This window comes from Actinoplanes sp. SE50/110 (genome assembly GCF_900119315.1).
Classification (GTDB): domain Bacteria; phylum Actinomycetota; class Actinomycetes; order Mycobacteriales; family Micromonosporaceae; genus Actinoplanes.
The window spans coordinates 4,125,676-4,183,058 of record NZ_LT827010.1 but is presented as its reverse complement, the minus strand read 5'-3'; the positions used below and the strand labels follow the sequence as shown (position 1 = coordinate 4,183,058).

Annotated in this window: 49 protein-coding genes and 2 pseudogenes (2 of these 51 only partly in view); 14 read left to right on the top strand and 37 right to left on the bottom strand. The window is 72.5% G+C overall.

The annotated features are described in order from the left end of the window. A protein-coding gene (locus ACSP50_RS18290) for a glycerol-3-phosphate dehydrogenase/oxidase (protein WP_014690730.1) crosses the window boundary here: on the bottom strand, positions 1–958 show its 5' portion. The gene continues 590 nt to the left of window position 1, outside the view; the window shows 958 of its 1,548 coding nt (coding positions 1–958); its start codon is at positions 956–958; its stop codon lies off the left edge, out of view. Then, positions 955–1,548 carry a TetR/AcrR family transcriptional regulator gene (locus tag ACSP50_RS18285; protein WP_014690729.1) on the bottom strand — a complete coding sequence of 198 codons (594 nt, stop codon included), beginning with the start codon at positions 1,546–1,548 and terminating at the stop codon, positions 955–957. The genes ACSP50_RS18290 and ACSP50_RS18285 overlap by 4 nt, the downstream gene beginning before the upstream one ends. A gap of 65 nt (positions 1,549–1,613) precedes the next feature. Between ACSP50_RS18285 and ACSP50_RS18280 the strand changes: the two genes are divergently transcribed. Next, positions 1,614–3,128: an FAD-binding oxidoreductase gene (locus tag ACSP50_RS18280; protein ID WP_085945643.1), complete on the top strand. Its 1,515-nt coding sequence runs from the start codon at positions 1,614–1,616 to the stop codon at positions 3,126–3,128. Next, positions 3,125–4,006 (top strand): diacylglycerol kinase family protein, encoded by an 882-nt coding sequence (locus ACSP50_RS18275; RefSeq protein ID WP_014690727.1) that lies wholly within the window; start codon positions 3,125–3,127, stop codon positions 4,004–4,006. Before ACSP50_RS18280 ends, ACSP50_RS18275 begins: the two co-directional genes overlap by 4 nt. A 109-nt stretch (positions 4,007–4,115) precedes the next feature. Here ACSP50_RS18275 and ACSP50_RS18270 read toward each other — a convergent pair whose 3' ends face one another. The 18 genes from ACSP50_RS18270 to ACSP50_RS18185 all read right to left on the bottom strand — a co-directional run bounded on the left by ACSP50_RS18270 (position 4,116) and on the right by ACSP50_RS18185 (position 29,499). Continuing rightward, positions 4,116–4,760, bottom strand: a complete 645-nt coding sequence (locus tag ACSP50_RS18270) for a DUF5825 family protein (RefSeq protein ID WP_014690726.1) — start codon at positions 4,758–4,760, stop codon at positions 4,116–4,118. A 13-nt stretch (positions 4,761–4,773) separates the two neighbouring features. Then, a complete protein-coding gene (locus ACSP50_RS18265) occupies positions 4,774–6,687 on the bottom strand; it encodes a RiPP maturation radical SAM C-methyltransferase (RefSeq protein ID WP_014690725.1) in 1,914 nt (637 codons plus the stop codon). A 13-nt stretch (positions 6,688–6,700) separates the two neighbouring features. Continuing rightward, a complete protein-coding gene (locus ACSP50_RS18260) occupies positions 6,701–7,759 on the bottom strand; it encodes a hypothetical protein (protein ID WP_014690724.1) in 1,059 nt (352 codons plus the stop codon). A 103-nt stretch (positions 7,760–7,862) separates the two neighbouring features. After that, positions 7,863–8,021 carry a thiocillin/thiostrepton family thiazolyl peptide gene (locus ACSP50_RS18255; RefSeq protein ID WP_014690723.1) on the bottom strand — a complete coding sequence of 53 codons (159 nt, stop codon included), beginning with the start codon at positions 8,019–8,021 and terminating at the stop codon, positions 7,863–7,865. A gap of 269 nt (positions 8,022–8,290) precedes the next feature. Then, a complete protein-coding gene (locus tag ACSP50_RS18250; protein ID WP_014690722.1) occupies positions 8,291–9,205 on the bottom strand; it encodes a thiopeptide-type bacteriocin biosynthesis protein in 915 nt (304 codons plus the stop codon). Further along, positions 9,186–11,855 carry a lantibiotic dehydratase gene (locus ACSP50_RS18245; RefSeq protein ID WP_014690721.1) on the bottom strand — a complete coding sequence of 890 codons (2,670 nt, stop codon included), beginning with the start codon at positions 11,853–11,855 and terminating at the stop codon, positions 9,186–9,188. Before ACSP50_RS18245 ends, ACSP50_RS18250 begins: the two co-directional genes overlap by 20 nt. A 19-nt stretch (positions 11,856–11,874) precedes the next feature. Then, entirely contained in the window at positions 11,875–13,701 is a 1,827-nt protein-coding gene (locus ACSP50_RS18240) for a YcaO-like family protein (RefSeq protein ID WP_014690720.1), read from the bottom strand. After that, positions 13,698–15,305, bottom strand: a complete 1,608-nt coding sequence (locus ACSP50_RS18235; RefSeq protein WP_014690719.1) for a hypothetical protein — start codon at positions 15,303–15,305, stop codon at positions 13,698–13,700. The genes ACSP50_RS18240 and ACSP50_RS18235 overlap by 4 nt, the downstream gene beginning before the upstream one ends. A 2-nt stretch (positions 15,306–15,307) precedes the next feature. Continuing rightward, positions 15,308–16,006 (bottom strand): tpaF, encoded by a 699-nt coding sequence (locus ACSP50_RS18230; RefSeq protein WP_043511657.1) that lies wholly within the window; start codon positions 16,004–16,006, stop codon positions 15,308–15,310. 4 nt (positions 16,007–16,010) lie between these two features. Further along, positions 16,011–17,630 (bottom strand): tpaE, encoded by a 1,620-nt coding sequence (locus ACSP50_RS18225; protein ID WP_014690717.1) that lies wholly within the window; start codon positions 17,628–17,630, stop codon positions 16,011–16,013. 34 nt (positions 17,631–17,664) lie between these two features. Next, entirely contained in the window at positions 17,665–18,276 is a 612-nt protein-coding gene (locus tag ACSP50_RS18220) for a cyclodehydratase (RefSeq protein ID WP_014690716.1), read from the bottom strand. Positions 18,277–18,287: 11 nt separating this feature from the next. Next, a complete protein-coding gene (locus tag ACSP50_RS18215; RefSeq protein ID WP_197688153.1) occupies positions 18,288–19,544 on the bottom strand; it encodes a YcaO-like family protein in 1,257 nt (418 codons plus the stop codon). Between the two features lie 934 nt (positions 19,545–20,478). After that, entirely contained in the window at positions 20,479–21,471 is a 993-nt protein-coding gene (locus ACSP50_RS18210) for an SMP-30/gluconolactonase/LRE family protein (protein ID WP_043511654.1), read from the bottom strand. A gap of 40 nt (positions 21,472–21,511) precedes the next feature. Beyond that, entirely contained in the window at positions 21,512–22,174 is a 663-nt protein-coding gene (locus ACSP50_RS18205; RefSeq protein WP_014690712.1) for a DUF2993 domain-containing protein, read from the bottom strand. Continuing rightward, positions 22,167–24,467, bottom strand: coding sequence for a hypothetical protein (locus ACSP50_RS18200; protein ID WP_014690711.1), 2,301 nt, complete (start codon positions 24,465–24,467; stop codon positions 22,167–22,169). Before ACSP50_RS18200 ends, ACSP50_RS18205 begins: the two co-directional genes overlap by 8 nt. Beyond that, complete coding sequence (locus tag ACSP50_RS18195) at positions 24,464–27,232, bottom strand: MMPL family transporter (RefSeq protein ID WP_014690710.1); 2,769 nt, start codon at positions 27,230–27,232, stop codon at positions 24,464–24,466. Before ACSP50_RS18195 ends, ACSP50_RS18200 begins: the two co-directional genes overlap by 4 nt. A 24-nt stretch (positions 27,233–27,256) precedes the next feature. Next, the gene (locus ACSP50_RS18190) at positions 27,257–28,741 is read right to left on the bottom strand and encodes a cell wall metabolism sensor histidine kinase WalK (RefSeq protein WP_014690709.1); all 1,485 of its coding nucleotides are present in this window, start codon (positions 28,739–28,741) and stop codon (positions 27,257–27,259) included. After that, positions 28,738–29,499: a response regulator transcription factor gene (locus tag ACSP50_RS18185; RefSeq protein WP_014690708.1), complete on the bottom strand. Its 762-nt coding sequence runs from the start codon at positions 29,497–29,499 to the stop codon at positions 28,738–28,740. The genes ACSP50_RS18190 and ACSP50_RS18185 overlap by 4 nt, the downstream gene beginning before the upstream one ends. Before the next feature lie 135 nt (positions 29,500–29,634). On the opposite strand from ACSP50_RS18185, the gene ACSP50_RS18180 reads away from it, so the two are divergent. Beyond that, the gene (locus tag ACSP50_RS18180) at positions 29,635–30,342 is read left to right on the top strand and encodes a hypothetical protein (protein ID WP_014690707.1); all 708 of its coding nucleotides are present in this window, start codon (positions 29,635–29,637) and stop codon (positions 30,340–30,342) included. Between the two features lie 37 nt (positions 30,343–30,379). Here the strand turns inward: ACSP50_RS18180 and ACSP50_RS18175 are convergent, their stop codons facing one another. The 4 genes and pseudogenes from ACSP50_RS18175 to ACSP50_RS18160 form a co-directional block, all read right to left on the bottom strand. Then, complete coding sequence (locus ACSP50_RS18175; protein WP_014690706.1) at positions 30,380–31,522, bottom strand: serine hydrolase; 1,143 nt, start codon at positions 31,520–31,522, stop codon at positions 30,380–30,382. 92 nt (positions 31,523–31,614) lie between these two features. Then, positions 31,615–31,998, bottom strand: a complete 384-nt coding sequence (locus ACSP50_RS18170; protein ID WP_014690705.1) for a DUF6069 family protein — start codon at positions 31,996–31,998, stop codon at positions 31,615–31,617. Continuing rightward, a pseudogene (locus ACSP50_RS18165) lies at positions 31,995–32,917 on the bottom strand (RNA polymerase subunit sigma-70). The gene ACSP50_RS18170 and the pseudogene ACSP50_RS18165 overlap by 4 nt, the downstream one beginning before the upstream one ends. A gap of 131 nt (positions 32,918–33,048) precedes the next feature. After that, positions 33,049–34,254, bottom strand: a complete 1,206-nt coding sequence (locus ACSP50_RS18160) for a chitinase (RefSeq protein ID WP_014690703.1) — start codon at positions 34,252–34,254, stop codon at positions 33,049–33,051. A gap of 178 nt (positions 34,255–34,432) precedes the next feature. On the opposite strand from ACSP50_RS18160, the gene ACSP50_RS18155 reads away from it, so the two are divergent. From ACSP50_RS18155 to ACSP50_RS18145, 3 genes are all read left to right on the top strand, one after another. Further along, positions 34,433–35,701: a chitinase gene (locus tag ACSP50_RS18155; protein WP_014690702.1), complete on the top strand. Its 1,269-nt coding sequence runs from the start codon at positions 34,433–34,435 to the stop codon at positions 35,699–35,701. 263 nt (positions 35,702–35,964) lie between these two features. Beyond that, complete coding sequence (locus ACSP50_RS18150; protein WP_014690701.1) at positions 35,965–36,285, top strand: MerR family transcriptional regulator; 321 nt, start codon at positions 35,965–35,967, stop codon at positions 36,283–36,285. A gap of 110 nt (positions 36,286–36,395) precedes the next feature. Next, positions 36,396–36,992 (top strand): hypothetical protein, encoded by a 597-nt coding sequence (locus ACSP50_RS18145; RefSeq protein WP_014690700.1) that lies wholly within the window; start codon positions 36,396–36,398, stop codon positions 36,990–36,992. Between the two features lie 278 nt (positions 36,993–37,270). Here ACSP50_RS18145 and ACSP50_RS18140 read toward each other — a convergent pair whose 3' ends face one another. From ACSP50_RS18140 to ACSP50_RS18125, 5 genes are all read right to left on the bottom strand, one after another. Continuing rightward, on the bottom strand, positions 37,271–37,474 hold the full coding sequence (locus tag ACSP50_RS18140) for a cold-shock protein (RefSeq protein WP_014690699.1): 204 nt from the start codon (positions 37,472–37,474) through the stop codon (positions 37,271–37,273). A 148-nt stretch (positions 37,475–37,622) separates the two neighbouring features. Next, positions 37,623–37,940: a hypothetical protein gene (locus ACSP50_RS43055; protein ID WP_172898773.1), complete on the bottom strand. Its 318-nt coding sequence runs from the start codon at positions 37,938–37,940 to the stop codon at positions 37,623–37,625. Beyond that, the gene (locus ACSP50_RS44010) at positions 37,937–38,170 is read right to left on the bottom strand and encodes a FeoA family protein (protein WP_014690698.1); all 234 of its coding nucleotides are present in this window, start codon (positions 38,168–38,170) and stop codon (positions 37,937–37,939) included. The genes ACSP50_RS43055 and ACSP50_RS44010 overlap by 4 nt, the downstream gene beginning before the upstream one ends. 151 nt (positions 38,171–38,321) lie before the next feature. Beyond that, a complete protein-coding gene (locus ACSP50_RS18130) occupies positions 38,322–38,699 on the bottom strand; it encodes a GntR family transcriptional regulator (protein WP_014690697.1) in 378 nt (125 codons plus the stop codon). Continuing rightward, positions 38,696–39,583 (bottom strand): hypothetical protein, encoded by an 888-nt coding sequence (locus tag ACSP50_RS18125; RefSeq protein ID WP_014690696.1) that lies wholly within the window; start codon positions 39,581–39,583, stop codon positions 38,696–38,698. Before ACSP50_RS18125 ends, ACSP50_RS18130 begins: the two co-directional genes overlap by 4 nt. A 130-nt stretch (positions 39,584–39,713) precedes the next feature. On the opposite strand from ACSP50_RS18125, the pseudogene ACSP50_RS44820 reads away from it, so the two are divergent. Further along, a pseudogene (locus ACSP50_RS44820) lies at positions 39,714–39,888 on the top strand (recombinase family protein); the annotation flags it as partial. Between the two features lie 28 nt (positions 39,889–39,916). On the opposite strand, the gene ACSP50_RS18120 reads toward ACSP50_RS44820, so the two are convergent. Further along, complete coding sequence (locus ACSP50_RS18120; protein WP_052311623.1) at positions 39,917–42,286, bottom strand: tetratricopeptide repeat protein; 2,370 nt, start codon at positions 42,284–42,286, stop codon at positions 39,917–39,919. 350 nt (positions 42,287–42,636) lie between these two features. Here ACSP50_RS18120 and ACSP50_RS18115 point away from each other — a divergent pair, with 350 nt between their 5' ends. Then, complete coding sequence (locus ACSP50_RS18115) at positions 42,637–43,377, top strand: DUF2071 domain-containing protein (protein WP_080127898.1); 741 nt, start codon at positions 42,637–42,639, stop codon at positions 43,375–43,377. Positions 43,378–43,537: 160 nt separating this feature from the next. Here the strand turns inward: ACSP50_RS18115 and ACSP50_RS18110 are convergent, their stop codons facing one another. Then, the gene (locus ACSP50_RS18110) at positions 43,538–44,194 is read right to left on the bottom strand and encodes a hypothetical protein (protein ID WP_014690693.1); all 657 of its coding nucleotides are present in this window, start codon (positions 44,192–44,194) and stop codon (positions 43,538–43,540) included. Between the two features lie 185 nt (positions 44,195–44,379). On the opposite strand from ACSP50_RS18110, the gene ACSP50_RS18105 reads away from it, so the two are divergent. Continuing rightward, on the top strand, positions 44,380–47,658 hold the full coding sequence (locus ACSP50_RS18105) for a TIM-barrel domain-containing protein (RefSeq protein ID WP_014690692.1): 3,279 nt from the start codon (positions 44,380–44,382) through the stop codon (positions 47,656–47,658). Positions 47,659–47,730: 72 nt separating this feature from the next. Here the strand turns inward: ACSP50_RS18105 and ACSP50_RS18100 are convergent, their stop codons facing one another. Further along, the gene (locus ACSP50_RS18100) at positions 47,731–48,333 is read right to left on the bottom strand and encodes a hypothetical protein (protein ID WP_014690691.1); all 603 of its coding nucleotides are present in this window, start codon (positions 48,331–48,333) and stop codon (positions 47,731–47,733) included. Then, positions 48,330–49,202 (bottom strand): ABC transporter ATP-binding protein, encoded by an 873-nt coding sequence (locus tag ACSP50_RS18095; RefSeq protein WP_014690690.1) that lies wholly within the window; start codon positions 49,200–49,202, stop codon positions 48,330–48,332. The genes ACSP50_RS18100 and ACSP50_RS18095 overlap by 4 nt, the downstream gene beginning before the upstream one ends. Before the next feature lie 102 nt (positions 49,203–49,304). Here ACSP50_RS18095 and ACSP50_RS18090 point away from each other — a divergent pair, with 102 nt between their 5' ends. From ACSP50_RS18090 to ACSP50_RS18080, 4 genes are all read left to right on the top strand, one after another. Beyond that, a complete protein-coding gene (locus ACSP50_RS18090) occupies positions 49,305–50,267 on the top strand; it encodes a S41 family peptidase (protein WP_052311621.1) in 963 nt (320 codons plus the stop codon). Between the two features lie 27 nt (positions 50,268–50,294). Continuing rightward, positions 50,295–51,047, top strand: coding sequence for a hypothetical protein (locus ACSP50_RS18085; RefSeq protein ID WP_014690688.1), 753 nt, complete (start codon positions 50,295–50,297; stop codon positions 51,045–51,047). Positions 51,048–51,143: 96 nt separating this feature from the next. After that, the gene (locus ACSP50_RS43050; RefSeq protein WP_014690687.1) at positions 51,144–51,299 is read left to right on the top strand and encodes a hypothetical protein; all 156 of its coding nucleotides are present in this window, start codon (positions 51,144–51,146) and stop codon (positions 51,297–51,299) included. A 137-nt stretch (positions 51,300–51,436) separates the two neighbouring features. Next, positions 51,437–52,111, top strand: a complete 675-nt coding sequence (locus ACSP50_RS18080; RefSeq protein ID WP_155123537.1) for a hypothetical protein — start codon at positions 51,437–51,439, stop codon at positions 52,109–52,111. Between the two features lie 68 nt (positions 52,112–52,179). Here ACSP50_RS18080 and ACSP50_RS18075 read toward each other — a convergent pair whose 3' ends face one another. Further along, a complete protein-coding gene (locus tag ACSP50_RS18075) occupies positions 52,180–52,578 on the bottom strand; it encodes a hypothetical protein (protein WP_014690685.1) in 399 nt (132 codons plus the stop codon). Then, positions 52,575–54,548 carry a heavy metal translocating P-type ATPase gene (locus ACSP50_RS18070; RefSeq protein ID WP_014690684.1) on the bottom strand — a complete coding sequence of 658 codons (1,974 nt, stop codon included), beginning with the start codon at positions 54,546–54,548 and terminating at the stop codon, positions 52,575–52,577. The genes ACSP50_RS18075 and ACSP50_RS18070 overlap by 4 nt, the downstream gene beginning before the upstream one ends. Before the next feature lie 121 nt (positions 54,549–54,669). Between ACSP50_RS18070 and ACSP50_RS18065 the strand changes: the two genes are divergently transcribed. Beyond that, entirely contained in the window at positions 54,670–54,984 is a 315-nt protein-coding gene (locus ACSP50_RS18065; RefSeq protein WP_014690683.1) for a metalloregulator ArsR/SmtB family transcription factor, read from the top strand. A gap of 96 nt (positions 54,985–55,080) precedes the next feature. Here ACSP50_RS18065 and ACSP50_RS18060 read toward each other — a convergent pair whose 3' ends face one another. Both ACSP50_RS18060 and ACSP50_RS18055 read right to left on the bottom strand, forming a co-directional pair. Further along, positions 55,081–57,345, bottom strand: a complete 2,265-nt coding sequence (locus ACSP50_RS18060; RefSeq protein ID WP_014690682.1) for a cation-translocating P-type ATPase — start codon at positions 57,343–57,345, stop codon at positions 55,081–55,083. 9 nt (positions 57,346–57,354) lie between these two features. Beyond that, positions 57,355–57,383, bottom strand: partial view of a hypothetical protein gene (locus ACSP50_RS18055; RefSeq protein WP_014690681.1) — the 3' portion only. The gene runs 922 nt beyond the window's last position; the window shows 29 of its 951 coding nt (coding positions 923–951); its start codon lies beyond the right edge, outside the window; the stop codon is at positions 57,355–57,357.

Below are 57,383 nucleotides of genomic sequence, written 5' to 3'. Positions count from 1 at the left end.
AGCCGCGCTCGGCCGGTGTCGGCTCCGGGACGTCCGGCACCGGACCCTCGACCGGCTCGTCGGTCAGTCCGAGGTAGGCATGGCCGTCCGCCTGCGGCAGCACGAACACGAACCGGCTGGTGGTGCCCGGGACCGGCACGGTCAGCCCGGCACCGAGCCGGCCCAGCACGCCGGGGCGCAGCACCAGGTGGGTCCCGCGGGAGGGGCGCAGGCTGATCGTCGGGTCGAGCCGGTCGGCCCAGACGCCCGTCGCGTTGACCACCGCGCGGGCGCGCAGCCGGTGGCGCTCGCCGGTGAGGGTGTCGCGCACCGACGCGCCGCCCCCGGTCAGCTCCTCGACCCGGCACCGGGTGATCACCCGCGCCCCGAAGCCGGCCGCCGTGCGGGCGAGCGCCACCACCAGCCGGGCGTCGTCGACGAGTTGGCCGTCCCAGCCGAGCAGACCACCCCGCAGGCCGCTGCGCCGGACCGCGGGCACCAGCCGGTGCACCTCCACCGGGGTGATGCGCCGCGATCGGGGCAGCCGCCCGGCCGGCGTGCCCGCCCCGGCGCGCAGGAGGTCGCCGGCGGCCAGGCCGACCCGGGCCAGCCCGGCCTGCCCGGCGGAGAGCAGCGGCGTCAACGGGATCACCGAGGGCAGCGGGGTGATCAGGTGCGGGGCCACCCGGCGCAGCAGGATGTCCCGTTCCACGGCGCTCTCGTAGGCCAGCCCGAGGTGCCCACCGGCCAGGTACCGCAGGCCGCCGTGAACCAGTTTCGAGCTCCACCGGGAGGTGCCGAACGCCAGGTCGTGGGCGTCGACGGCGGCCACCGAGAGGCCTCGCGAGGCGGCGTCCAGGGCGACCCCGGCGCCGGTCACGCCGAGGCCGACGACCAGCAGGTCGACCGTGGCCCCGCCGGCCAGCTCGTCCAGCTCGCGAGCGCGGCGCCCGGCGTTGAGCGCGGTCCCGGCGGTCACGGCGCGAGGTAACGGTCGAGGAGCAGGCGCAGCTCGGTGTCCAGGTCCGCCTCGGTGACCTCGTCGGTCATGGTGGCCGACGAGACGACGAAGCCGTGCAGGGTGAGCAGCAGGCTGCGGCCGAGCAGGGCCGGCGGGCCGGTGCGCACCGAGCCGTCGGCGTGCCCGGCGGCGATCGTCTCCGCCAGCAGTGCCAGCATGCGGTCCTGGCTGGTGCCGCGCCGGTCCACCAGATAGGGCAGCAGCACCTCGGGGTCGAGCTCGAGGATGCGACGGAACACCGCGTTGTGCCGCAGCCGCGTCGCGCCGGTGGTCAACCCGTTCACCAACCGGTCGCGGGTGTGCCGGCCGGCCGCGCCCTCCTGGGCGCGCAGTGCCAGCTCACCCCACTCCCTGGTCATCAGGTCGGCGACCAGGGACGCCATGTCGGGCCAGCGGCGATACATGGTCATCCGGGACACGCCGGCACGCCGCGCCACGTCGGTCAGCGTGGTGCGACGCAGCCCCACGGCGAGCACGCACTGGCGTGCCGCGTCGAGCAGGGCGTCGTCGTCCGTCCGGCTCCCGGGGGTGTTACGACTGGACATCATGTGTCACAGTGTAACCCGTGAATGAGCTTACCGACCCGGCGCGGTGGGGCACGCCCGCCGCCGCCATGACCCTCTCCCCCACCGTGCTCGACATCCTCGGGTCCGCCCTCGGGGTGACCGGGCCGCGGCCCGCCGCCGAGTCGGTCGAGCTGCCCGCCGCCGGCCTGTCCGAAGCGGTGCTGCGGGATCTGCGCGCGGCGTGCCCCGAGGTGGCCACCGACGACGCCGCCCGGCTGACCCACGCGGCCGGCAAGTCCACCGAGGACCTGCTGCGCCTGCGCGCCGGGGTGGCCGCCGACGCCCCGGACGCGGTGGCCCGCCCGGCGACCGAGGACGAGGTGACCGGGCTGCTCGCGGTCTGCGGACGCCACCGGGTCGCCGTGGTCCCGTTCGGCGGCGGCACGTCGGTGGTCGGCGGCCTCACCGCACGCCGCGACGGATACACCGGGGTGCTCGCGCTCGACCTGGCCCGGCTGGACGGGCTGCGGCACCTCGACCCGGTCTCGCGCACCGCCACCTTCCAGGCCGGCATCCGGGCGCCCCGCGCCGAGGAGCTGCTGGCCGCAGCGGGTTTCACCCTGGGCCACTTCCCCCAGTCGTTCGAGTACGCGTCGCTCGGCGGTTTCGCCGCCACCCGGTCGAGCGGGCAGGCCTCCGCCGGGTACGGCCGGTTCGACCGGATGGTGGTGGGTCTGCGCGTGGCCACCCCGATCGGTCTGCTCGAGGCCGGCCGCGCCCCCGAGTCGGCCGCCGGGCCCGATCTGCGCCAGCTGATGCTGGGCTCGGAGGGTGTGTTCGGGGTCATCACCGAGGTCACCGTCCGGATCCATCCGGCGCCGGCCGAGCGGCACTACGAGGGCTGGAGTTTCGCGTCGTTCGAGGCCGGCACGGCGGCGGTCCGCGCGCTCGCGCAGGACGGCCCGCTGCCCACCGTGCTGCGGCTCTCCGACGAGACCGAGACCGCGATCAACGCGATGACCGGCGGCCCGCGGGGCGACGGCTGCCTGGCCGTCATCGGCGTCGAGGGTGAGACGCGGGACGTGGCGCGACGCCGCACGGAGCTGGAGCGGCGGCTCACCGAGCTCGGCGGCACCCCGCTGGGTGCGGCGCCCGGCGAGGCGTGGCGGGCCGGGCGGTTCCGCGCACCGTACCTGCGCGACGCCCTGCTGGACGCGGGGGCCGTCGCGGAGACGCTGGAGACGGCGGCGTTCTGGGACCGGCTGCCGCAGACGTACGCGGCGGTCCGTGACGCCCTGATCGACACGCTCGCCGAGGCCGGCACACCGCCGATCGTGCTGTGCCACATCTCGCACGTCTACGACAGCGGAGCCTCGCTGTACTTCACCGTCGTCGCCGCCCAGGCCACGGATCCGGTGGCGCAGTGGCGCGCGGCCAAGACCGCCGCCAGCGAGGCCGTCGCCGCCTCCGGGGCGACCATCACCCACCATCACGCCGTCGGCCGCGACCACCGCCCGTGGTACGGCCGGGAGATCGGCGAGGTGGGTGCCGCCGCGCTGCGCGGCGTCAAGCAGGCGATCGACCCGGCCGGCATCCTCAACCCCGGCATCCTGCTGCCATGAGCCGGGACGTCTTCACCGCGGTGGTCAATCCGGCGGCCGGCGCGGGCACCGCCGCGGCCCGCATCACGGCGGTGGCCCGGGCGCTGCGCGAGGCCGGGGCGACCGTCCACGTGGCCTACACCCGGTCTCTGCAGCACGCCACCGAGCTCGCCGCGGCCGCCGCCGAGCACACCGTGCTGGCGGTCGGCGGTGACGGGATCGCCGGCGCGGTCGCCGCCGGCCTGCTGGACACCGGTGCCGAGCTGGCCGTGGTGCCGGCGGGGCGCGGCAACGACCTGGCCCGGGCCGTCGTCCCGCTGCCGGCCGATCCGGCGGCGGCGGCACAGGCGCTGCTGCGGACGCCGAGCGGACTCGTCGACGTGGCCGAGGCCGGCGGGCGGGTGGTGGCGGGCAGCGTGTGCACCGGGATCGACGCGGTCGCCAACGACCTGGCCAACCGGCGGCTGCCCCGCCGGCCGGCGGCCTACCAGCTGGCCGCGCTGCTGGTCATGCTGCGGTGGCGCCCGGTGCGGTACACGCTCACCGTCGACGGGGTGACCGCGTCGTTCACCGGGCACACCGTGGTGGTCGCCAACGCCCCGTGGTACGGCGGGGGCCTGCGGGTCGCCCCGCACGCCCGCCTCGACGACGGCCTGCTCGACGTGGTGACCGTCGGCCCGCTGCCGCGAAGCCGGATGATCGGCGCGCTGGCCGCTCTGCGGCACGGCAGGCACCTCGGCCTTCCCGGGATCACCACCCGGACGGTCCGGGAGATCACCGTCGCGGCGAACCGGCCGCTGCCGGTCTACGCCGACGGCGAGTTCCTGGGCACGGGCCCGGTGACCATACGGGTCCGGCCGGCCGCTCTGCGACTGATCGGAGCGGGCGGCGCCGGCTGAGGGCCACCGCCCACCCGGTCTGCTGAGCTGTCGGCGGTCCGCGACCGAACCCGGCCCGGTCATCGCCCTCGGGAGCGGCGGCGTCCCCGGGTGTCCGAACGGTTGGTGGTCACACCTCCCAGGACGGCAGCGGCCAGCGCTGGAGCCGGTAGGGTGCCCACCAGACGTCACCGCAGACCGGGACCACGAGATGCTGACGTTCGAACAGCGCGACGATCCGCTCCGGTACGGCCTCGCGGCCCCGGCCGGCCAGCAGCGCGTCGATGGCGGCGAGGTGGTCGGGGTCGCTGACCGTCAATCGGCGAAAACCCTGGTGCCGACGGTCGCGGATCTGCACGAAGCCCGGTCCGCGACGCAGGAAACACCGGCCCAAATGGTATTTCGCGCGCCAGGCCGCCAGCGTCTCGGCGGCGTGCGGACCGTCGAGGGTCGCGGGTGGGAACAGGTGGCTGAACACCCACCAGGGCGCGCTGTCGGCGGACAGCTGGGCGTGCCACGCGACGTCCATCCCGTGGCTGGTCAGTTCGCGGACGAAGGAGAGCGCGGCGAGGGTGTGCTCGGCGGACGGCTCGGGCCCGAGCGCGATCGGGTCGGCGATCGACACGAACCGCGCGCCGAGCCGGTAGGCCCGGCTCGCCTCACCGGCCACGTCGTCGAGGAAGGCGCCCTCGCCCAGGTGTGCGTGCGCCGCGGCGTCGCGATGGCGCCAGCGGGCGTACCGGACACTCGCCCCGTTCATCGATGTCGCGGACATCTCGATTCCCCTTTCACACGGCCACCGGCGCCGGTGGCCGATCGGCCGCTCGCCATTGCCGGCCGGCGAGAATGCGCAGCAGCCTCTGGTTCTGGTCCTGGGTGACCACGTGGATCATGCGGCCGGCGTCGCTGAAGTACAGGCCCAGGCCATCCCAGCGCTCGAGGACCGCGTCGATCTCGGCGACGGTCGCGCCGGTGCGCCGGCCCACCTCCCGGTGCAGGAACGCGGCGGTCCGCGGTTGGTCCAGCAGGTCGAACAGTGAGCGTTCCACCGGCGTGCCCAGGCGCACGGTGCGCCAGTCGAAGCCGGGGCGGGTGTTGGCGATCGTGATGCCGTCGTCGTCGGCGAAGTAGGACAGTTGGCTGCGCCAGTGCTCGCCGCGCCAGGTGTCCAGCCCGGCGCTCAGCCGCGCCGCCAGATCGTCGCCGATGCCCCGCTGCGGCGCCTCGAACAGGTACGCGAGATCGAACAAATCCGCCTGCGGCAGGTCATAGCAGAGTTCGTACTGGCGAGCCGGGCGTCGGTCGGCGAAGCCCAGCTCCGGCTTCTCGAAGTACGGGCTGAACCGCTGGATGCCGAGGCGGTCGTCGGCGCCGGCCGGGCAGAGATGGTGCAGCCTCGGGAACTGCTCGATGACCGGAAGGTAGTCGTCGTCGGTCTCACCCGGAAACCCGTACAGGTAGTTCCAGATGACGGTCAGGCCGAGCGATTCGGCGTCGCGCAGCATCCGTACGTTCTGGCAGCCGGTGACGCCCTTGTCCATGAGCTTGAGCACGTTCGTGTTGAGGCTCTCCACCCCCGGCTGGACGCACACCACCCCCGCGTCGGCGAGCACCTTCAGCTGGTCGTAACGGAGGTTCGCCTTGATCTCGTACATCATCCGCAGGTCGATGCCGGCGGCGGTGAGCCGCGGCAGCAGCGAGTCCAGGTAGGCCATGTCGAGGATGTTGTCGACCACGAGCAGGTCCAGGACGCGGTGACGTTCGGCGAGCGTGACGATGTCCTCGAAGAACTTCGACGGACGTTTGCTGCGGAACGTCATGCTGGCCCCGTTGAGCCCGCAGAACGTGCAGTGGTGCCGCTCGCCCCACCAGCAGCCGCGCGCCCCCTCGATGACCAGCCGGGGCTCCACCCACCGCCGGGCCTGCGAGGCGCCGAATCGTTCGAAGTACTCGTCGTAGTGCGGCAGCACCATGGCGTCGGTGGCCAGCGGCTTGCGGCCGGGCCGGTTGAACACCGGGGTCCCGCTGTCGTCACGCCAGCACAGGCCACCGATCTCCGCGATGGGGGGCCCCTCCCCGCGCACCGACCGCAGCAGGTCGGGGAAGGCCAGCTCGCCCTCGCCGCGTACGACGAAGTCGACGAAGCCGAAGTTGCGGTGCATGGCCTCGCCCTGGGTGTCCTCGCAGTTGGCGCCACCGAAGACGGTGACGGTGCGCGGGGACAGCTCCTTGAGCCGCCGGGCGACCGCGAGCGACGCCGTGACGGTCTGGAACGTGGTGGTGAAGCCGACCACGTCGGGTGCGTCCGCCGCGATCCGGGCGGCAAGGTGGTCGATGAACTCGCCGGCGTGTTCGTGCAGCCACAGGGTCGTCGCCAGGCGGGCGCGGTCGAAGCCGGGCACGTCGTCCGGCGCGAACGCCTCGACGAACTCCGGCACCCGCCACGACGGGTCCGTGTACAGGGCGGAGGAGAACACCCAGTCGCCGTGGCCGAGGTAGCAGCTTTCCCGGTCGTAGTACTTGTAGTCGTCGTACCGGAAGGCGCGGCGCTCGGTCACCCAGTCGACGAACTCGAGGTTTCCGTACACCACGTCGACGCGGGCGCCCGGGAACTCCCGCAGAGTCAGGCTCTTCAGCAGTCCGAGGGCGAGCGAGGGCATCTCGATCGGGCTCCACGGCACACTGACCAGGACGACGTGCATGATGATGCCCCCTTCAAGGTGTCACGGGCGACGTGCACACGAGTTGCCGGGCGAGGGCGCCGAGTTCGCGTTGCAGGTCGGCGGTTTCCCGGCCCGAGACGTCCTCGTTGGCCCGGGCCAGTAGGTAGCAGAACAGGTAGCGCTCCACCAGGCTGAAGCCGAGCGTGTGCAGACAGCTGTAGAGCAGGCTGGTGGCCAGCCGGAAGGCCAGGAAGTCCGGATCGCGATGCAGCAGATGCTCCAGCTCGGCCGACAGGTACGTGTGGAAGCGGGTCGGCGGCAGCGGCACCGCGCGGCCCGCGTTCAGGTCCTCGATGCTCAGGCCGGCGTTGACGACCCGGCCGGCGCGGAACTCGTCGCGCACCGGACTGAAGTGCCGTCGCACCATCGCGACCCAGCCGCCCGTCACCGGGTCGTCGCTGGACGGACCGGAAACCGCACAGGAGCGCACGAGGTCGCGGGTGTACCCGCCGAGGCGTTCGTAGTGTGCGGCGTACCGGCGTTCAAACGAGTCGGGATCGGTGGCCCGGGCGTACACCCCTTCGTAGTGCGACCGGTAGCTGAGCAGGCGCAGGCTCAACAATTCGGCGTAGCCGCGCGACGGCAGGTCGCGTTGCTCCGACTCGAGCAGTGTGGCCCCGGCGTTGGCGAGCATGAGCCGCACCGCGATCCGGTAGCGATCGGCCGGGTCACCGCCGAGGGCCGGCAGCAGCTGGACGAGCAGGGGGGCCGCCGCCCGGTAGAGCCGCCGGGCGACGGCGCCGAATCCCGGCCCGCCGAGCCCGGCGTTCCACAGCGGTGACGGCACCTCCTCGACCGGCGCCTCGACCACGTCCGGCCGCAGGTCGTGGGCGGCGGCCACCCGGCGTACCCGGTCGGCCGCCTCGCCGGCGCCGAGGTGGGCCGAGGCGAGGCTGACCTGGAAGCAGTCGGCGCCGGACGTCTGTTCCCAGGTGCGGACGAACCAGTACTCGCCGGGCCAGGGCCGGGCGGACGCGAACAGGTCGGTAAGGAAGCCATGAACGCGTCCCGGCGCGCCGTCACTCATCGGAATCGTCACGAACACGTGCACGCGGACCTCCTGACATGGTGGTAGCCCGTCCGGGAAGGACGGTGGCCGCTGCCGGGGCCGTCTCCGGGAGACGGCCCCGGCAGAGGTCTGCCCCGTCGCCGGATCAGGACGAGGACGAGGACGACGAGCTGCAGGCGCAGCCGCTGGTCGTGCACGAGGCCGCCATGATCTGCGACAGCGTCTCGTCCTCGGTGCCCGAGTCCTCGATCAGATCCGAGATCTCCAGGGCGTTCAGGTCGAGCTCCTCATCGATGTTCTCCATGCCTATCACCTCCCCCCTTCTCCATACCAGTCAAGGTACCCGAGAAGGCGTTCAAAGAAAGCCCTTGAATAGCCTTTTTTCAGTCTGGCATCAGCATTACAAGTTGCTTTTGAGCAGGGCAAACTCCAGTATCCCGACCGGCATCCGATCGGGCAGGAAAAGCACGCATAATCGAGTTTTTTCGGCCAGCGACTACCGCGTCGGCGGCATCCGCCAGAGAATTTTTCAAATGTTTACCAAGGCATCGGAAGTGCCTTTCGCGCCCACGTTCATACGGGCTCCAATTCGGTCAACGATCGGCACATCACATATGCCAGGAACGCCTCGCCGGCCGGGATGATCCCCAACCGGTTGTTGGTGGTGTGCAGATAGTGGGCGATGCACCGGGCGTACGAAGCCGTCCCGAGTGTCAGCTCCGCGAGGTCGCCGTGCGGGCCACCGACCTCGCGCGCCGCCGCCAGCGCCTCCGCGTACGTGTCGTGGAAGGTGTCGGTGGCGTGGCCGTGCCAGACCGCCTCGCACAGGTGACGGATCCGGTCCCGGGTGCGCTCGTACATCCCGGGCCACGAGCGGTCGGCGCCCGGCGGCAGGTACGGGCGCCACCACTGCTCGTAGCGCTCGAGGAACGCCCGGCTCTGCTCGGCGTCGAGCCCGGACCCCCGCAACGACATCGCCATGATCCGGATGGCATCCCCGGTCGGGGCTCGGGGCGCCGGGTCGGCCCGGGCGGCGATCAGGTCGAGCACCGCCGCCGACGTGCGGCCGAACAGCCGTTCCGCGATCCGCACCCCCGCCGGGCCGCCGTACTTGCCGTACTCCGGCCGGTACTCGGCCTCCTCCACGGTGCCGGCCGACCGCTCCGGCGCCGGCTGCTCCCCCTCCCGCTCGGCCAGGTGCGCCTGCAGAGACACCTCGTACGCGTACTCGGCGGCCAGCTCCGGGGTTCCGGCCGGGACCGCCGACGCCAGCGCCCGCCCGATCGACTCCACCGCGGCAGCGGACGTGCCACGCACCCGCAGCCGCAGGTGCGGGCCGCCCTGCCAGTAGCGCAGGAAGAAGAACCGGTCCCGCAGCCCGGCGTCGCGCAGGAGCGGGTCGACCACCTCGCGCAGGAACCGCGTCTGCACCGAGTGCGGCAGGTAGACGTGCAGGGCACGCCATCGGTCAGTCTCGGTAGAGCTCAACGAAAAACTCCTCCGCCGCCGCCGGACCGTCCCCGCGCCCGTACTCGTCGGTCGCCGGCAGGCATTCTCGAATCGACAGGTGGACGTCGTCGCGGGTCAGCGCCGACTTGGCCAGGCTCCGCACCGACAGCGGGTTGCGGAAGTCCACGTACATGGGTTTGTGCACGCTCGCCCGGTGCAGGTGCTCGAAGTCGGACCAGCTGCGCGGCAGCCCACGGGTGCGGCCGGACAGCACCGCGTACTCGTCCGGGGTCTGGCACAGCACGAACGCGTCCCGCGGGAGGCCGCGGCTGCGGCGCCACTCGTCGAACCGCAGCAGGGCCGGGTACGAGTCCCGGCTCACCTCCGCCAGCATCGGGATGTCCCGGGCCGGCACCGTCCACGAGCGGCGGTCCGCGACGACGTCCCCGACGACCAGGCGTCCGGCGCCGCCGGGATCCCGTACGCGGCGGATGTCGTCCAGCGGGTGCCACGGGTACCGGGTCGTCGGGCTCAGCGCCTCCAGCAGCTGGTACAGCACCGGCACCCCGACCGGGATGAGGAAGTTCATCGGCATCAGGTCGAGTGGCGCGCCGGCGGCCGGGTCCCACAGCAGCAGCCGGTGGCTCCCGTGGTCGACCCGGATCGCCAGGTCGCCGAGGCCGTACCGGCGTTGCGCCGTCGCCGACGGCCAGGAACCCGGATAGTCGAGGACCCGGTCGGTCAGCGGCGGGTGCAGGTTGAAGTTGAAACCGAGCACCGCGTTCAGGTCGACCTGCCCGCCGAAGGCGTCCCGGAGGTGATCGCGCAGGGCCGACCGCAGCGTCCACCCCGGCATCGCCGACCCGTCGATGAACCGGCAGAACCGGGAGAAGTAGACGCCGTATCCGGTGAGCACGCCGTTCACCACCACGGCCGGCTGCCGGTCGGCGCGCCGGGCGAACTGGACCCGGAACGTGATCGACGCCGGATCGACGCGGTCCTCGACCCGCGCGCACGCGTCGTCGACGGCCTCCGGGCTCAACCGCAGCACACCGTCGCCGTCCGGCACGATCCGGTCGCCGAGCTCGTGCAGCGCTGCATCGCGCCGCCGGGCGTACGCCCGTGCGAGGGCGGATCCGTGCCCGGCGAACACCGCGTCCTGCTCGGCTTCGGGCAGCCGGACCAGTTGGTCGAAGAAGTCCAGGAACGGCACGGTCTCCCGGTCGCCGAACCGGTCCACCGCGAAGGAGTACAGCCCCAGCCGCTTCACCTGGCCGTAGTCGAGCATCGAGGCGAAGCGCCACAGGCTCGCCAAGGCCGGCCGGGCCGCGGCGATCGCGTCGGCGTTCCACGTGGCGGGGCGGGCGCGGGTCCACGCGTCCTCGTACACCGGTGCCCGCACGATCGCCTCCGGCGGTGCCCCGACGCCGCAGACCGCGCCCACCTCGGCGATGGCCCGGTTCCCGACGGCCAGCAGCGCCCGACGGCCGGCCACCGACGCGTCCGGGAAGTCGGTCTCCAGCCGCCGCAGCGTCCGCAGGTCGGCGGCCAGCACCGACAGCGGTCCGGCGGGCGCGGAGTTCAGCAGATCGGCGAGCTTCGCCGCGTACGCCGGGTCCTGCTCGTCGATGCCGGGCCGGAACGACAGCAGACCCGTACGCAGCAGTGCCCGCAGGACCTTCCGGGCCGCCTCGTCGCCACCGGCCACCTCGGCCAGTGCCTGTCGCAGCTGCGGCACCGGGGCCGAACCGCCGGCCAGCACGCCCAGGACCCGGTCCACCACCGGGTCGCGCCGGAGCCGGACGACCTGCTCGGTACCGCCGTACCCGGTGGCGCGCCCGTCCGGTCGCAGGCCGATGAAGCGAATCGATTTCTCATCGATGGACAGCGAGGAGTTGAGCAGCATCCGACCCAGGTCGTCACCGCCCGGCAGCCGCTGCCAGCCGCCCACCATCCAGTTGAGCAGCACCCGGTTGAGGGTGGTCGACGACTGTGTGCCCGGCGCGCCGCCGGCCTCCGGGGGCAGGTCCGGCGGGAAGGCGCCGACCTCGGTGAACCGGCCGAACGGGGACGGTTTCAGCGCCGCCCGGTAGGCGAAGTTCACCAGCGACGACTCCGCGGTGCGCAACCGGCTCGGCTTGAGTGCGGGACCGTCGTCGCGGACGTACCTCTGCAGGCTCTCATACAGCTGGTCGCCGGAGAGCTGGATGCCCTTGGCCATCGCGTCGTGCTCGAACAGCGCCCGGATCCCGGCCCGGGCCGCCGCCAGCTCGGCGTCGAAGAGCGTACGGAGATCCCTCTCCTCCCGGCGCACCTCGTCGGCCAGCTCCAGCCAGGCACGCACCTGGCCGGCGGCGGCGCCCAGGTGCGGTTCGGTGAGGGTGAGCCGGCGCCGGGCGGGGTCGGACCGGCCGTTGTAGACATCACGGCGCAGCCGGACGATTTCCGCTCGCACGGTCTGGTCCGCGCCCGGCACCAGGGCCGCCAACCGGTCCGCGACCTCCGCCGCCACCCGCGCTCCGGCGGCGGCCCGCCGGCGCCACCCGTCGACCCGCGCCCAGTACCGGTCGAGCCCCAGGGCGGCCAGCTCGGCCACCGGCAGGCGGGCCCGGCGGAACACGACGTACGGGCTGAGTGTCGCGGATGCCCGGGTAGAACGCTGCAGGATCTCCGGTGATCGCACGGTCATGGCTCTCCTCGCTGCCGTCTCACGGGAACGGGTGGGGTGGGACGTCGGCCGGGGACTGCCCGGGCGCCAGGCCGGACTGGTACGGGGTCACCTGGCGCGCCAACCGCGGCAGCCCGGCCATCCGGCGAGTGTGGTGCCCGAATGTCATCGGCAGGCACCCCGGCACGAACACCCGCGTACACACCAGACCTCGCCAGCGCAGCTCGGGTGTGGTCATGTCGGCCGCGTACGCGGACAGCCCGGCCGCCTGGAGCCGGGCCCGCACGTGGTCGAGGTCGGCGTCGAGCCGCGCCGCCACCGGATGTGCCGCGACCGCGTCGGCCAGGGCGAGTTCGGGTCGCTCCGGGGTGGTGAGGAAGTCGAACCAGGGCCGCGACTGCGGCAGCGCGCCGAGCAGGCTGTGGTCGGCCATGGTGCGGACCAGCCCGAAGTCGGCGGCGAGCCGCCGGCCGTGGGCGCGGTCCCGGTCGAAGGTGTGGGTGACCGCGGACAGGATCGCGGCCACCTCGAAGATCGCCGATTCGGCGGCCGCCCGCGGATGCAGGTTCGCGCCGGCCGACACGAACGTGCACGGGCCCGCCGCCGCGTCGCGCCGGGCGAGTGCCAGCACCACCGGGATGCCGGTGTCCACCGCCGCCCAGTACAGCCGCAGCCGGAATCCGGTGACGACCGCGACCCGGTCCACCAGCTGCCGTATCCCGCGGTCGGCGGGACCCAGGGTGAGTTCCGGGAGCAGCAGGCGGTGGTACCAGGTGAGCAGGAACGCGTCACGTTCGGCGATCTCCAGCAGCCCGTGCAGGGCCGCCTCCTCGTAGCTCTGCCCCAGGGCGAACCCGTTCGACGTGTCGTAGAAGAACGGCCGGCGCGACCCGGGCCGGTGTGCCCAGGACAGCGCCGGTTCGGGCAGGTAGCGCGGGACGCCGCCGCCGAGCGGCGTGACCGGGACCCAGCGCAGCCGTTCGTGCCGGCCGAGCGGCGCGAAGGGGAAGTCCGGCTCCGCGTACCGGGAGTCGTCGTGGTAGCCGAGCGTCCTGGGATCCAGGCCCTGAGCGTCCAGCTCGGCCAGCGACGCCTCGACCGCCCGGCCGGTGGGCTGGCGGTGGAAGCCGGTGTAGCGTTCCAGCCCTTCCAGCACCGCCGTCCGGCGGCTGCGAGCGAAACTCAGGCAGCGGCCGATGCCGGGTTCCCGCCCGCCGTCGCGCAGCGGCAAGCCCACCTGCGCGGCCGGCACCGGCCCGTCGAGGTCGACCCGTGGTTCCCGGAACACCGAGTGCGCCCCCACGTAGTCGGAGGTGAGGTCCGGTGGCAGCGGGCGCCGGCTGCGCAGCGTCCCGTCGGCCTTGTCCAGCAGGTCCGGCCTGGAGCCGAAGGCGACGGTGGTGTCCGCCGGCTCGGGCGCGCACGCCGGGCACGCCGAGCTCGGAGGCACCCGCCCCGGCTGGACCGTGCCGGTCGCGGCGTCGACGGTGGCGAGAGTCCCGCTGGCGGTGCCGTCGCGCAGCAGCCTGGCCGCCAGCCGGCCGACGACTACCCGCAGCGCCGGACCGAGCCGCTGCCACAGCAGATCAGCCCGGGCGGCATCCGCCGGAGCGCCCGCCGGGGGCGGCGCCTGCGGGCCGGTGAGGAACCAGGCCAGGCAGGTGGGACAGCCGCCGGCACCGGGCCGGTAGGCGAGCACGTGGATCCGGCCGCGCCAGAACAGCACGGCCAAGCCCCGGCCGGGCCGGTGCCCGCCGTCCGGCCCGGACAGCCGGGCCGGGCCGGTGAGCGGGCCGAGCAACACCTCCGTGGGCGGCGGCGCGTCCCCGGCCAGCGCGGCCAGCGGGTCGTCGAGCAGCGTCGTCATGCCAGTTCCACCACCCGGAGCCGGCCCTGGGTGAACCGCACCGGCGCCCGGTCCGGCTCGGTGACGTCCGGCCGGGTGAGCTGCTGCCAAGCGTCCCGCCATCGCCGGAAATGGGGGTTGACCGGCACCAGGACACCGTCGTCGTTGACCCGGCCGAGGAGCGCCGTCGCGACGGCCTCGGCGTAGCAGGCGCCCAGCCCGTGCAGGGCGGGGCCGGACGCCGGGCGGCCGGCGACCCGGTACAGGCCGTTGGGCAGGCGTTCGCCGGTCCACCCGATCGGACCGAGACCGGCCGAGCGTTCCAGATAGCGGCTGACCCGGACGCACGGCTGCGGACCGAGGTCGTCGGGCAGCTCCGCCGCCGCGCCGGCCGGGTGCCGGGCCGACGACCGGAGCAGCGCCCGGTAGATCGCCTCGTCGAGGGTCCAGCCGGCGCCCCGGTTCCGCGCGGGTGGGCCGGCCAGCACCTCGACCGCGTTGAGCGCCGCCTGATAGAGGGCCTCCCGCGACGACAGCGCGGCGGCGTGCACCGGGCGCCGCCCGCCGCCGTCGAGCAGGACGGTGGCCCGGGCCCGCCCGTACGGCACCTGCGGCAGCTCGCCGCCGTCGAGGTCGAGGAATGGACCGGCAACCGGGTCGGTCCAGCCGGCCAGCGCGGCGACGATCCGATCGTGCTCGCCGTGCCGGTCCGTCCCGTCGTGCGGGTCCACCAGGTCCCGCCGGACCACCGGATCCGGCGCTTCGGCGGCCGGGCGCCGCCGGGCGCGGCGGCATCGGCAGCCGGCCTCGATCACGGCCGGGTGTGCCCGTACCTCCGGCCGGTCCGGGTCGAGCGACAGCGCGGCGTTCGCCACGGTGCCCAGACCGGCGGCTCGGCGGCAGATCGAGTGCGCCACCACCCCGGCCGCCGTCCACTCGTCCACCGAGGTGCCCGCGGAAGCGGCGCCGAGGTGCCGGCGCAGGCAGTCCCAGCACCCGGCCGCGTCGCCGTCGGACCACACCAGCCAGTACCGGGACCCCACCGAGCCGGCGATCCCGTGCGGCCGGCCGGCGGCCCGCAGCGCGTCCTGGATCCGGACGACCTGCCCGTGCGGCAGGCCGTCGGCGTCCACGACCGGCAGGGCCGCGCCGTCCGCCGGGTTCTCGGACAGCGACCGGTAGTCGGCGGGCACGCCGTCGAGGACGTGGCGCAGGCGGGCGAGCCACGACGGCCGGCCGTACAGGACCGGGACGGTGTCACGCATCCGGCGCAGCGCGCGCTCCGGGTGCCGGGTCAGCTGGGCGAAGTAGAGGATCAGCCACGGCGGCGCCGGCTCGTCCGCGTACCGGCTCATCGGCGCGTCCAGCAGCACCGCGCAGTCCCGCGCGGTGAGCACCTCGAGCAGGCGCGCCGCCGCCGGCGGCAGGTCCTGGAGCAGCTCGGACGCGGTCCGGGTGCCGTCCGCCCGGTCCAGTAGCGCCGTCACCAGGTCGGCCGCGGCGGCACCGCGTACGGTGAAGGACGCCGAGCCGACGCCCACCCACACACCGCCGGCCCTCCGCCGGACCGCGACGTCGGGGCGGGCGAGCACGAAGCCGGTGGCGGTCGCCGATGCCGGGGACATCGTCAGCCCTCCGGGTGGGCGTAGGTGGCGGACAGCAGCGGATGCCGGGTCACGCCGTCCCCGCGGACCAGCCGCCGGACCGCCGCGGCGATGAAGCCGCCGAACAGGGTGCCGGTCAGGCCGTACGACTGGCAGCCGAGGTGGAAGTCGTAGAGCGCGGCCGCCGCGCGCACCACGGACATCCGGTAGCCGTGCGGGCCGGCCCACGAGTCCGCCCGGTCCAGCGAGGCGTACATGGCGACGATCCCCCCGGCACCGGCGAACTCCCGCTGCACGCCGAGGTCCTCGACGTCGCCCAGCGCCTCGACCGGGGCCAGGAACGAACAGTCGTGCGCCGTCACCCGGTACACCCCGGCGGGTAGTCCGCGGCTGCGCACGGCGAAGACGAACGCCTCCACCGGCCCGGCCGCGTCGTCGAGCCGCCAGTCGAGCCGATCCCGGCGCAGCGCCGCGTGCAGCAGGGCGATCACCAACTCGGTGCGTACGGGCTCGTCGGCGTACCGCAGCGACGAGCGGCGGGCCAGCAGCGTGTCGCGCAGGTCGGCGTGCGGCTCGGCCAGCAGCTCGTCGAGGTCGACGGCGACCGGCGCGGCGTCCGGGAACGGCGCCGGCCGGCGGTCGGCGGCTCGCCCGTCGCTCGTGCTCGTCCTGGTGGCGAAGCCGGCCAGCAGAGGCCGCATGGTGGACAGGTCGGATCGCACCGGGTCACCCCAATTCCAGGACGGCGGCGACGGGTTCGTCGGACGGGAGAAGCCCCAGGCACTCGGCGAGGACGTCGTCGTCGAAGTCGCGGGCGAGGTCGTACGCCAGACCGAGGTGACCGGCGACCGCCCGGGCCGCGGCCACCGCGCATCCGGCGTCGAGCAGCGCCAGCCGGAGCCCGAAAGTGCCGTACTTGCGGACCACCTTGCGCAGGTTGGCGGTGATCACCAGCAGGAGCGGCCGGTTGCCGGGCGGCGGGGTACCGGACGCCATGCCGGCCAGCGCGTGCTCCTGCTCGACGTACGCGTAGGCGCCGGCCGGCAGCACGGTGTCGTCCCGGCACAGCAGGTACGCGGTGGCCGAGCCGATGTTCCCGGCCGCGGCGGTCCAGCGCCGTACCGCACCGTCGACCGGCGACTGTTCCCGTACCCCGAACGCGACCGCGAGCAGCAGCGCGACCTCGCGCGGTCCGGGACGCCGCCCGGTGCCGCCGGCCGGCTCCCCGGCCAGCCGCGTCAGGTCCGCGGCCGGCAGCGGCCGGCGGGGGCAGGTCGGCCACGTCCGGAACTGCGACGACAGGGCGATGTTCGCCGACTGGTAGTGGGCCAGGTGCCCCTTCGGGTCGAGGAACCGGCGTGGGGGTATCGCCACCGCGGCCTCGTACCGGGCCGCGGCGGGCGGCTCGGCCGCCCGCACCCCGGCGGCGAACGAGCAGGTGGGGCAGCCCGGGCGGGTCACGGCGGCGCGGTAGCGCGTCGCCAGGGTGCTCAGGTCCACCTCGGCCGCGTCGAGCGGGAGGTGGGTCATCGTGGCCCGGCCGACCAGCGCCGTCACGTGATGGGTCACCAGGCCGGCGACCAGGTCGCCGGTCCCGGCCGGCGGATCGCCGTCGGGTGCACCCTCCGCCGCGGTCCCGCACTCGAGACACGGCGTGAAGGCGGGATCGACGTACGGGCCGACCGTCACCGCGGTGGCGCCGACCCGGACCCGTAGCAGCGGCCGCCCCTCGGTCCAGCAGCGGCGCCGCAGGGCGGCCAGGTCGGGCGCCGAGCCGCGGGTCTCGAAGAACACGCTCAGGCCGTCCTCGCCGGCGGCCGCCGGCCGCAACTCTCCGGTCACCGGCCGGCCGGCACCGTCGAGACATCGGGCCGCCGTCGCCACCAGTGACGGGTCGCCGGCCAGGTGCACGACCGTCCGCGCGAGCCGCCGCGCGGCGCCGGTCCAGGACCGGTTCGCTCCGGTGGAGTTACCCAGCCGGGACAGCAGGCAGGCGAACTCCGGCGCCGCCGCTGGCAGGGCGCCCGGCGGATCGCCCTCCTCGACCGCGCCGGCGGCCCACAGCAGCGCGAGTGACTTGTAGACGGTTCCCTCGTCCAGTCCGGTCCGGGCGGCCAGGTCGCGGTGGCCCAGCGTCCCGTCACAGGCCGCGACCAGCTGGGTCAGATGGTCGCGGGCGAACCGGCCGGTGAAAGCCTGGGGCCGATCCGCGCCGTCGAGCACGACCGTGTCGCCGGACCGGCGCAACCGGACACCGCGGCGCACCGCCGGGCGCACCGGCACCGCAATCTGCATGTCGCGGCGGGCTGCCCGGCCGATCGTCTCGGCGTTCACCTCGACCACCATCCGTACGCTCCTTCACTCACCGGCTGCTCGGGACTCAGGGAAGCCCGGCGACCGCTCCGGCGCCGGCGGGCGCGCCGTCCCGGAATCGGGCCCCGCACCGCCGGCAGCGGTCCACCGCCACCGTGGAAGCGGACGACAGCGTGCCGGCGACCAGGTCGAACGTGCGGACCGTGCCGCCGAGACCGACCGGGCCGCCACGCATCTCGGCCAGCGCCAGCCCCAGCAAGCCGTGCGTGACCGCCAGGTGCGGCCGGCCGAATCCCTCGGGCAGGTCCCGGGTCGCGGCGCTCAGGTCGTACGGCCGGCCCGGGTCCCGGTGCTGCTCGATGCGCCGCCGGTAGCACGCGTGACACGCGGTGGCGCCCGGGATCACCGCCGGGCCACAGACGATCCGGGTCGGCAGCAACTCCACGCCGACGGTCGGGACACCCCGGTCGAACCCGGCCCGGTCGAGCGCGTCCCGAAGGTCGTCGTCGCGCCCGGCGTGCAGGGCCACGATGATCCGGGCCGTGCTCAGCCGCGCGTCGTCGGGAAGCACGCTGCCGGTCACCGGAATCGCCGCCCGGATGCCGTACGCCTCGGCGTACCCGGTGCCGAACGCGTCCCGTACCAGGTACACGTCGTCCTCGGGTCGGTCGGATGTCACCTGCTCGCCTCCTACGCGAACGGTTGCGGGTCGGGGTTCACCGACTGCTCGTCGCGGCGGCCGTGGCCCATCGCCTCCGGTGCCGCATACAGCCGGGGCGTGCCCAGGTAGCGCTCGCTGTGGATGAACGACAACGGCACCGCCTCGGGCACCAGGACCTTCACCGCGTACATGCCGGCTTGCCGGGCCTCGTCGGTGGTGAGGTCCACCGCGAGCACCTCGGCACCCCGGGCGGCCACCCGATCCACCGCGGTCGTCAGCGGGTCGGCACCGGCCGGCAGGCCGGGCAGATCGGGTAGCCGCCGCACCGTCCGTTCGCCGGCGAGCAGGTGCCGGAACGCGTCCCGCCGGGCGGCCGCGGCGTTGTAGGCGGCCGAGCCGAGCACGTTGACCGTGCCGTCGTCCGGCCGCCGTATCGGCCGGCGGGTCACGTGGTCGCGCAAGGCGAGCCGCAGGGCGGCCAGCTCCCGGTACACCTTGCCGACCGCCTGCCCGGGATCCAGGTCGCAGGTGGCGCACACGATCTGCGCGAGCGCGTCCTCGTGCTCGGCGAGTTGTACGGCGTACACCACCGGGATGCCGAAGTCCGTCGTCGCGTCGAACAGGCGTACCTCGAGGTGGCCGGCGGTACCGGCCGCGCGGGCGGCGCGGGCCGCCGGGTCGAGCAGGCCGGGGTCGACCGCCAGCTCCGGCAGTGGCAGGCGGTGCAGCCAGGCGAGCGTGAGGGCGTCCCGCTCGACCACCTCGAGCAGTCCGCCGAGGACGGCCCGGCGGATGTCGGAGTGGACCGCCGCCCCGGTGGTCACGCCCCGGGTGAACAGTTCCGCGGCGGTCCGCGGGGCCAGGTGCAGGTACACCGCGGCGGCCGGCACCAGCACGGCCCGTCGCCGGGTCAACGACCAGGCACGCACCCACCGGATCGGGACGCCCGGATCGTAGGGTCGCAGTCCGCAGTCCTCGCGCCGGAACTCGGCGGCCGAGCATCGCGGCCAGCGGGCGGGCGAGACGCACTCCTCGGTCAGCGCGTCCTCAGCGGCGAAGATCATCTCGTCGTCGTGCCAGGAGCAGATCGAGTAGCGCTCCAGCGCCTCGGCGACCGACGTCAGCCGGGCCCGTTCGCCGGTGAGCGCGCTGCCGACCCCGTTGATGTTGCCCATGTCGCCGGCGTCGCTCCAGCCGCGCATGCCGTCGAGCACTCGCGCCGGGTCACCGATGCCCGCCACATGCACCGCGAACGGCGGATCGGCGTCGGCCGGCGGTAGGGACACGGTGCGCGACACCAGGCCGAACGGCGATATCAGGAATGCGAGCCGACGCAGTTCAGGACCGCACGGCTCCGCGACAATGCCCCGTGACATTGATAAGCACCAACCCCCGCGTCAGCTGTCCACGACACCATTACCCAAGCGCCGGAAACTGTCAAGGCGGAATATTGTTGATCACGGGAAGGGACGCGGTACGTTGCTCCACTTGAGATCAAAAAGCCTTTTAGGCAGACCTGACCTGCACTTAAACGTGTCATCATCAAGATCCGCCAGCAGTGCGACCCGGTCCGATGACGCCTTTTCCCGGAGATCATCGAGTCAATTTCCGGCGATCGCCGCCGGGCCGCGCACGGCAATCCCGGAAAACCTTTCCCTCGGCATTGCAGCCATTCTCCACATTGTCGTCGCGGTTGATGACCAGGAATTCACACAGTGATCCCAACCCCGCGGCGACCTCTGCGAATCCACCTTCCGGCCCGGCCCGAGCCGTCGATCCGGCCCGAGGCGCCGGCGCCTCGGGACCCACTTCCCGGCACACGGCGGCGATCCGGCGCGGCGGCCACCTTGTCGCCCTTCTCGACCAGATGACTCAAAAAGGCGAGCCATTTCCGTACGCCGCGGATCGTCGGAGTTCCGGCCGCGCCGGTCGTCACCCGGCTCCGCTGAGCCTCGAAGCCGGCGTAGCCCGTCCGACGGCCGCCCGAGCCGCCCGGACAGGTTGGGCGCCTGATCTTGCTGGGCGGCAGTCACGTGCACAGCGAGTCGCGGCGAGTCCGTCACCGGCGGCTCCGGCAGGTCCACCGCGAGAGCCCCGGTTGCGGCGGCGCACGTCCCAGCGAGGGCAGGCCGCGACTCAGGCCCATCGAAGCCCGTGGGCACAGGCCAGAGCCCGGCTCGTCCCCGGTGCGCGGCGATCAAAACGAGCCGGTTGTCGGGATCAGAGGCTCGGCAGGTGCAGCAGGGCGATGTCGTTCTCGGTGAGGCTGCCCAGGGCCAGGGTGCCGTGGTGTTCGGCGACCGAGGTGACGAAGCCGTACGACCCGTCGTCGGTGCGCAGGTCGTGAACGAGGTCGCCGGCCAGGGTGAAGGCCATCACCCAGGCGATCGGGGTGGCTTTCGGGCGGACCGCTTCGGGCAGGTTCCAGACCAGCAGGCGCAGGAAGCCGGGCAGCGGCAGCAGCCGGTCGACGAGTGGGTTGCGCGGCGCCGCGATCGCCACCCAGAGCAGGCCGTCGCTGCCCAGCGACATGTTGTCCGGGAAGCCGGGCAGGTTCTCCACCAGGATCTCGGTGCGCCCGGCGTGCGGGCCGGTCAGGTGGTGCCGCCGGATCCGGTATCCGGCGGTCTCGGCGATCAGCAGGTGCGACTCGTCGGGGGCGAGGACCAGGCCGTTGCCGAATTTGAGGTCCGGGATCAGGGTGGTCAGCGTGCCGTCCGGGTCGCGGCGCACCAGCCGGCCGGTGCTGGTGTGTTCCATGATGTCGCCGAGGTGGTCGTCGAGCGGCCAGCGGCTGGTGGACGTGGTGAACCAGACGGTGCCGTCAGCGGCCTGCACGACGTTGCTGGCGAAGGTGAGCGGGACGCCGTCCACGGTGTCGCAGAGCACGGTGGTCGTTCCGTCCGGGCGTACCGCCAAGAGGCCTTTGTCGTGATCGCACACCAGCACGCCGCCGTCCGGCATCGGATGCAGGCCGAGCGGGCGGCCGCCGGTGTTCGCCAGGACGGTGTGCTCGCCGGTGTCCGGGTCGATGCGCAGGATGCGGCCGTCGGCGGTGCCGGTGAGCAGCTGCCCGGTGTGGTCGAACTGGACGTCCTCGGGGCCGTGGCCGTCGGTGGGCAGCAGCCGGTCGACGCGCAGCGGGGCGGTCGGGCCGGGGTCGTTCAGGGTGGGCGGGGTCCAGCGGCGAGGATTGATCAGACGGCGCGTCATGCGGGTGAGTGTGCCCGCCATCAGCGCGAATCGATAGTGCCTACGGGCAGCCCGGCGAGGCGGCGGCGGCGATCCGCAGATCGCTTCCGGTGACGGTGAGCTGCAGGCCACGCGATGTCACGCCGGCTTTCGTGTACTGCAGGCCGGCGGGCAGCGGCGGCAGGTCGACGGTCCGGGCCTGGGCCCGGTCGCCCAGGCGTGCCGCGGGTATCCGCAGACCGAGAGCCGGGATTTCCACCTCCTCGGGGCGCAGGGTGAGGGTGCCGTCGGCGAGCCGCGGCGCGGCGTGCACGATCACCGATCGCGGCTCACCGAGCAGCTCGACCCGCATCGGCACGGTGAGCCGTCCGCTGCTGTCCGAACCGTACGCCAGGGCGACCTCGGCCGTGAGCGACCCGGCCCGCATCGTGCCGGTGTCGGACAGGCGCACGTCGTGGGCGGTGGCATCGACCGCGGCGGTGACCTGTCCCACCGTCACGTGCGGCACCTGGACGTGCACCGTACCGATATTCCTGCTCATCAACTGCGGCAGGAACGGCATCGCGGTGAACGACACGTCCGGGTCCACGTCCAGATGCCCGGCGCATCGCAGGCGGTCGGCGAGGCGGCCGGCGGCGCGGGCTGCGACGATGCGGTCCGCGGTGACGGCGAGACCGAGAGTTAGGGTAAGCGCGACACCGGCGATCATCCATCTGCTACGCATCGGCCCCGTCCTTCCACCGGCGGACCAGGCCGGTGACGAGCACGCAGGCCACCAGCAGGCCGACGGCGACCGTGATCCGGGTGCCGTCGCCGGTCGAGGCGCCGGCCGGGTCGGACGCGGCCGTGCCGTCCATCCGGAACTGCCACATCGCCGATCCGGTGGCCCCCTCGGGCGCGCCGTACGGCAGCGCCTGCGCGGCTCGCCGGTCCATCGCGGTGAACAGGGCGGAGACCTCGGCCGGTGTCGCCGAGCCGGCCACGATGCTGTCGGTCAGCTTCTGTGTGCCGTCGCTGTGCAATCGTCCGGCGCCGCGGGTGGCGGCGGCCCCGCCGTCGGCACCCTTGCCGGCTTCGGTGGCGAGCCGGCCCGCGCCGGTCGCCGCGGCCCTGGTGCCGTCGGCCACTGCCGCGCTGCCGCCGGCGACCTTGCCGGCACCGGTGGCGAGCGCGCCGGCGCCGGCCGCGGCGGCGGACGAGCCGGCGGCGAGCTGCGCGGCGCCCTGGTTCACCTGGCCGGCCACGCCGGTGGTGCGACCGGTGGCCGACGCCAGGGCGGTGATGCCGTGAACCTGCTGGGCGAGTCCGGCGACCAGCGCGTCCAGGCCCTGCGCCACCCCCTTGGCGGTGTCGCCGCCGGCCGGGCCGGACAACGCCAGGGTGAGGCGCTGCAGCCCCGCCGCGGTGGTGGAGATGCCGTCGCTGAGCACGGCGGCGGCGTCCTCGGCCTGGCCGAGCCCGGAGCCGAGGGCGCGCAGGCCGGTGGCGGCCTTGCTGAGCTCGCCGCTGAGGGCGTGCATGCCGGCCGCGCTGCCGGTGCACTGGTGCGCGGCCCGGCGCAGATCCGCACAGTCGGCGGCCGGCAGTGGGCCGTTCGGCCCGCAGTCGGCGTCGACGATGCCGGAGACCAGCGTCGCGGTGCCGGAGGCGGCCGTGGACAGACTGCTCGCGGTGCCGGCGCCGGTGGCGATGCCCGCGGCGATGGTCGTGGCGTCGCCCGCGGCGGAGCTCAGCGTGCCGTGGAGCCGGGCCGCACCGGCGCCGAGCGTGTGCAGGGCGCCCAGCACGGTGTCCGGGTCGTCCGCGGAGCCGAGCTGGGCGGCGATCTGCTCGACGGCGGTCTGCAGCGCCTGGGCGGCCTGCAGGCTGGCCGACATGCCCGCGGCGCCGGAGAGCCGGCTCAGCGCGGTGTCCAGTTCGGTGAGTCCGGCGCTGAGCTGGCGGGTGCCGGCGGAGAGCGCGTCGGCCGAGGAGGCGACCTTGCCGGTGCCCTCGGCTAGCCGGCGCGCGCCGGTGCTGGTCCGGGCGGCGCCGGCGGCGGTGGCGTCGGCGCCCGGGACCAGCTGCCCGGTGAGTTGCCGCTGCAGGGCGTCCGCGCCGGTGGCGAGCTGGGTGAGTCCGTCGGCGAGTCCGGCGACGCCGGCGCGCAGCGACACCACCTGGTCGTCGACGCTGCCGGCGGCGTCGGCCAGATGGGTGTTCGCCCCGGTGGTGCTGGTGAACGTCTGCCCGGCGAAGCGGCTCGCCGGGTCGGTGCCGGTGGTGGCCGGGATCAGTTGCATCGTGACGTCGGGTATCTCGGCGTCGGTGACGGCCGCGGAGAGGGTGACCGTCGCCTGCGGGTTGCCCATCGGTGGTGCCAGCACGAGGTTGTACGCGACGTGACTGCCGCCGGTGGCGGTGCCGGCGACCGTGCCGCCCTCGGCGGACACGTCGCGGTACCGGCTGGGCAGGTCGGCGACCAGGTCACCGACGAGCGGGAGGAACACCTTCTCGGTGACGGTGTGCGAGGTTTTGCCGGCGTCCCGGTAGGTGATCGCGGTGGGCTCCGCGGTCCGGTTCGTCACCGTGTACGTGATCTTGAGGTGGCCGCTGCGTCCCCGCAGGGCGGCCGGCGAGATCGTCGCGCCGTCGAGTTCGTAGTGGGCGTGCAGCGTGATCGGTACGGCGCCGGTCACGGTGGATGCGGTGGCGAGCCGGTCGCCCGCCGTCACCCTCTGCACCAGCCGGTCGCCGGAGGTGTCCGGCCGGCCGTAGCCCACCAGGTTGCGCAGGCCGGCGGTGGCCGAGGGATTGCGCAGTACGGCCGTGCCGGATCCGTGGGCGGCGAGGACGTCGACCAGCGTGGCGCCGACCGGCACGCCGCTGGCGTCCAGCCGCACGGTCACGGTCTCCTGGTCGGTCACCTGGAGCGCGTCCGGCTCGGCGGCGCGTGCCGGGACGACCGGCAGCGGCAGGCCGGTCAGGACCAGCGTGGTGGTGACGGCGCCCGCACGGCGGGGAGTCCAGCTAGTCATCGATCAGCTCCGATCGTCGAGGGATCCGGCGAGAGCTGCCGGCGCCGGAGGCCGGTGCCGAGCAGGCGTCCCAGCAGGGACACGGTGAATCCGGCGGCCGTGCACAGCAGGACGGTGGCTTCCGGTTCGCCGGCGGCCCAGCCGACGGTGCCGGCGACCGTCGCCGCCAGGGTGGCGGCCGGTGGGATGCGGCCCCGGCTGAGCAGCGGCGGAACCGCAGCGAGAAGCACGGTGAGCGCGATGGTCAGTCCGGCCGCCGACGGGAGCTGCGGCAGTCCGACGGCGGCCCCGGCGAAGGCCAGGGTGCTGGTGGCCGCACCGATCAGCAGGCCGGCGCCGCGGGCGCCGACGCCGGCCCGCTGCCGCCGGCCGGCGACGAACGCGCCGAGCAGCAGAGCGACGACGGCCGGCGTCGCGGCGGCCACGCTGCCGCGGTGCACGGTCACCACGATGATCAGGACGATGAGCGGCACGGCCACCGCGGCCGTGCTCCACCGGCCGCCACCGATCGCGACGTCGTGGCCGTTCCGGGCCGGTGCGACCGGCGGGCTGTCGAAGAACGCGGGATCGGCTTCGATGGCGATCCCGGGCAGGAGCCGGTCGAGGAGCGGGGGCAGCCGCCACTGCCGCTCGCCGATCAGGACCATGACCCCGGGCACGAGCAGGCAGCGCACGACCGTCGCGTCGACGGCCACCGCCACGGACAGCCCGAGACCGAACATCTTGACGACCGGATTCGCGTTGATCAGGAAGCTGGCGAAGACGGCCACCATGATCAGCGCCGCACTGCTGACGATCCGGCCGGTGTCGGCCAGTCCCAGGCTCACCGCGCGGGCGTTGTCCCGGGTGGCGTGCCAGTGTTCCTGTATCGAGCTGAGCAGGAAGACCTCGTAGTCCATGGACAGGCCGAACAGGATGGCGAACATCATCATCGGCACGTACGACTCGATCGGCACCGGCCCGTCCAGACCCAGCAGGCCGACGCCCCATCCCCACTGGAAGACGGCGACCACGACGCCGTAGGCGGCGGCGATCGACAGCAGGTTCATCGCGGCGGCCTTGGCGGCGAGCCAGAGCGAGCGGAAGGCGAGCAGCACCAGCAGGCCGGCGAACGCCAGCACCGCCCCGATCAGTACCGGCAGCCGCTGCGAGATCCGCCCGGCCAGGTCGGCCTTGGTGGCGGTGAGCCCGCCGACGTGTCCCTCGGCGCCCCGGCCCGCCAGCGCCCGCGGCAGCGTCGTGTCGCGCAGCCGGTGCACGAGCTCCACGGTGCGCTCGTCCGACGGCGAGGTCTGCTCGGTGACGCCGAAGACCGCCACGGCGGAGTCGGCGCTGATCACCGGGTCGCTCACCGTGCGGACGCCGGGGCTCTGGGCCAGCGCGGCGCGCAGCGCCACCAGACGGTCGTCCCGGGCCCGGGGATCTTGGCCGTCCGTCGTCGAGGCGCCGTCCGGGGCGGTGGCCGGAGCGAACATCTCGACGACGACCCGCAACGGGCCGTTGGCGCCGGGCCCGAAACCCTCGGCGAGCGTGTCGTAGGAACGGCGTGACTCGGTGGCGGCGGGCAGCCGGCCGGCGTCCATCTGACCGAGCCGCAGGGCGAGGACGGGCGCGGCCAGGGTGAGCAGTACCGCGGTGGCGGCCAGCGTGGTGGTCAGCGGCCGCCCGGCCACGCGTACGGCCAGGCGGGCCCAGGCGGTGCCGGCGAGGTCCTCGGGACCGGTGACGGCCGCGCCGCGCCGGCGGCCGGGCAGCGACAGCCGGTTCACGCCGGGGCCGAGCCAGCCGAGCAGGGCCGGGGTCAGGGTGACCGCGGAGCCCAGGCTGACCGCGACGACGATGGCCGCCGAGTAGCCCAGCCAGCCGACGAAGGCGACGCCGGAGAGCGCCAGCCCGCAGACCGCGATGACCACGGTGCCGGCCGCGAAGACGATGGCGCCGCCGGAGGTGCCCGCCGTGCGGCCGGCGGCCTCCTCGGCGGTGAGGCCGCCGGCGAGCAGCCGCCGGAAGCGGACCACCAGGAACAACCCGTAGTCGATGCCGACCCCCAGGCCGATCATGGTGGCCAGGGTGGCGGCGACCGTCGGGATGCCGGCCGCGTTGCCCAGCAGCTGGAGCAGGGCGAGGCCGCCGCCGACGGACAGCACCGCGGTGACGATCGGGACGCCCATGGCGACGGCCGAGCCGAAAGCCAACAGCATGACGACGACGGCCACGACGATGCCGATCAGCTCGCTGGTGTGCACCGGGCTCTTCGACAGCTGCTGACCGAGCTGCCCGCCGACGGCGACGTCCAGACCGGCGCCGGTGGCCGGGCCGGTGGCGTCCCTGACCCGCTCGGCCAGGTCGAGGGTCGAGGCGGAGTCCGACTCCGGGGTCACGGTCAGGTAGCCGATGTGGCCGTCCGGGCTCAGCGCCGCGTCGCCGGCCGCCGGTGGGTCGCTCACCTGCCCGACGCCCGGGATCCGGCGGATCCGCTGCACAGTGTCGCGCAGGGCGTCCGCGTACGCCGGGTCGGTGACGCCGCCGCTTCGCGCCTTGAGCACGATCGGGCTGGCGTCGGCCGACCTGCCGGGAAACTCGCGGTCCAGCAGGGTCTGCGCCACCGCGCTGTCGCTGCCGCCGACGGCGACGGCGTCGGTGCTGCCACCACCCAGGCGGTGACCGACGACGATGACCGCCACCGCCACGACGACCCACGCGACGGTCACCCATCGGCCGTGCCGGGCACAGAACCGGCCGAGCCGGTAGAGAAGGTTCGACACGCGATCAACAGAAACAGCCGATCCTTACCGGGTACCGTCGCTGACCCTGACGGTTCGCTGAGGACTCGCCGGCAGCGTGATCCGGGCCTCCAGGCCGCCCCCGTCGTCGCCGCGGTCGTGCAGGGTCAGCGTCCCCGCATGCTGCTCGACGATCTCCCGGGCGATGCTGAGACCCAGACCGCTGCCCCCGCCCGCCGCCCGTCCGCCGTCGGCTCGCCAGAAACGCTCGAACGCGCGGGCCAGCAGCTGCGGATCCAGGCCGGGCCCGTGATCCCGGACGGAGATCACCAGATCGTCGTCCACGCCGTCGACGACCACCTCGATCGGGCTGTCCGCGGGGGTGTGGCGGACCGCGTTGCCGAGCAGGTTCCGGAACACCTGCACCAGCGAAGCCTCATCGCCCAGCGCGATCGCCGGCCCCGGCGGGACCCGGAGTGACACGCTGCGTTCGGGCTCGACCACGCTCAGGTCGGCGACCAGGCCGCCGAGGACGGCGCCGACATCGACCGGGGCCCGGTCCAGCGGGCGCCGGGCGTCCAGGCGGGCCAGCAGGATCAGGTCCTCGACCAGCCGCTGCATCCGTCCGGTCTCCGCACCGATGCGCGCGAACGCCAGATCGGCCTGCTCCCACTGCGAGACCCCGCCGTTGAGATAGAGGTCGCTCCACCCGCGGACGGTGGTCAGCGGCGTTCTCAGCTCATGCGACGCGTCGGCCACGAAGCGGCGGATCCGGGCCTCGGCCTCCTCCCGTTCGCTGAAGGCGGCGTTGAGCTCGGCCGCCACCCGACCGATCTCGCTGTGCGGATGCGGCACCGGGATCCGGCGCTCGCGCTGGCCTCCGGCGATCGCCCGGGCGGTGTCCGCCACGGTGCGCAGCGGCCGCAGACCGAAGCCCAGCACCAGCGTGGCGACCGCCACCCCGGCGACCAGGATGGCCGTCGACGCGATCACCTCCACCAGCAGCAGCCGGTGCAGCGTGGCGTCGACGTCGGCCAGCGACACCCCCACGATCAGGGCGGCCGGGTGGACCCGCACCCCGCCGATGGTCAGCGTGATCCGCGGCGGCGCGCCCGGCAGGGTGATGGCGGCCAGCCGGTAGCCGGGACCGGCACCGGCGCTGGGTGCGGTGAACGGCTCGGACGTGGCCGGGATCGGCGTCGGCAGCACCGGTGGCGTCAGGTCCTCGCTGCCCGACACCGCGGCGTGCGCCACCAGCAGCCGGCCGTCCGGATCCAGCACGGCGACGTACTGGGTACCGGGGGCGAGCACCCGCACCGTCTCCCAGCTGATCGCCGCCCCGGTCCCCCGGCCGGCCTGCTCGTCGATGCGGCTCGCCAACGATCTCAGGGTCACGTCGACCCGGTCGCCGAGAAAGGTCCGGAGGGCGGCGTACGCGGACGCGTCGGCGACCAGCAGGCCGGCGGCGAGCAGTGCCAGCGTCCCGGCCAGCAGCCGGCCCCGCAGCCCCTGCCAGGCGCCGGAGCCCCGCCGGGCCGCGAGCCCCCTCATGCGACCGGCTCCCGGATCGCATAGCCGAAGCCGCGCACGGTGTGCAGCAGCGGGACCGCGCCGTCCGCGTCGATCTTGCCGCGCAGCTGGCTGATGAACTTCTCCACCACCGCCGCGTCACCGCCCCACTCGTAGCCCCACACCTCGCGCAGGATCTGCCGGCGGGAGAGCACCAGCTCGACATGGCGCATGAGATACCGCAGCAGCCGGAACTCGGTCGGCGACAGGGTGATCACCCGGCCGGCCCGGACCACCCGGTGGGTCTGCTCGTCGAGTTCCAGGTCACCCACCCGCCGTGCGGTCGTCGGCGCCGCGCCGGCGGTGCGCCGGAGCAGCACGTTCAGCCGCGCCACCACCTCGGCGGTGCTGAACGGCTTGATCACGTAGTCGTCGGCGCCCAGGGTCAGGCCGGCCACCCGGTCCTCGATGCTGTCGCGGGCGCTGAGCAGCAACACCGCCAGCTGCTCGTCGCGCGCCCGCAGCTCCAGGCACAGATCCAGGCCGGAGCCGTCGGGCAGCATGATGTCCAGGACGGCCAGTTCCGGCCGGAACTCCGCCGCCAGCGCCCGCGCCTGCGCACAACTCGCCGCGGCCCGGACCTCGAAGCCGGCGAACGAGAGCATCGCGGTCAGCACCTCGGCGATGGGCGCTTCGTCGTCGACCACCAGGACGCGGGCCGGCCGCAGGGCGACGAGCCCGGCCGTGCGTGGTCGCAGGCCGCCCGCCTGCCGGGGATCCGCCGGGTTCGGAGTAGTCACGGTTCCACGATGCCGTACCGGCGCGGCCGATGATCTTCCCGCCGCCTGCCGGGAACCTGCCGATTGGCTGAAGGCTCCCGCCCGGGGACATCGCGGGTTGCCGGCAGTCGTCACCCTGAGCGCGGGGAGGTGGCCATGCAGATCATCGAATTCACCGATCTGGGCGTTCGCTCGGCCGTCATCCGGTTGCGCCGCCGCGGCACACCGATGCAGTTCGTGATCTATCCGATGATTCACATGGCGCAGCCGGGGTTCTACGCCGCGGTCACCCGGCGGTTGACGAAGGCTGACGTGATCGTGGCGGAGGGCGTCCGGGGCGGGAGCCGTCCGTCGCTGCTCTCCGGTGCGCTCACCATGAGCTACTCCATTCTGCGGTTCAACCGGCGGGCCGGACTGGTCGAGGAGGACATCGACTACCGGGCCCTGGGCCGGCCGGTGATCGAACCGGACGTCACCGCGGACGAGTTCGCCCACGGCTGGCGGCGGATACCGGTCCTGCACCGGATGCTGTTCTGGCTGGTGCTGCCGGCCGTGCTCATGGTCCGGATGGTCGGTGGCACCCGGATGATCTGGACCCGGGAGGTGGAGATGGACGACCTGCCCAGTGCGCAGGACGAGGCGGTGACCGATCGCTACCCGGGCTTCGACGAGGCGATGCTCGGCGACCGGGATCAGCGCCTGCTGGACGCGCTGTCCCGGCTGCACGACGAACGGCACGACCAGGAGATCGAGATCGCGGTGGTGGACGGAGCCGGCCACGTGCCGGCCGTGGTCCACGGCCTGGCCGCCCGCCACGGCTACCGCCCGGCCTCGGCCGGCTGGCTGACCGTCGCCGACCTCTGACCGGGCCTGGCCCCGGCGGACAACGGCGGGCAGGCCGTCAGTCGCAGATCAGGTCGTCGAGCAGGGTCATCCCGCGCTGCATGACGGGAGCCGCCTCGGTCAGGTCGGTGGTCAGGTAGAAGACCGCCGATCGGTGGCCGCCGGGCGCCGCCGCCTCCATGATCTCCATCCCGGGCATGCCACCCCAGTGTGCCCAGTAGCCGCCGCACCGGTTCGGCACCCACATGATGCCCAGTCCGTAGGTGATGCCGGGCCGCAGTGCCTCGAAGTCGCCGGCCGGCACCGTCCGGCGCATCTCGGCCATCTGCGCCGGCGGAAGCAGCCGGCCGGACGTCACCGCCTGCCAGAAGCGCGCCATGTCGGTGGTGGTGCTGACCAGCCCACCGGCCGAACCCGCCACCGTCGGGTTGACGATCGTCACGTCGATCAGCGGACCACCCGGGGTGAAATGCTGGTACCCCTCGGCGTGCGGCCGGGGCAGGGTCGACCGGTCGCCGGGGTAGAACGTACGGGTCAGGTGCAGCGGCGCCAGGATCCGGGAACGCACCTCGGTGAACCAGCAGCGTCCGGTGACCCGTTCGACGAGCATCCCGGCCACCAGATAGTTGGTGTTCGAGTAGCTCCACCGGGTGCCGGCCGGGAACAGTGGCGGGTGCTGCATCGCCGCCGCCACCAGTTGTGCCTCGGTGTGGTGGTCGAGCCGGTGCGCCCGGTACTCGTCGGCCGACTTCAGCACGGCGAGGTCACCGGTGCCGTCGTAGAGCCCACTCGTCTGTTGCAGGATCTGGCGCACGGTGATGTGCCGGCCGTCGTTGCCGTGGCCGTCGACGACACCGGGCAGCCAGTTCTCGATCGGGTCGTCCAGCGTGATGCGGCCCTCCCCGACGAGTTGGAGCAGCACCACCGACACGAACGTCTTGGTGTCACTGCCGATCCGGAAGTACCCGTCGGCCGGCATCGGCGCGCCGGTGTCCCGGTCGGCCACGCCGCTGCGGGCGGCGGTCACCCGGCTGCCGTCGCGGATCAGGCCCTGCGCCCCGGCGACGCCGAGACGGTGCAGATCGTCGAGACCACGCTGCAGGGGCGTGGGCGGCGCCGCCGACGCGCCGTGCCCACCGACCGTGGTCAGCAGCACGCCGACCGACGCCGCCGCCAGGGCGCGCCACCACCGAACGTTCATGAGAGGTTCCCTTCACGAGGACAGCTTCGCCTCGAAGGTAGGAAAGACGCCGGTGCGAAAACAGCCGGCCAGCCCCCACGCCGGCCTGGGGGTCAACCCCCAGGCCGCGACAGACTCCGGGCCAGCCCCGGAATCATCACCGCCGCGGCGATCAGGTGAAGGGCGAGCAGGGCGAGCACGGTGGCGGGGTTACCCCCGGAGAGCACCGGGGCGATCAGCGAGAGCACGGTGAGGACCGCGGTGATCGTGACGAACCTGACGGCGGGTACGGCGCTCCACCGGCGCAGCGCCACCGCGATGAGCACTCCGGCGGTCGAGAAGATGCCGGTCATCACCGCGAAGCCGGGCAGTGGGATGGATTGGCCGCCGTCCGGCAGTTCGAAGTCGACGCCGGCGCACCGGGCGAGGGCCGCGGTGACGGTGGTCGCGGCCATCGCCGCGAGGGTGGCGAGCAGGCCGGTACGCAGCACGCTCATGCCGCACCCAGGCCCTCCGGCAGGCCCAGCGACGGGAACCGGTCGCGGTGGAAGGTGATGATCTCGGCGATCGCCCCGCCGGTGATCCGCAGGACGTCCAGGGTCAGCGGCAGACACGCCTGCCGCGCGGCCCGCCAGTGGTAGAAGGCGACGGCGGGCTGCCGGTTCACCGCGGTCGGCACGGCGCGCAGGCCGGTCATCCCGGCGAAGCCGCTGGCGGTCCAGTCCTCGACCACGGCCCCACGGCCGACCACGAGGCCCGGGGTGGGCGGCATCGAGTAGCGGATGTCGTCACGCAGCAGGGTGGCCAGCCGGGCGATGTCGGGGGTGACGCTGGCCTCGGTGAAGCGGCGCACCAGGTCGCGCGTGCCGGGGTCGCCGGCGCCGCCGGTCCAGTCCCGGCGTTCGGCGGGCAGGTGTTCGCGCATGCCGGCCCGGGCCCGCTGCAGGGCGCTGTTCACCGAGTTCACCGAGTCGCCGAGCAGGTCGGCGACCTGCCGGGCCGGCCAGCCGAGCACGTCGCGCAGGATCAGCACGGCCCGCGGGCGGGGCGCCAGGTGCTGGACCGCGACGATGTAGGCCAGTTCGATGGTCTCCCGGTCGACGGCGGCGGTCTCCGGGTCGTCGAGCAGCCGGTCCGGATACGGCTGCAGCCAGAGCACCTCGCCGCCGGTGGCCGGTTCGGGGCGGGTCCTGGCCAGCAGGTCGAGGCAGGTGTTCGTGGCGATCCGGTACAGCCAGCCCGGAAGGTCGACCGGCCCTCGAAGGTCTCCCGCCGCCGCCATGCCCGCAGGAATGTCTCCTGGACGGCGTCCTCGGCGTCCTCGAACGAGCCGAGCATCCGGTAGCAGTGCACGTGCAGTTCCCGCCGGTGCCGTTCGGCCAGCCCGGCGAACGTCTCCGTTGTCTCCGCGACCATTGCCTCGTCCTTCCGCGTCGTCGACCTCGTACGCAGATATGACGGGCGGGCCGGCGAATAGTCATCACAGCAGTCGCCGCGGGGACGTGCCACCCGGGCCGGAGACCGGTCTCCGGCCCGGGGTGCCGCGCTCAGCAGGTGCCGTTGTCGGCCCAGACGTCCCACTGACCGCTGTGCGTGGCGGGCGACTCGTTCTGCGTCCACCACTTGGCGGTGTACTTGTGGCCGTTCTGGCTCACCTGGTTGCCCTGGGTGTAGGTGGCCGTCGCGCTCCACGCGGCGACCGTGCAGGTGCCGCCGGTCGGCGGAGTGCCGGTGGTGGTCGACGGCGAGGTGGTCACCGGCGGGGTGGCGCCGGCGAAGCGCGCCGAGTACTTGGTGAACTCCCACGGGGTCTGCGGGACGCTGCTGCACGTGCCGGAGGTGGTGCTCTGGTTGGGGTCGGCGCACTGCCGGTCACGGTTGACCGACCAGTTGGTGTAGCGGGCCAGCTTGTGGTTCAGCGCGTAGTCCAGGGTGGTCTGGAAGTCGGCCTGCCGGAAGTACTCACCGGCGTCGCTGCGCCCGTTCATCTGGGAGATGCCCTCGTGGGCGTACGCGGTGGCGCTGTCCCAGCCGAACGTGTTCATCAGGAGGGTGTGGAAGGCTTCCAGCGCGGACACCTGGGCGCTGCCGCCGCTGAAACCGCCGTCGAACGGCATGATCGAGTAGTTGGCCGGGGTGAAGCCCTGCGCCTTCGCCTCGTTGAGCATCTGGGTGCCGAACCAGCCGGTGCCGGCCGCCGTCCCGGCGGTCGTGATCGACACGTACAGGCCGGGGTTGTTGTTCTGCAGGATCCGGGCGGCGCCGATCTCGTTGTGCACCGCGGCGGTGTTCTCGTACTCCGGCTCTTCAAGGTCGAAGTCCATCGCCTTGAGCCCGTACTTGGTGATCACCTGCTGATACGCCGCGGCGGTGGCCTCCGGGGTGCCGCAGGTCTGGCCGAGCTTGGTGCCGCCGTAGCCGCCGATCGAGACGCTGACGTCGCCGCCGTTGCCGCGGATCCTGCTGATCAGCGCGGTGGCGGTGGTGTCGTCGGCGACCGGGCGGGTGCCGTCCCAGGTGGGCGTGCAGCCGCCGCCGTTGGGGGCCAGGATGAAGGCCAGTTGGAAGGCCTTCTGCCCGGTGGCGTTCATGACCTCGACCGGGTCGGGCGGGCTGTTGTCGAACGGCATCAGATACGGCGCGGAGGCGTACCAGTTGCTGGACAGCGTCGCGGCGTCGGCCTGAGTGGCGACGGCGATGCCGGCGCCGGCCAGGGCCACGGCGCCGGCCGCGGCAATGAGAATCTTCTTCATGACATCTCCGGGGACGAGGTGACGCATGTGAATCTTTAACAAAGTTTCCTAATTGATTACGGCGCGTCACACCCATGACAGATGTCATGCGTTTCACAACATTGACAATTTCCGATGTACGTCGTTACGGTCCTCCACTGTTAGGAAACCTTTCTAAGAGTTCCCGGAGGTCCACCCGATGAACCGCAAACGGCTCTGTGCCGCGGCGCTGGCGACCGCCGCCGGTGTGGCCGCGGCGATGACGGTCGTGCACGCGGCCGACGCCGCCGCCACCCCGCTGCCGGCCCACGTCTTCGCCCCCTACTTCGAGGCGTGGACCGGCGACAACCCGGCCACCCTGGTGCAGCAGTCCGGCGCCAAGCACCTGACCATGGCGTTCCTGCAGGCCGCCACCAAGGGCTCGTGCACCGCGTACTGGAACGGCGACACCGGCAGCCCGGTCGCGGCGTCCACCTTCGGGGCCGACATCGCCGCCATCCGGGCCGGCGGCGGCGACGTGATCCCGTCGTTCGGCGGCTACACCGCGGACAACACCGGCACCGAGATCGCCGACAGCTGCACCACCGTCAGCTCGATCGCCGCGGTCTTCGAGAACGTCATCACCACGTACGACGTGACCCGTCTCGACCTGGACATCGAGGACAACTCACTGACCAACACCGCCGGCATCGACCGTCGCAACAAGGCGATCAAGCTGGTCGAGGACTGGGCCGCGGCGCAGGGCCGGACCGTGCAGTTCTCCTACACGCTGCCGACCACCACCTCCGGGCTCGCCGACTCCGGGCTGGCCGTGCTGCGCAACGCGATGGCCAACAACGCGCGCATCGACCTGGTCAACCTGATGACCTTCGACTACTACGACGGGGCCACCCACCAGATGGCCGCCGACACCAAGACCGCCGCCACCGGACTGCACGACCAGCTGCACCAGCTCTACCCGGCCAAGACCGACGCGCAGTTGTGGAACGCGGTCGGCGTCACCGAGATGATCGGCATCGACGACTACGGCGCGGCCGAGACCTTCACCACCGCGGACGCCCCGGTGGTCGCGCAGTGGGCCACCCAGAAGGGCCTCGGCCTGCTGTCCTTCTGGGCACTGCAGCGCGACAACGGTGGCTGCCCGGGCACCGCGGGCAGCGACAGCTGCTCCGGGATCAGCCAGACCACCTGGCAGTTCAGCCACGCCTTCGCGGCGTTCACCTCCGGCGGCGGTACGACGTCGAGCCCCGGCCCGTCGGCGTCGGTCTCCACCTCGCCGTCCAGCTCCCGGTCGACGCCCCCGGCCGGATGCACCGCGCCGGCCTGGAACGCCTCCAGCGTCTACACCGGCGGGTCGGTCGTGTCGTTCAACGGCCACAAGTACCGGGCCAAGTGGTGGACGCAGGGCGAGTCCCCGGCCACCCACAGCGGCCAGTGGGACGTCTGGGCGGACCAGGGCACCTGCTGACGCGTACGGTCAAGAAAGTCTTGTGTGGGAAGGCTAGATTTTCTTTCGAGGATCGGCTAGCCTTCTGAGTGTTGAAAGCAGAGATCCGTTGAAGACGCGGACCTGGTCATCGAGCGTCAAGCAGGGCCCGGATGTCGCGTGGCTCGCCCGATGACCACCGGCCGTCCGCGAGTCGTCAAAGGAACATGTTGGATACCCCGTAAACCCTGGGCCCCGGCGCATCAGCGCCGGGGCCCTTGATCACGCTGTCCGGAAAGGTGTCCATGGCACGATCCGAAGAGTTGTTCGGAGATGACGACTACCCCGCCTACACGATGGGCCGCGCCGCCGAGATCGTCGGTGCCACGCAGGACTTCCTGCGCCGCCTCGACGAGGAGAAGCTGTTCACCCCGATCCGCTCCCCCGGCGGGCACCGGCGCTACTCCCGGTACCAGTTGCGCCTGGCGGTGCGGGCCCGCGAGATGGTCGACGCCGGCACCGCCCTGGAGGCCGCCTGCCGGATCATCATCCTGGAGGACCAGCTGGCCGAGGCCCTCGAGATCAATCGGCGGCTGCAGCCCGACTCGCCGGCCGAGGCACCCTGACCGTCCCGGCCCTTCTTTGACGTTTTATTAACGCGCCGTGATGGTCGCACAGCGGCCGATGAGTGACACGATCTCCTCGACGGCCGGAACCCATCGCCGGGGAGACACTGATGGCCGTGGCCGAGCAGCCCGGCGTGCTGCGCAACCGGCTGCTGGAGAAGCTCGCCGGCCGGGCGCGGCAGCACGACGGGCCGCACGCCGCCGAGCAGGAGCGGACTCACTCGTGGTGGCGGGTCCGGCACTCGCACGAGGTCATCGTCACGCTGTTGTTGGTCGCGCTGGCGGGTGCGGCGATCGCGGTCGTCCTGGTCTGGGTGTACCTGGGCCTGAACGTCGTGGTGATCGGCGGCGCCCCCCGGCGGGTGGCCACCCATCCACAGGTGGTCACCGGCTGGGCCACGGCGGTGACAGTCGCGCATGGCAGCCCGCCGGCGATGACCGGGATCGCTCTGCTGATCTTCCCGAAACCTGCGCTCGGGCGGTCCGGGTTCGAGACCGGGGTGGCGGTCATGCCGCACATCGAGGGACCTCGACCGCCGGATCCGCAGCGGCCGGCGGCTGCTGACCACCGCCGCAATCGAGAGCGTGGTCGCGAACTTCGCCCGCTACCTGACCTGGCCCGGGGCTTGAATGCCGGGCCGGTGCACCATCTACTCGGGTGCGAACGGATGGCGGAGCCGAAGCATCGCCTGCTCTCCGCGGTCTGATGCGCTGAGCACGGGTGCCACGTCGTTGACCGCCGGGGTCAGAAATGGAGTCAGGGTTCCCACAGCGGCAGCGGGGGCCGCTGCCCGGAAACGCGAAAGTTCGGATATCGGCGCGTGCGGCGCCGCGGTGATCGTCGTCATAAAAGCTTCCTTGAACGGCACGTCGCGTCGAAGCACGCGCCGACAGATATTTGGGGGAAAATTCCCGAGAATTGTCGCCGGGAAATGCCGGCGGTGGCTCGCTGAACCAGTCGAGACGCCGCCGGCATTGGTCCAGATCAGATAACGCGGATGTTCCCGGCCTGCGGGCCCTTCTGGCCCTGCGTGATGTCGAACTCCACCCGCTGGTTCTCGTCCAGGCTGCGGAAGCCATTCGCCGAGATGGCCGAGAAGTGGGCAAACACGTCGGGCCCGCCCTCGTCCTGGCTGATGAAGCCGAAGCCCTTGTCGCCGTTGAACCACTTCACGGTACCTGTAGCCATGTCTTTTTCCTTAGCAAGCTGTCGGAATCCGCACTGCGCGGACTCTCACGCCGCCGCGTTGATCATCCGCGTCGCATCGACGCGGGAAACGAAAAAGCGCCTGGTGGGGTTCGGATGAACCATCAGGCGCTGAGAACGTCTATGGAAATCAAAACTGCAACATGGCCACCATAGCACACAAATTCGGATGCCGACCCGAGATTTCCCCGCCGGTTTCAGCCCGGCGCTCCTGGGCGTCAATTCCTCCGGCCGATGCAGGTCGCTCCGCAAGGATGAGACGGTGGATGTCGAACCGATTTTGATCTTTGTCCTCGCAGCCGTCCCGGTGGTCGCGGTGGTGCGGTGGGTTGCAGGACGCACCGGGCTGCCCGCCGCCGCGTGGAGTCGGGCTGCCGGCCAGCGCGATCCGCGGCTCGGCGGTGACGACGCCGCCCGGCTCCCCGGCGTCGTGACAGGCGGCGCTCACGCCGCGCACTCCGCGACCAGCAGCAGCGCGGCCTGCTCGCGGCGCAGGCACACGTCGTAGTCACGCACCCGGTAGATCACCGGATCCCGCAGCGGCGCCCGGCGCACCACCTCCACCGTGGTGCCCGGGGTGAATCCGAGGTCGGCGAGCCGGCGCGCGGTGGCGGCCGGTGCGCCGGGGGCGACACCCACCAGGGTCATCCGGCGGCCCGACGGCACGTCGGCGAGCACGCCGGGACGGGTCGAGGCGGTGGCACGATGCGAGGCACCCTTCCAACATAGGTAGCCTCCCCTTAGTAGCACGGGTCCCGAGCGTTGGATTTCCGGCCTTCCCCATGATCCGGAGGACCAGCGGCCCGGAACCGCGCGGACGCGAATGATTTCAGCGGTCCAACGCCCGAGCGACCGCCGACGCGATCTGATCATCGTCCGCACCGAGCAGACGGGCCTCACGCACGAACGTGGCAGCACGCTCGCGTAAGGTCTCGGCCGGATTCGCCCCGGGCGGCGGTAGTGCTGCCACGCGGGTCCCGCCGCCTCGGCGGGAGACCACCATTCCGGCCGCCTCGAGTTCGCGGTATGTCCGGGCGACCGTGCCGACGGCCAGCCCCAGATCGGCGGCGAGCTGGCGCAGGGGCGGCAGGCGATCGTCGGGGGCCAGCACGCCGTACCGGATCAGTTCGACGAACTGACGGCGCAGCTGCTCGTACGGCGGCGTGGGATCGTCGGTGACCACCGTCAACGCCGGGCGATCGGTCACCGGGCCCCCACCAGCGGGTCGGCTCGGTCCAGCGGGGTCACGAGCGCGACCGCACACCAGGTCACCATGGCAAGCGATGCGGGAACCACGGCAAGCAGGGCCCAGCCCGTGATCGTCCACCACGTCGGCGCGCAGGAGATGTCGAGTAGGCCACCGGCCGCGATCAGGCTGACCCCGGCGAGCGGGATGGCGATGAGCACGCCGACCGCGCCGGTGACGACCCGGGCCGCGCGCCTGCGCAGCGCGTCGTCGACCGCCAGGTCGCCGGTGCTGCCGGAGCGCGGTCGCCGGACGATGGTGCGCACGGCGAGGTACCCCATCAGCAGCCCGACCAGTACGACGACCAGCAGGGGCCAGGTATAGAACAGGCCCGGCCACGGGCCGTGGCTCTCCACCGTGTCGGAGGTGCACTGCCGGGTGAGCGAGCGTCCGGGGCGGCCCATGTCGTCGGGACCGCCGGCCGCGGTCGTGGCGGTAAGCAGGACCAGGAGCCCGCCGCCGGCGGCGGCGACCACCCGGCTGAGGTGGCGTGGCAGGTAGTCGCGTATGCGGCGGACCTCGACGGCCGCGGTGCGTGTCGGCCCGTGCGGTGGCCGGATCGTCAGCTCGCCGGCGAGTACGCCGATGAGGGTGCACAGCCCGAACAGCGGTGCGGCCATCAACAGTCCTGTGCCGAGGTCGCCCGATCGCGCGGCGACGACACCGACGATCACGCCGAGCGTCACGCCCGTCCACCGCAGCACGGCGGTGCGTCGGGCGATCGCCCTCGGGATGTCGCCCGGCGCGGCAGCCGGTTGGCGCGGGCCCCTACGCATCAGGAGCGTCAGCAATACACCGCATGCCACCAGGCCCGACAGCAGTACCAGGATCGGTAGTACGGACATGCGCGCTCCCCCGTTGTATCAAGCGTGTGGCACAAGGAGGATGGGCGACGACAGACGCTTGTGTCAAGCGCCTGGCACATTCAACCGGGGCCGGCACGCCTCAGGCGCCGCCACCGCAGCTTCCTGGGCACGCGTCTTCACCGACAAGGGGTCCGGCAAGGCCTCGCGCTCGACGAGCTGATCACCTACGTCCGCGATGACGACACCGTCTTCGCGCACTCCATGGACCGCCTCCCCGCGACCTGGACGACCTGCGCCGGCTCGTCCGGACGCTGACCGGCGGAGGCGTCCGGGTCGAGTTCGTCAATCTTCACGCCGTCCAAGGCCTCGGCTTCACCGTTTCAGAACGGTGACCGAGTTCTTCTGCACCACTCGGGTGATCGGGTGGTCGTCGCCGAGCACCCGACGACAGCCGGCCACGGCCTGCTCGTACAGCGGGATCGCCCGGCCCAGATCCCCGGCCGTCTCATAGGCGCCGGCAAGGTTGTTCACCAAGGTCAGCGTGTCAGGGTGGTCGTCGCCGAGCACCCGACGACAGCCGGCCAAAGTCTGCTCGAACAGCGGGATCGCCCGGCCCAGATCCCCGGCCGTCTCATAGGCGCCGGCAAGGTTGTTCACCAAGGTCAGCGTGTCAGGGTGGTCGTCGCCGAGCACCCGACGACAGCCGGCCACGGCCTGTTCGAACAGCGGCATCGCCCGGCCCAGATCGCCGGCTGCCTGGTAGGCGTAGGCGAGGTTGTTCACCGAGCCCAGCGTCTGCGGGTGGTCGTCGCCGAGCACCCGGCGACGGTCGGCCAAGGCCTGCTCGTACAGCGGGATCGCCCGGCCCAGATCCCCGGCCGTTCGGTAGGCGCCGGCGAGGTTGTTCACCAGGGTCAGCGTCTGCGGGTGGTCGTCGCCGAGCAGCCGGCGCCGGTCGGCAAAGGCCTGCTCGAACAGCGGAATCGCCCGGCCCAGATCCCCGGCCGTGTGGTAGGCGTAGGCGAGGTTGTTCACCGAGCCCAGCGTGTCAGGGTGGTCGTCGCCGAGCACCCGGCGCCGGTCGGCCAAGACCTGCTCAAACAGCGGAATCGCCCGGCCCAGATCCCCGGCTGCCTGGTAGGCGCCGGCGAGGTTGTTCATCGAGGTCAGCGTGTCAGGGTGGTCGTCGCCGAGCACCCGACGACAGCCGGCCACGGCCTGCTCGTACAGCGGCATCGCCCGGCCCAGATCCCCGGCGGTCTCATAGGCGCCGGCGAGGTTGTTCACCAAGGTCAGAGTCTGCAGATGGTCGTCGCCGACCACCCGACGACAGTCGGCCGAGGCCTGCTCGTACAGCGGAATCGCCCGGCCGATGACGCCTTGATCGTGCAGAAAGTTCGCGGTCTGGTTGTAGAGCCGGCTGGCTGCAGCGTCGGGTTCGGGGTGGTTGCGGTCGTGCTGGGCGAGGGCTTCGATATGCGGTGTCATAACCCGCCAGACAGGCCAATCCTGTGGCGTACGCCAGTCGTCGGGTATCGCGGTTTGCAGGTGCTCGATCGCGCGGGTGCGGGCGGTGCTGATGTCGTGGGGTTGCCGGTGCGGGTCGTCCGGGTCGGGAATGCGTGCGACGGCCTGGACCAGCCGGTGCACGCTCACAGTGTCCTCATCGGCGGTGATCATGCTGTAGGCGGCGAGACGGCCGACCGCCCGGGCGGTCGTGGCGGGGTCGGCCAGCCCGTCGAGCAGGGTGCGGGGGACGGCATCCGGGGCGTACCAGGCCAGGATCCGCAGGATGTCGCCGGCCAGCGGCGTATCACTGAGCTGGTCCAAAGTGACACGCCACACCCGGGCGATGGTGCGCCCACCGGCACCTTCACCGCCCTGGTCGAACATCTGGGCGGGATACTGCTGCAACAGCTGCAGGTAGGCGGCGGCGGACAGACCCGTTTCGGCAAGGTAGGCCGCCGCCTGGTCCACCGCCAGTGGCAGACAGCCCAACTCCCGGCACACCCGCTCAAGCCCGTCAGCATCACCGGCACGGCCGCTGCCGGCCAGGACCTGCCGCATCGCCTCGGCGGCGTCATCAAGGTCGAGCACATCCAACGCGATGGCGGTGGCGATACCCGCCCAGCCGGTGGCCCGCCGGCTGGTGACCAGCAGCCGGCCGGTGCCGACACGAGCCAACAAGCGGGCGACGTCACCCGGGTCGTTGACGTTGTCCAGGACCAACAGCCACCCGTCGTGCGAGGCCAGCCACTGCAACGCCCGTTCCCGCAGCACCTCCAGCGACAGGCCATCGGGCAGGTCGGTCTGCAAAGCGGTCGCCAACGTGGCCAACCCGGCGTCGATACCGGCCGTCGTGTCCGCGTCGATCCACCACACCGGCCGGTACCGGTCACGGTGCTGCCACGCCCACCGTGCCGCGAGGGTGCTCTTACCGACCCCACCCAACCCGTGGACAGCCTGAACCACCGCGGCCCCCGGCTCGGCCAGCACCTCATCGAGCTGCTGGAGCTGCGTGCCGCGGCCGACGAACACACCCGCCGCCACCGCCACGTTGACCAATCCGTCCGGCGCCGGCACCGAAGACGGCCGCACCGACATCGGCGACACGGCGGCGGCAGGGAAATGGTTGTGCTGGACGTTGCGGTCACCCACCTGCTGACCCTGAGCATGGGAGACCGTGACACCGCTGTCACCAGCCGCCTGCGCACCCGGCTGGACGTCGCCGTGCTCCCGCACCACAGTGCTCCCCCTCGTCAGCCACAACGAACGCCGCGCCCATCCCCCACAGATCGCGTCCGCTGCACCTCTCAGCAGACGCCTACCCGCTGAACCCGGCCCATCACGCCTCAAGGATCCCAGTCGACGGCCATCCGGCAACGCACCAGCGATGCGTACCCGCACCGACAAGCCATGCCCGTTCCACTCCCGAAACCGGAACGTTCCGGTCGAGCGCCGCATCCGGTCATGTCGCTGGGTCGGGTTGTCGTCGGCTCCAACCTCCACGAGCGGACACCGGCCGCCGGCATCGTCCGCGGAGCCTGGTGGGCCCTGGTCTCATCGCGGCACCGGCCTGCAGACTGTGCCCCATGCCTGTACTTGATGCCCACGAATCGACGGCGACGGGTAGCCGACTGCCCTCCGTTCGCGCTCTGGTGGAGGAGCGCATCATCTTCAACTACCGTCTGCCCGCCGACCACCTGGAACGCCTGCTCCCGGTTGCCTGGTTGACCCCGCAGCTCGTCGACGGCGATGCGGTTGCCTCGGTGTGCGTGTTGCGGCTCAGCAAGGTCACGGCCGGCCCTGTCCCCTCCCTGTTCGGCGTCCGGAGCGTCAGTGCGGCGCGGCGCTACGGAGTGCTCGATCAGAGGTCAGGCGGCCGCCCTGCCGTCTTCGTCACCGAGCGCACGACCGACTCGGCTCTCGGCTCCCTCTTCACCGGGGCCGGGTTCTCGGCCCAGCACGAGCATCTGTCCGCGAACATCAGCAGAGACGGCGAGTCGGTGCTGGTCGCCTTGGGGAACGACCGCTTCAACGGTCGAGCGGTCCCGGCGCAACGATGGTCGTCGTCGCTGTTCCCCGCGCTCGGGGACTTCTCGGCCTTCCTGGCCGAGGGGATCCGGAGCTACGGAACGTCCCGGCACGAAGGGCAGCTCACCATCCTCGACCTGTTCAAGGAGGACAAGGGCTATGAACCGCTGGCCGCTCGCGAGGTCCGTGGATCGCTGGTGCAGCCCTGGCTGGACGCCGGAGCCGTGCTGGACAGTGTCGCCCGCACAACGAACGCGAAATATCGCTGGACCTACCACGGCCTCACTCCCAAGCCCTGAGCGGTCCGCGCGGCACCGTGCCCGGCGACAGGGGGAGTTCCTGTCCGCGTCGACGCCCTCAGCGAACTTCAAGGCCGCCGGTGCGCTGACGACATCGTCCGCAGCCGGCTGCTGCAACGGACACGGGTCCAAGGCTCGGCAGGGCGCCGCGAATCCCCGCTCACGGCACCAGTTCACCAGTGACGTCGTACACCAGGCGGGAGCCGAGCGGTCGGCTGAGCCGCACCGGCACGAGGTAGAACTTCTTGCCGGAGCTGATCGGCGTTGTCGGGCAAGACACCGTGCAACCGGTAAGGACACCGACATACAAGTCGAACGGCACCTGCTCATTGATCCGGACGCCGGTGGGCGGCGTATCGGCTCGCACCCCGAGAATCAGCCAGTCGCCGGTCTTCCCGGTGAGTGCCTGCCCCAGGTACACCGGCGGCCTCGTCGCGTCGACCTTCTGGTAACGGACGACCTTCACCGGCCGGGTCGACTTCGGCGAGCCGGTGACTACCGGGGGCATGACAGCTGTCGCCTCGTCGACGCCGAACGCTTCGTACAGGTCCTCGACGGCGGGTCGCTGAGGGGTGGCCGCGGGCCGCGCTCCGGCGTGGCCGCCTGGCAGGGGTAGCCCCAGGACCGCCCACGCCAGCACGCCGAGCATCACGACGTTGCCGATGCGGGTCAGCATGTACGCCGCGTCGCTCGGCTCGTTCGCCTCGGGGTTGCGATAGCCCCAGGCGAAAAGCTTCTGCCATTGGGATCGCGGCGAGATCACCCCCCACAGGAGCAGCGCGATAACCGGAGTCAAAGGAACAAGCAGGCGATCCACGGCCGAGGATGATATCTACGACCGCCAACCCGAACCGCTCCGGTCGGCTACGGAACCCCGCCCACCCGGCGTACCGGCGTGGCGATCAGTTCCCGGCCGGCCGGGTCGAGATCGGCCGGCGACGCCTGACTTTATAGACAGTTGCCTATTGACACCGTTGTCGGGTCTGGCGAACGCTGAGGCTCATGCTGAAACCCGCTCGGGTCTCCGTTCTCCTCACCGTGCTGCTGGCGCTGGTCGCCACGCCGGGCACCGCGCTCGCGGCGCCGCGGCCTCCGCGGGTGCACGGACAGAGTGTGCAGGCCGGGCATCTGCGGGTGCAGGTGCTCAGCCCGACACTGCTGCGTCTCGAATACGCCGCCGACGACCACTTCGAGGATCAGGCCACCTTCAACGCCGTCGACCGGGCACCGGGGCGGACCTGGTTCCGGGCCGGCACCGCCCACGGCGAGCTGCGGGTGTGGACCGGTGCGGTGACCCTGCACTACCGGCTGGACAGCGGGCCGGTGACCGCCGCCAACACCACGCTGGACCTGACCGTGGCCGGGCGCCGGACCAGTGTGCACCCGGGCTTCGGCATGCAGCCGGCCGACCCGCTCGGCGGTTGGTACCGGGGGCTGGACTACTACGCCGGGCAGGCCGGGCCGGTCGACCAGCTCAGCCTGCATCCCGGGCTGCTCGACCGGCAGGGCTGGTATCTGCTGGACGACACCGCGACCGCGCTGCGCACCGGAAACGGCCAGCTGGGGGCGCGGCCCGCGCGGACCGGCGCCTATCAGGACGGCTACCTGTTCGGCTACGGGCACGACTACCCGCGGGCGCTCGCCGATCTGCGGACGCTGACCGGGCCGTCGGTGCTGCCGCCGGAGTGGGCGTTCGGCACCTGGTTCTCGAAGTACCAGGCGTACAGCACGGCCGATTACCGCACCACGATCCTGCCCGCCTTCAAGAACCACCGGGTGCCGCTGGATTCGCTGGTGATGGACACCGACTGGAAGGCGCCGAACCAGTGGGCCGGGTGGAACTGGAATCCGGGCCTGTTCCCGGACCCGGACGCGTTCCTCAAGCAGCTGCGCGCCGCGGGAGTCAACGCGACGCTGAACGTGCACGCGGCGATCAGCGGGGACGATCCGCGGTTCGCGCAGGCGCAGGCGACCGCGAAAGGCAGACTGCAGCCGTCGACGAACAGTTTCGCGCCGAACCCGTACCGGTTCGACTGGGGTGACCCGGATCAGGCCGCCGCCTTCGTGCAGTTGCATCAACCCTTCGAACAGCAGGGCGTACGACAGTGGTGGCTGGACTACTGCTGCGACGACAGCACCGTCAGCACGCCGGGCGTCACCCCGGATTCCTGGGTGAACGAACTGTACCGGCGCGAGGGTGACGCGCGGGGCGTCCGCGGCTTCGCGTTGTCCCGGATCGGTGCGGCGTTTCCCGCGTACACCGCAATCGGCCCTTCCGGTCCCTGGGCCGAACATCGGAGCACCGTGCATTTCACCGGTGACACCGAGGCGACGTTCGCGACGCTCGCCTTCGCGGCGGCGATGACCCCGGGTGAGGGCGCCGCCATCGGGCAGTCCTATGTCAGCCACGACATCGGCAGTTTCGCCGGTAGGCATCTCAGCGACGACCTGTATCTGCGCTGGGTGCAGCTGGGCGCGTTCCAGCCGATCCTGCGCCTGCACTCGGACCACGGCGACCGGCTGCCGTGGGAGTACGACAGCGCGGTGAGCGGGCCGGCCGCCGATTTCCTGCGGCTGCGCGAATCGCTGGTGCCGTATCTGTACACCGCGGCTCGGCAGAACTACGACACCGGACTGCCGATGGCGCGGGCGCTCTATCTGAACTGGCCGGAGCAGAGCGAGGCCTATCGGCACGACTCGGAATACCTGCTCGGCGATTCGCTGCTGGTCGCGCCGGTCACCACACCCGGGCTGAGCACCACCGCGCCGGTGTGGTTCCCGCCCGGCACCTGGACCGATCTCTTCACCGGGGAGACCTTCCGCGGACCGGTCACCCGGACGGTCGGCGCCACCCCCGACCACATGCCGGTCTACGTGCGCGGCGGCGGCATTCTGGCGCAGCGCGCCGGCGACGTGAACGTCGCCACGCAACCCAGGGACAGGCTGACCCTGACCGCCTACCCGCACGGGTCCGGGACCGCCTCGGTGTACGAGGACAACGGTGACGGCCTCGGCTACCGCACCGGCCGGTCGGCGCGGATCCCGGCCCGTTACACCGAGGGCCGGCGGGCCGCCCTGACCGTCGGACCGGTGCAGGGCACCTATCCGGGCGCCCCGACCACCCGGCAGTACACGGTCGCGTTCGCCGATGTCGCGCGGCCGCATCGGGTGACCGCCGACGGGCATTCCGCGGCGTGGACCTACGACCCCGGGAAGCACCTTCTCACCGTGGCCCTGCCGGCGATTGCCGCCGGGCGCGCGGTCACCGTCGAGCACGACGGGGCGACGTTGACCGTGGCGCAGAAGCCGGCCGTCGACACCACGTTCACCGCACCCGACGGGCTGCAGTCCGGGGCGACCAGCACCCTGGTGGCGACCGCGACCAACCACGGTCCGGGCGCGATCACCGACGTGGCGGCCACCGTCACGGCGCCGGCCGGCTGGGTGGTCACCCCGAAGTCGGCGACGACCGCGGCCCGGCTGGCACCCGGCGCGACGTTCACGGCGACCTACGCCGCGACACCGGCCGGGGCGGCACCCCGGACGCAACCGGTGACGGTGCACATCGCGTACCGCAATCCGGATGGGACCGCGACGAGTGCGCCCGCCGCGCTCACCGTCCCCCTGAAACCGGTCGCGGTGACCTTCCGGGTGCTCGCGCCGCCCGGGACGCCGCCGGACGCGACGCTGTACGTGCCGGGCAGCATCGCCCAGCTCGGTCCGTGGGACCCCGGCAAACAGGCGATGACCGACCGCGGCGGCGGCGTCTGGGAGGCGACCGTGTCGATCCTGGACGGCACCGACCTGCAGTACAAATACACCCGCGGCACCTGGGACCGGGTCGAGGAGTGGGGGTCGATCACCGGGACCGACAACCGCAGCGTCAGCGTCGACGGCGGCCTCAGCCACACCATGCTCGTCGACGACACGTCGACCGCGTGGGGCGACGCGAGCGTGCCGGACAGCCACAAGGCCATCCGGTACTGGCGTGATCCTCTCGTCGTCACCACCGAGGCGACGGCGCGTGCGGTCACCGTCCGCTTCGAACGCGACATCCGTCCGACCGGCGCCGACTATTCCGGATCGGTCACCGTGGCCGGCCCGTCCGGCACGGTCGCGGGCTCGGTCGCCGAACCGTCGCCGGGCACCCTGGTCTTCACGCCCGGCGCGGCGCTGCCGGCCGGCACCTACACCGGCACGGTCACCGGCGTGACCAGCGCGGTGTCGGACGGCGTGCCGATCCAGAAGCCGTACACGTTCACCTTCGCGATAGCCCCGTGATCGTCGAGCTCGCGGTGGTCGGCGCCGGCGTCGCCGGGTCGCCGACCACCGCGGCTCTGCTCCGCCGTCGTCTCAGTCGCTGGCGACGTCCCGGTGGATCGCCCAGACCGCGGGCGGAATCGCCGCGCCGGTCCAGGCCAGCAGGTACAGCAGCGCCTTGACGTTGCCGCCGGAAGCCATTGCGAACGAGGCGAACGGCAGGCCGATCGCCATCCGGTTGATCAACCCCTCGGCGAACAGCAGCCAGGCGAAGACGCCACCGAGCAGCCACATCGGATGCCGCAGCACGGCCGTGCACAGCGTGCCGAACACGGCCATCACCGGCGCGACCAGGACCGTCGACCGGTACTGGGCGGCGTGGCCGTCGAGCAGCACCGGCAATCCGCTGACGGCCGTCAGCAGGATGCCCAGCACGGCCGCGGACACGCACTGGGCGATCAGGACCCGCCAGCGGTGCGGGTGGCTCAGGTACACCGGCACGATGGTCCGGTGCTGGTAGTGCTGGGCGGTGACGGTCACCGCGATGCCGAAGGCGCCCAGCCCGGCGAAGAGCGACCACGCCTCCTTGCTGAACCAGCCGACCAGCGCGGCCATGAGGGCGAACCCGATCAGCGCCAGCCACGACGACAGGATGCTCACGCTGCGGTACAGCTCGCTGCGGACGACGACGATCATCGGGCCTCCGACACACTCATGAAGATCTCCTGCAGGTGCTGGGCCTCGGCCACCAGCTCGAAGACCGGGACCCCGGCGGCGAGCGCGATGGTGCCGGCCTGTTCCGCGCTGATCCCGGAGACGAACAGCACCGGCCCGTCGGGCGTCACTGTCGCGCCGTAGTGCTCGAAGTACGCCGCGAGCCGGGCCGGATCACCGCCGCGCACCCGGAGCCGCTCCGTGCCGGCCAGCTCGGCCAGCGTTCCGGACGCCAGGATCCGGCCCTGGCCGATGATCACCACGTCATCGACGAAGTGCTCCAGCTCGGCGAGCAGATGGCTGGAGATCAGCACGGTCCCCCCGTCCGCCGCGTGTTTGGTCAGCAGCTCGCGCAGCCAGGCCATGCCCGGCGGGTCCAGGCCGTTGACCGGCTCGTCGAGCACGAGTACCGAGGGCTCCCCGAGCAGGGCCGTCGCCACCGCCAGCCGCTGCTTCATGCCGAGCGAGTAGTCGCCGGTCCGCTTGGTGGCCGCGTGCCCCAGGCCCACGTACTCGAGCAACCGGCCGACCCGCTCGCGGGGGAAACCGCCGAGCAGCGCCTGGGTGCGCAGGTGGGCGTACCCGGACTGGCCGGGATGGCTCAGACCCTGCTCGATGACCGCGCCGACGTGGCGTACCGGATGGTCGAGTTCCCGGTAGCGGCGACCATTGATCAGCGCGACGCCCTTGGTCGGCCGGGCCAGGCCCAGCAGGATCCGCAGCGTGGTGCTCTTGCCGGAGCCGTTGAGCCCGAGCAGGCCGGTGACCCGGCCCGGCGCGGCGGTGAACGTCACGTCGCGGACGGCAGCCACCTGCCCGTAGGTCTTCGTCAGGTCCCGGATCTCGATCATGGCGGGAATTATCCCGGCCGGTGTCAAGTGCCCCACGGTAACTGTTCGACCACCAATCCCGGCGGGGTCGAGGCATTCCGCATGATCCGATACGGTCTCCGGATGTCCGGTGAACTGGTGACCAAGGCCATCGATCTGCTCTGCAGCAACTACATCTTCGCCGACAAGGCGCGCACCGCGGCCGACGGCATCCGCGCCCGACTGGCCGCCGGCGAGTACGACGGGCTCACCGAACAGGCCCTCGGCGAGCGCTTGACCAGCGAGCTGTTCGCGGTCTGCCAGGACAGACATCTGCGGGTACGGGTACGGGACGAGAGCCTGCACGACGCGCTCACCGAGGATGAGGTGGAGGCGGCCTGGCGCGAACAGGACCGGCTCGGCAACCACGGCATCGCCCGCATGGAACGCCTCGACGGGAACATCGGTCTGCTCGAGCTGCGCGCCGTGACCGCGGCCGACCTCGGGGGCCGGGCGATCGCGGCGGCCATGGAACTGGTGTCACACACCCATGCCCTGATCCTCGATCTCCGCAGGAACCGGGGCGGATCCCCGGACGGGGCCGTCTTCTGGTGCAGCTACTTCTTCCCGGACGGGGAAACCCACCTCAACGACATCTACGAGGGGGCCACCGGCCGCACCCGCCAGTACTGGAGCCACGCCTGGCTGCCCGGCGAGCGGTACGTCGACCGGCCGGTCTACCTGTTGACCAGCGGAACGACCTTCTCGGCCGGCGAGGAGATCTGCTACAACCTGCAGGCGCAGAAGCGGGCGGTGCTGATCGGGGAGACCACCCGGGGCGGGGCTCATCCCACCGAGGCGTTCCCCATCACCGCCACCTTCGAGATCACGGTGCCGACGGCGCGCTCGATCAACCCGGTCACCGAGGGCAACTGGGAGGGCACCGGAGTGATCCCGGACGTGGCGGTGCCCGCCGCGGAGGCCTTCGACGTCGCCTACCGCACGGCGCTGCGGCACGTGCTGACGACCTCCGCCCCGCCGGCCGTGCTGACCGAGGCGCGAGCCGCCCTGGAGAGGATCCCGGACGGTCGAGACGCGCGGGCGTGATCATCCCCAGCGGAGGCGGAGGATCCCATGGGCGCGAAGACCGCACTGCTTGCCTTCACCACAGGCGATCTACGCCCCGCGCTGCGCGAAGCGGTGGACGCCGACCCCGCCGAGGCGCTCGCGCTGGTGCGCGGATTCCACCCCGACTACGACGTGACGCCGATCGGTGACGGCGTGCTCGGAGAGGACGTCTACCCGCCGGATGACACCAGCTACGCGACGGTGCTGGTCGGGGCTGAGCTGTTGTGCGATCGCCGCCTCGTCGGCGACCGGCCGTCGCAGCTGCCGGCCCGTCTGCTCCAAGCGGGAGCCGGCCGCCGGATCATCATGCACGGAATGCACTCGGTCTCCGATTGGCTGTGCTTCGCGGTCTGGGAGAACGGCTCGCTGGTCCGTTCGCTGAGCCTTTCCCCGGATGGCGGCATCGTGGAGAACATCGGCGAGCCGTACGATTTCGAGCGACCCTATTGGGCGGGCGAGCGGCCGGCCGGCGCGACGTTCACGGGAGATCCGTATCCGTTGCCGTTTCACCCGCTGGAGCTGGGTGAGGACGCCCTGCGCGCGCTGTTCGGCTTCATCCTGGAAGGTCTTCGGGACCCGAGCGACGTCGATCCGTACGAGGTTCCGCTGCGCGGCTTCCGGGTGGCCGACCCGACCGGCCGGGAGCAGGCGGAGCGCGAGGCCACGATGGAGCGGCTACTGCGACAGATGGGGCCGCCACGCCGTTTCCGCATGAAGCCCGACGGCACCTTCGAGGAGATCCGCGACGCTGAGGCATGACCTCGCAGCGCTCGACCATCGACCGGATTAGCTTTTTGACGTGCTGGGTAACAGGGCGGTCAGCGGGAGACACCCGCTGACGAAACGGAGCAAGTCATGCTGACCTTCGGGCTCATTCTTCTGCTGCTGGGCATCTTCCTGCACGTGTCGATCCTGTACACGATCGGCATCATTCTCCTGGTGGTCGGTGCCGTGCTCTGGATCCTCGGTGCCGTCGGTCGCCCGGTCGGTGGTCGAAAGGTCTGGTTCTAGCCTTACCGGCCAGGCGATGCGGAAAGGGCGCCCCAGGAGTGGGCGCCCTTTCGCATGTCCGCGGCCGTGGGCGCCGCGAAGGGCGCCGGCATCACCCGGGGACACTGGCGACACTCCCCCGTGTCATGATCGCGGCCGTGGATGAGTGGGTCTTCAACGAGCGGCCGGCCGGCGTGCGGTTCCTGACCGACCGGATCGATGAGCCGGGTCGGACCCGGGTCGAGGACGAGATCTGGAGCTGGATCGTGCGCGGCGAGACCGACGCGGCCGATTTCGTGGACTGCTTCGATGTCGAGGAGGACCGGCACGGCGCCACCGACGAGGAGCTGGCGGCGGCGTACGGCCGGGCGCTCGACGCCCGGCGGGCGCAGCAGCGCGCCTGGGGGCCGGTGCGCACCAATCTGACCAGCGCGTTCGCCGAGCTCAACGAGCTGGGTGTGGTCGCGCGGGAGAACTTCGCCTGCTGCGGCACCTGCGCTGCCGCGGAGATCCACGACGAGCGGGACGGCAGCCGGCACTGGCGCGGCTACGTCTGGTTCCACCAGCAGGACACCGAGGCGCTGGCGGAGAGCGCGAACGGCTCGGTCTACCTCGGCTACGGCACCTGGGCGCCGGAGAATCTCGACCGGGCCGCGTACGACGATCTCTCGGCCGCCGAGCGCCAGGCCCGGTACCGGGCCGACGTGGAGCAGATGCTGGACGAGATCGTCTTCCCGGTGCTGCACCACCACGGTATGCAGGTCACCTGGAACCGCAGCCTGGCCACGCGGGTGCACGTCACGGGCGCCCGGTGGTACGCCGCGCTGCCGTAAACGGCTGGTGGTCCTTGAGGTGCACTGCCGACCAGTGTGCCGGCGGCGGGTTCGCGAAGCAGCCGTGTTCAGGTGAGTTGTTGGCGGATCCGGCGGGCCGGGTTGATGAGGTGGAGGTCGAGCAGGCCGGGCGGGTCGGCCAGGCCGGGGCCGCCCGCGTGCACCCAGGCGATGATGTCGTCGGTGGCGCCGGGGTCGTTGACCAGGCCGAGCCAGACGGGCCGGCCGCCGGCACGCCGCCCTTCGGGAGAAGGTTGCACGACGATGACGTTGGCGTGTTCGCACGCGTCGAGGCAGCCGCTGACCCGGACCTGCGCCGCCCCGGCCAGCGATTGGCGCAGCCGGGCCAGTTGAGCGGCGTGGTCGATGGCGCGGACCTCGGGTGTGCCGCAGCAGCAGCCGCGGCACACGGTGACGGTGCAGCCGGGTGGCGTCCCGCCGGCGGCGGGGCGGGGACGGCGGCTCACGCCGCGGCCCCCTTGGTGGCGTGGCGCCAGGCCCTGGCCGACAGCAGTCGCAGGCCGTTGAGGCCGACGATGACGGTGGAGCCTTCGTGCCCGGCCACGCCGAGCGGCAGCGGCAGGTGGCCGAACAGGTCCCAGCAGACCAGCACGGTGATGAAGCTCGCCGCGATGATCAGGTTCGCGACCACCAGGCGACGGGCACGCCGGGACAGGGCGATGACCGCCGGCAGAGCGGTCAGGTCGTCGCGGACCAGCACCGCGTCCGCGGTGGACAGGGCGAGGTCGGAGCCGCGGCCGCCCATGGCGACACCCAGGTCGGCGGCGGCCAGGGCGGGGGCGTCGTTGACGCCGTCGCCGACCAGCAGCACCCGCCGGCCGCCGTCCTGCAGGGTGCGTACGCGCTCGACCTTGTCGGCGGGCAGCAGGCCGGCGTGCACCTCGGTGATGCCCGCCTCGGTGGCCAGACGCGCTGCGGCGCCCGCGTTGTCGCCGGTGAGCAGCACCGGCCGGGCGCCGGTGAGCTGAGCCAGGGCGGTCACGGAGGCGGTGGCGGCGGGCCGGATGCGGTCGGCCAGCCCGATGACCCCGGCCGGCCTGCCGTCGACCAGCACGATCACCGCGGTGCGGCCGGCGTCCTGGGCGCGGGCCGTGGTGGCGCGGACCTCGGCGACCTCGTCGCGGTGTGCGGTGACGGTGTCGAGCAGGACCGGGCTGCCGACCTGTACCAGCCGTCCGTCGACGAGCGCGCGCACGCCGCGGCCGGGGGCGGAGGCGAAGTCCTCCGCGACGGGCCGGACCAGACCGCGTTCGCGGGCCGCGGACACCACCGCGGCCGCGACCGGGTGCTCGCTGGCGTGTTCGGCGGCGGCGGCCAGACGCAGCAGATCCCGCTCGGTGAACGGGCCGGCCGGGTGGATCTCGGCGACGCCCGGCGTACCCGCGGTCAGGGTGCCGGTCTTGTCGAACGCCACCATGCCGGTGTCGGCGAGCCGCTCCATCACCACCGCGGACTTCACCAGCACACCGTGCCGGCCGGCCAGGGCGATCGACGACAGCAGCGGTGGCATCGTGGCGAGCACGACCGCGCAGGGCGAGGCGACGATCATGAAGGTCATCGCCCGCAGCAGCGTGGTTCGCGGGTCCGCACCGGACAGCAGCGGCACGGCGAACAGGGCGAGGGTGGCGACCACGACGCCGAGGGAGTAACGCCGCTCGACCTTCTCGATGAACAGCTGGGTCTCGGCCTTGCTGGCCGAGGCTTCCTCGACCAGGGCGACGATCCGGGCGATCACCGACTCCCCGGCCGCCTTGTCGACCCTGGCCAGCAGCGTGCCGGTGCCGTTGAGGGTGCCGGCGAACACCTCGTCACCGCCGGTCTTGGCGACGGGCAGCGGCTCACCGGTGATGGTCGCCTGATCGACCTCGCTGGCCCCGTCGATGACTCGCGCGTCGGCGCCGATGCGTTCGCCGGGACGGATCCGGATCACGTGATCGACCTGGAGCTCACCGGTGGGCACGCTGTGCTCGGTGCCGTCCGCGTCGACCCGGGTGGCCCGCTCGGGGGCCAGGTCCAGCAGGGCCCGGACGCTGTCGGCGGTGCGGGCGGTGGCGAACGCTTCGAGGGCGCCGGAGGTGGCGAAGATGACGATCAGCAGCGCGCCGTCGAAGACCTGTCCGATGGCGGCCGCGCCGATCGCCGCGACGATCATCAGCAGGTCCACGTCCAGCGTGCGCTCCCGCAGCGCCTGGAGCCCGGCCAGGGCCGGTTCCCATCCCCCGGCGGCGTAGCAGGCCAGATACAGGACCCACCACAGCGGCGTGGGCGCGCCGGCCAGCTGCGTGATGCCGCCGGCGGCGAACAGCAGCGTGGCCAGCGTCGCCCAGCGGATCTCCGGAAGCGCCCCCATCCGGGAGACCAACCGCCGTTTCGGCGCGCCCGCGGCCGGATGAGGCGCGGCGGTGGACGGGGTCATCGTCACAGTCACGGCAACCACGTTACATGCGTAGGCACGCAGGTACGCAACCAGCCAGGCAGATGGGTATGGTGGTATCGGTTACGCTGATGCCGTGCACACCTCGCTGCCGGATTTCCGGATGCCCGACGACGAGCAGGTTCACCTCGCCGCCGAGGGTTTCCGGCTGCTTGCCGACCCGACCCGGATCAAGATCCTGTGGGCGCTGCTGCAGGGCGAGTCGTCGGTGGCATGCCTGGCCGAGATGGTCGGCGCGGCCCCCACCGCGGTCAGCCAGCACCTGGCCAAGCTGCGGCTGGCCGGGCTGGTGAAGGGTCGCCGGGAAGGCACCTATGTGCACTACTCGGCTGCCGATGGCCACGTGCGGGCCCTGCTGGCCGAGGCGTTGTTCCACGCCGACCACGCCGGGGCGGGCATCAGCGACGAGCACCGGTAACCGGCGCCGCAGCCCCGCCTCGTCGAGTCTCGACAACTCCGGGTGCGGTGCTGCCCGGGCCCGAGACCGGTGGGCAGCACCGCACCCGGAGTTCACCTACCGGCTGATGGTGGTGAACCGGCGCAGCCGGAGACTGTTCGCGACCACGAACACCGACGAGAACGCCATCGCCGCACCGGCGATCATCGGGTTCAGCAGCCCGGCCGCCGCCAGCGGCAGCGCGGCGACGTTGTAGGCGAAGGCCCAGAACAGGTTGCTCTTGATGATCCGCAGAGTACGCCGTGACAGCCGGATCGCGTCCACGGCGGCGGTCAGGTCACCGCGGACCAGGGTCAGATCCGAGGCCTCGATCGCGACATCCGTACCGGTGCCCATGGCCAGGCCGAGATCGGCTTGAGCGAGCGCGGCCGCGTCGTTCACGCCGTCACCGGCCATCGCCACCACCTTGCCCCGGTCCTGCAGCCGCTTGACCACCTCCACCTTGTCGGCGGGCAGCACCTCGGCGATCACCTGATCGATGCCGACTTCGGCGGCGACCGCCCGTGCCACGGTCTCGTTGTCGCCGGTCAGCAGCACCGGGGTCAACCCGAGCCGGCGCAGCGCCGCGATCGCGTCGCGGCTGGTGGGCTTCACGACGTCGGCGACCGCCAGCACGCCGCGCGCCTGACCGTCCCAGCCGGCGACCACCGCGGTCCGCCCGGCCTGCTGCGCCGCGGTCACCGCCTGTTCGACGTCGGCGGGAACGGCGTAGTCGTGCTCGTGCAGCAGGCGTAGCCGGCCGATCAACAGGTCGCGGTCCTCGACGGTGCCGCGGACGCCGAGGCCTTCCAGGTTGGTGAATCCGGCGACCGGCGCCAGCGGTGCCCGCTCGGCGGCGGCCCGGGCGACCGCCTGAGCGATCGGGTGCTCGGAGGCGGCCTCGAGCGCGCCGGCCAGGCGCAGCAGCTCCTCACGGTCCTGACCGTCGGCGGGGATCACGTCGACCAGGGTCATCCGGCCGGTGGTGACGGTACCGGTCTTGTCCAGCACGACCGTGTCGACGGCGCGGGTCGACTCCAGAACCTGGGGGCCCTTGATCAGGATGCCCAGTTGAGCCCCGCGGCCGGTCCCGACCAGCAGCGCGGTCGGGGTAGCCAACCCGAGTGCGCACGGGCAGGCGATGATCAGGACAGCCACCGCGGCGGTGAACGCGGCCGTCCAGCCGGAGCCGGTGCCGACCCACCAGCCGAGCGTCGCCGCGGCCAGGGCGATGACGATCGGCACGAAGATCCCGGAGATCCGGTCGGCGAGTCGCTGCACCGGCGCCTTGCCGGTCTGGGCCTGCTCGACCAGCTTGGCCATCTGCGCCAGCTGGGTGTCCGCGCCGACCCGGGTGGCGCGCACGATCAGCCGGCCGCCGGCGTTGACGGTCGCGCCGACCACGCTGTCGCCGGACCTGACCTCGACCGGCACGGATTCGCCGGTGAGCATGCTGGCATCGACGGCCGAGGTGCCGTCCTCGACGACGCCGTCGGTGGCGATCTTCTCGCCGGGCCGGGCCACGAACCGGTCCCCCACTCTCAGTTCGGCGACCGGGATGCGGTGTTCGACGCCGTCCCGCAGCACGGTGACGTCCTTGGCGCCGAGTTCGAGCAGGGCGCGCAGAGCGGCGCCGGCGCGGCGCTTGGAGCGGGCCTCGAAGTAGCGGCCGGCGAGGATGAAGGTGGTGACCCCGGCGGCGGCTTCCAGGTAGATGGCTCCGGTGCCGTCGCCGCGCCCGATGGCGAGTGCGAACGGGTGCGTCATGCCGGGGGTGCCGGCAGTGCCGAAGAACAGCGCCCACAGCGACCAGCCGAAGGCGGCGACGGTGCCCAGGGAGACGAGGGTGTCCATGGTCGCTGCGCCGTGCCGCAGGTTGGTCCAGGCGGCCCTGTGGAACGGCCAGCCGCCGTAGACGACGACCGGCGCGGCCAGGGTCAGCGACAGCCACTGCCAGTAGGTGAACTGCCAGGCCGGCACCATGGCCAGCAGCACCACCGGGACGCTGAGCACCAGGGAGATCCACAGCCGGGTCCGGGCGTCGTGCAGTTCGTCGGCCGGTTGCGTCGGCTCGGCCCGGTCCGCACCGGCCGGCGCGGGGGGCGGCGGCAGCGCGGCGGTGTAGCCGGTCTTGTGCACCGTGGCGATCAGGTCATCGGCGGTGACGTCGCCGCTGTAGCTGACCGAGGCCTTCTCGGTGGCGTAGTTGACGGTGGCGGTGACCCCGTCCATGCGGTTGAGTTTCTTCTCGATGCGAGCGGCGCAGGAAGCGCAGGTCATGCCACCGATCGACAGCTCGACCCGGTTCGGGGCCACCGGCAGTGGCCCGGCGACGGATGCCATCGGATCCTCCTAATCGTGGTTATGGCCGTCGGCGCCAT

Excerpts from the sequence above, each read along its gene's own strand:
- ACSP50_RS18270 (WP_014690726.1), bottom strand. The coding sequence starts at position 4,760 with ATGTCCGCGACATCGATGAACGGGGCGAGTGTCCGGTACGCCCGCTGG.
- ACSP50_RS18235 (WP_014690719.1), bottom strand. The coding sequence starts at position 15,305 with ATGTCCCCGGCATCGGCGACCGCCACCGGCTTCGTGCTCGCCCGCCCC.
- ACSP50_RS18160 (WP_014690703.1), bottom strand. The coding sequence starts at position 34,254 with ATGAAGAAGATTCTCATTGCCGCGGCCGGCGCCGTGGCCCTGGCCGGC.
- ACSP50_RS18175 (WP_014690706.1), bottom strand. The coding sequence starts at position 31,522 with ATGAACGTTCGGTGGTGGCGCGCCCTGGCGGCGGCGTCGGTCGGCGTG.
- ACSP50_RS18070 (WP_014690684.1), bottom strand. The coding sequence starts at position 54,548 with ATGACCCCGTCCACCGCCGCGCCTCATCCGGCCGCGGGCGCGCCGAAA.
- ACSP50_RS18255 (WP_014690723.1), bottom strand. The coding sequence starts at position 8,021 with ATGGAGAACATCGATGAGGAGCTCGACCTGAACGCCCTGGAGATCTCG.
- ACSP50_RS18095 (WP_014690690.1), bottom strand. The coding sequence starts at position 49,202 with ATGATCGAGATCCGGGACCTGACGAAGACCTACGGGCAGGTGGCTGCC.
- ACSP50_RS18275 (WP_014690727.1), top strand. The coding sequence starts at position 3,125 with ATGAGCCGGGACGTCTTCACCGCGGTGGTCAATCCGGCGGCCGGCGCG.
- ACSP50_RS18190 (WP_014690709.1), bottom strand. The coding sequence starts at position 28,741 with ATGAGGGGGCTCGCGGCCCGGCGGGGCTCCGGCGCCTGGCAGGGGCTG.
- ACSP50_RS18205 (WP_014690712.1), bottom strand. The coding sequence starts at position 22,174 with ATGCGTAGCAGATGGATGATCGCCGGTGTCGCGCTTACCCTAACTCTC.
- ACSP50_RS18090 (WP_052311621.1), top strand. The coding sequence starts at position 49,305 with ATGTCCGGTGAACTGGTGACCAAGGCCATCGATCTGCTCTGCAGCAAC.
- ACSP50_RS18180 (WP_014690707.1), top strand. The coding sequence starts at position 29,635 with ATGCAGATCATCGAATTCACCGATCTGGGCGTTCGCTCGGCCGTCATC.
- ACSP50_RS18170 (WP_014690705.1), bottom strand. The coding sequence starts at position 31,998 with ATGAGCGTGCTGCGTACCGGCCTGCTCGCCACCCTCGCGGCGATGGCC.
- ACSP50_RS18240 (WP_014690720.1), bottom strand. The coding sequence starts at position 13,701 with ATGACGACGCTGCTCGACGACCCGCTGGCCGCGCTGGCCGGGGACGCG.
- ACSP50_RS43050 (WP_014690687.1), top strand. The coding sequence starts at position 51,144 with ATGCTGACCTTCGGGCTCATTCTTCTGCTGCTGGGCATCTTCCTGCAC.
- ACSP50_RS18105 (WP_014690692.1), top strand. The coding sequence starts at position 44,380 with ATGCTGAAACCCGCTCGGGTCTCCGTTCTCCTCACCGTGCTGCTGGCG.
- ACSP50_RS18115 (WP_080127898.1), top strand. The coding sequence starts at position 42,637 with ATGCCTGTACTTGATGCCCACGAATCGACGGCGACGGGTAGCCGACTG.
- ACSP50_RS18155 (WP_014690702.1), top strand. The coding sequence starts at position 34,433 with ATGAACCGCAAACGGCTCTGTGCCGCGGCGCTGGCGACCGCCGCCGGT.
- ACSP50_RS18150 (WP_014690701.1), top strand. The coding sequence starts at position 35,965 with ATGGCACGATCCGAAGAGTTGTTCGGAGATGACGACTACCCCGCCTAC.
- ACSP50_RS18145 (WP_014690700.1), top strand. The coding sequence starts at position 36,396 with ATGGCCGTGGCCGAGCAGCCCGGCGTGCTGCGCAACCGGCTGCTGGAG.
- ACSP50_RS18065 (WP_014690683.1), top strand. The coding sequence starts at position 54,670 with ATGCCCGACGACGAGCAGGTTCACCTCGCCGCCGAGGGTTTCCGGCTG.
- ACSP50_RS18200 (WP_014690711.1), bottom strand. The coding sequence starts at position 24,467 with ATGACTAGCTGGACTCCCCGCCGTGCGGGCGCCGTCACCACCACGCTG.
- ACSP50_RS18265 (WP_014690725.1), bottom strand. The coding sequence starts at position 6,687 with ATGCACGTCGTCCTGGTCAGTGTGCCGTGGAGCCCGATCGAGATGCCC.
- ACSP50_RS18140 (WP_014690699.1), bottom strand. The coding sequence starts at position 37,474 with ATGGCTACAGGTACCGTGAAGTGGTTCAACGGCGACAAGGGCTTCGGC.
- ACSP50_RS18210 (WP_043511654.1), bottom strand. The coding sequence starts at position 21,471 with ATGACGCGCCGTCTGATCAATCCTCGCCGCTGGACCCCGCCCACCCTG.
- ACSP50_RS18125 (WP_014690696.1), bottom strand. The coding sequence starts at position 39,583 with ATGTCCGTACTACCGATCCTGGTACTGCTGTCGGGCCTGGTGGCATGC.
- ACSP50_RS18225 (WP_014690717.1), bottom strand. The coding sequence starts at position 17,630 with ATGGTGGTCGAGGTGAACGCCGAGACGATCGGCCGGGCAGCCCGCCGC.
- ACSP50_RS18280 (WP_085945643.1), top strand. The coding sequence starts at position 1,614 with ATGACCCTCTCCCCCACCGTGCTCGACATCCTCGGGTCCGCCCTCGGG.
- ACSP50_RS18100 (WP_014690691.1), bottom strand. The coding sequence starts at position 48,333 with ATGATCGTCGTCGTCCGCAGCGAGCTGTACCGCAGCGTGAGCATCCTG.
- ACSP50_RS18060 (WP_014690682.1), bottom strand. The coding sequence starts at position 57,345 with ATGGCATCCGTCGCCGGGCCACTGCCGGTGGCCCCGAACCGGGTCGAG.
- ACSP50_RS18085 (WP_014690688.1), top strand. The coding sequence starts at position 50,295 with ATGGGCGCGAAGACCGCACTGCTTGCCTTCACCACAGGCGATCTACGC.
- ACSP50_RS18245 (WP_014690721.1), bottom strand. The coding sequence starts at position 11,855 with ATGACCGTGCGATCACCGGAGATCCTGCAGCGTTCTACCCGGGCATCC.
- ACSP50_RS18285 (WP_014690729.1), bottom strand. The coding sequence starts at position 1,548 with ATGATGTCCAGTCGTAACACCCCCGGGAGCCGGACGGACGACGACGCC.